Raw genomic sequence first — 57,671 nt, 5'->3', positions numbered from 1 at the left:
CCACTATTACATAAAATTGCTGAAAGAGTATATATTGAAGGAGATAAAAAGAAAACACTTCGAATTAAAAATCTTAAAGATTTAATTGATTTCATAGATACATCAACAACCAAAAAAACATTTGAAGAAAAATTTATAACTATTCTTCAAGAATTTGGAATTGCTCAAAACTTTACAATAAAAAAAGAAGGTTTTACAAAAGAGTTTAGAGTGAAAATTGATGATATTGAGAATAACATAAAAGATGTAGGTTTTGGAGTTTCACTTCAACTACCAATTTTTGCACAAGCAATTATTTCAGAAGGAACAAGGACGGTTAGAAATGGAAATAAAATTCTTTCTGGTCAAACTCTTTTAATTGAACAACCAGAAGTACATTTACATCCTCATTTACAAGCCAAGTTTATTGAAACCCTATTAAGCATTGGAGAAAATAATGTATATTTTATTGAAACTCATAGCGAACATATTATCAGAATGCTACAGGTCTTAATAAAAAATAAAAAACTGAATCTTAAATCGGAAGATGTATCAATACACTATTTTAAAAAACATGAAAAAAAAATGAGCAAATCTTTTCATTATATTAATCCTGAAACAGGTAAACTAACTCCCAATTTTCCCAAAGGATTTTATGATGTATCTTATGATTTGGCATTTCAATTAATGGATTAGGATGAAAATACTAACACTTAAAGATTTTATTTTGGGGTTTATTTATCAGAACATTCAAAATAAAGATATTCAGAAACAAATACATCAAATTATTGATAACGAAAATTCAGTTTTTTTATATTCTAAAAAATTCTTCTTATTTATAAAAGAAGAATTAAGTGATGAATACTTAAACGAATTTGAAAGATTATTTACGAAGTATAGTGATTTAGGTATTTCTGTACCGAGTTCAAAGACTTCACAAAACTTTGATGAAGAATTAATCCATATTTATTCAGTCGCAAATTTTAAAGTAATTAATAGTATTGGATATGAAGAGCCTAACAAAACAATACTTAATAATATTCCAAATGTTGCTGTATTAAGTAAACAGCAAAAACCAAATTATAATTGGTTAGCAACTAAATTAGCCATTTTACATCCAAATAAAGTTACTTTTCGATGTTTTGAATTTTCTAAAAATTCAGAAATATCTCAATTATTTAAAGATTTTTTCTCCATACCCAAAACAATTTCTGGAGTCAATATATTTGATTCCCAATGTAACTTAAATCATGACAAATTTGATTATCTCTTAAATAACTCAATACGTCCTAATTATTATACAAAATTTTCTAGCAGAGAAAAAAATCAATTTGAACGAAGAGATGAAATCAAAAAGTATTTTGGTAATTCAACCAAAGTATTTTTATCTAATCGCGGAGAAAAAGCACATGGTAGGAGAATAATATTTGAAAACATTATTATATCTACAGATGAAGACTTTTGGAATATCGAAATTGATGCTTCTGACTGGAACATCGATATCGAATATAATGAAGAAATTGCAAATAAATGGTTGGACAGAAAAACACAATACAGTAAATTTAACTAAAATACGGCTACCGACAGCTACTACAAAGGATTTAGTTAATTGCAATAATAGAAAGTTAGTTTTACATTTGAATGATTTGGCCCAGCTAGCGCGAGCGTCTCGCTCGTGCACACAAAGAAATTAAAAACCTAATAATTTTGATTACGGGCACAAGCGAGACGCTTGCGCTAGCCTATAGAACATAGTATTCATTGATCATTTTTTCAAAATTTAGTCCTTACAAAGAACAAAACAGTCGCAACGAGAATTACTAAATGTGATTGCTTCGTTCCTCGCAATAAAATCATAAAATGGCAAAAATCCTTCTTCTCGGCTCAGGCGAACTCGGTAAAGAATTTGTAATCGCTGCGCAACGTATCGGGCAAACCGTAATTGCGGTGGACAGTTATGAAGATGCTCCTGCCATGCAAGTCGCTCACGATTTTGAAGTGATTAATATGTTAGACGGCGATGCTTTAGATAAAATTGTAGCCAAACACAATCCAGATTTTATCGTTCCCGAAATAGAAGCTATCCGTACCGAACGCTTTTACGATTACGAAAAACAGGGAATTACCGTGGTTCCATCGGCCAAAGCGGCCAACTTTACAATGAATCGCAAAGCCATTCGGGATTTAGCTTCTAAAGAATTAGGATTAAAAACTGCCGAATATCGTTATGCCACAACAGCCGAAAAGTTACGAAAAGGCGTTCTCGAAGTTGGGATTCCTTGTGTGGTAAAACCATTAATGTCATCCTCAGGAAAAGGACAATCCACGATAAAAACGGAAGCTGATATCGAAAAAGCCTGGGAGTATGCTGTTGCAGGTTCTCGTGGCGATGTGGTGGAAGTAATTGTGGAAGCTTTTGTCAAATTCAATTCGGAGATTACTTTATTGACCGTAACACAAAACAATAATCGTACTTTATTCTGTGCGCCAATTGGACATAGACAAGAACGTGGCGATTATCAGGAAAGCTGGCAACCTGCCCGAATTTCTGATAAGGATTTGTACGAAGCACAAGATATGGCCGAAAAAGTGACCGAAGCCTTAGGTGGCGCAGGACTTTTTGGTGTGGAATTTTTCTTAGCCGATGATGGTGTTTATTTCTCTGAACTCTCGCCTCGTCCACATGATACCGGAATGGTAACATTGGCCGGAACACAAAATTTCAATGAATTCGAATTACATCTTAGAGCGATTTTAAGTTTACCTATTTTCGAAATAAACTTAGAAAAAACGGGAGCAAGTGCTGTAATTTTAGCTTCGGAAAATAGTGCGAATCCAACTTATAGCGGAATTGAAAAAATTGCTGCCTTACCGAAAACCGATTTCAGAATCTTTGGCAAACCATCTTCAAGACCTTACCGAAGAATGGGAGTAGCTTTGACCAACAATACTCTGGAAACTCCAATTGAAGAAGTGGTAGAAAATGCTATAAAAGCGGCGAGTTTAGTAACTGTAAATTAATTTTTCTTTTTTGCTTGATCAAAAAAAGAAACAAAAAAATATTCATGCGCTTATATTGTTTTTTTGGTATTCATGAATCTTCGATTTCAAGTCTTACACTTCCTAGTCGGTCAAATTAGTTTTCGAATACTAAAAGAAAAGAACTCGTCCCGAAGCATCGGGACTCAAACAGCTTTTCTTTTTGCGTATTCTTCAAACATTTGACGCTCGACTGCGGAAGCTAAGGACAATGAATTCGTTAAATAAAGTAATTTGAGGAAATTTGTGCAATTTGCGGTTAAAAAAACTATCTTAAAAAGAAATAATTCCTAATCTTTTTTCAATAATCGAAAAGCGGTAGGCGTTACCGTAGTGTGTTTTTTAAACAAACGTGTAAAATAAGAGTAATCTTCATAACCCAACTCGATGGCGATTTCATTTACTGTCCAGTTTTTGTCAAGCAGCATTCGTTTTGCTTCCAGCATCACCCGATCTACAATCACTTCGGTGGTTGTTTTTTTTAGGATTTCATTGCAAATTCGGTTCAAATGTTTCAAGCTAACATTCAATGCCGAAGCATAAAAAGCCGCCGATTTTTCTTCTTTAAATTTTTTCTCTAAAAGCTGCTCCAGACTTTTAATTTTTACATTATACGAATGGGCTTCGTGAATGTAAATTTCGTTGTACTTACGAGCGAGTTCAATGTGAATTATATCCAATAGATTCATAATTTTATCGCGTTTCAGTACTTTATTGGTTTGCATCTCCGCAATCAAATTTTCGAAATAAGGCAAAATGGATTTTATTTCTTCTTTTTCCAATACAATTTCAGGACTATTTTGCACCGAAAAATAAAACGGATAATCTTCGATGGTCTTATTTCCAAAATACAAATTGTACATTTCGGCAGTATAAAAAACAATGAAGCCTTCTATATCTTCTGATAAAATCCAATGATGCATTTGCCCTGGCTGCAACACAAAAACACTTCCCGGTCGAATATCAAATCGGTCAAAATCGACCTCATGGATTCCTGAACCATTGGTAAAAAAAACCAACAAATAAAAATTATGACGGTGTGGCTTTTCTATAAAACTATGATTAATCAAGTGATTTTTAAACGTATTAATATACAAATCGCTGGTTACTGAATTGCAATTAAACTGTTGTATACTATAAATGGGATATTTTTTCACCTTAAGAATGTCTTTTTTGTCCTATAATAAGCGAATATAGAAAATAGCTAGCAGATTGATAATAAATACCTTTGAAAAAAATAGAAATCATGTCAAATACACTTATCCATATTCTGAAAAATGATTGTCCACATTGTCATCAAGGAAAAATTTTTAAAGAAAATAGTATTTTTTTTAAATTCAGTTTCCCAAAAATGAACGAATATTGTTCGCATTGTCATTATAAATTCAAAAAAGAACCGGGTTATTTTTTTGGTGCTATGTATGTCAATTATGGGTTAACAGTGGCTCAGGGAATTACAACTTATGTTATATGCAGTTTCTTTTTTCAAGAAACTTTCGACTTAAGAATAATTCCGATTATTATGGCTGTAATAGTCGCATTGTCTCCATTAAACATTCGACTATCAAGGTTATTATGGATTTATATGTTTAAAAATTATTCGAATTAACATCACAAAAAGTAAAGACCGCTCCCAAGTCTATTTGACAAGGAAACGGTCTCTACACCTAACTAAACTAACCAATAACTCAAATACTAATCTTTATTTATAAGCCTCATTTTGAGTAATCACATCCGGATTTTGATTGATTACTAAAAATGGAATAGGCAATAACAATTCCTCTTCCGTAATAGTGATGTTTTTACTACTACTTTTAATTACTGAAATTGCTCTTCCAGTTCGTATTAAATCAAACCAACGGTGGAATTCAGATGCAAATTCAACCTGATTTTCATGTTCCAAAGCCAATTCAACTGTATTGTATTTCGTTGGATAACCAACGGTTCCATAAAGTGGTAAACCCACACGGGTGCGAACTTCGTTCAAATATTTTGGATCAGAAGTTGCTTCGGTCAACATTAAAAGCACATCTGCATAACGAAGAATCATAAAATTGTTATCCGATGCTTCTCTTAAACCAACAACGGGAGCTTTTGTATCTCTCCATTTAATTGGGAATTTTACCTCAACACGTGAACCGTTAGCCGTTTGATAGCCATCCTGAATTGATATTGCTCTTCTTGGGTCACCCGCTTCATAGGCATTCCATAAATCATTTGTAATTTGGTTAAACCCTCCACCCCAAGACGTCACAACACGATTATCAACTGGTGAAAACATAGCCCAATACAAGCTATAAGGACTTGACAGACCACCTTTATATTGAATTTCAAAAATAGAGGACACATTATTTTTCTTAGTTAAATCCCATAAATCAGCGTAAGGAACCAGACTAAATTTGCCATACACTTTCAACAAAGTTTCAGCCGCCTTTGTTTTATTTCCCATTGTTAAATACACCTTCCCTAATAAAGTATTTGCCGCTTCCTGACTGGCAGCACCTACAAAACGCTGGCTTGATTTTACGGGTAGTTTAGCTGCTGCAAAATCCAGATCTTCTATAATTTGAGCATAAACCTGAGCCTTTGGTGTACGTCCTTGCGCATAAGCATCAGCAATACTGATTGGAGTTTTAACCAATGGCACATCGCCCCAGGCCCGAACCATATCAAAATAGTACAACGCACGTAAAAACTTAGCTTCGCCAATTAAGGCATCACGATTAGCAAATTCCAGTCTTTCGGCACTGGCAATAACATTATTTACAATGTAGATTGCCTTGTAATAATTGTTCCAGAAATTGAATACTAACTCATTATCAATAGTCATGGTGTGTAATTCAAAACTTTCATAATCCTGAATTCTTCCCGCAGCATTATCACTGTATGCATTATCAGACATTAACTCACCATAGAAAGATGGCAAACTTTCAGGACCATACAAGGTGTAAAGCGAATTGTAAGCAGACCACATGGCTGTTTCAATATCTTTTTGGGATTTATAAAATGCTGCTTCATTAGCATTCGAAATAGGCGCTTTATCTAAAAAATCGGAACTACATCCTAATAGAAATAAGTTGCAAAAAAGTACGGTATATATTATTTTTTTCATTTTCTTAAGTTTTAAATGATTGGTCTGGATTTTTTTAAAAACTAACATTTATCCCAGCTGTAGCAGTAAAAGGATTTGGATAAGCTCCGTAATCAAAGCCAACCAATACTCCAGATTGATACGTACTACCCTCTGGATCAAAACCTAAATAATCAGAGAATACATGTACATTTTCCATATTTACATATAACTTAATGTTACTGATTTTCATTTTTTCAACTAGCTTTTTTGGTAAATTATACCCTAAACGAATATTTTGAATACGAACAAATGACGCATCTTCTACCCAGTAACTAGATCCAAAATCGTGAACAGTTGTTGGCAACATACGCGGTTTAGGAATCATTCCGTTTCCAGGTTCCGCCTCCGATTTCCAATAATTATTTACAACAGCATACATATTACGGTTTCCTCCTCCTACTCCTGATTTTAAATATCGGGCATTATGATTCAGGATTTCTCCACCTTGTGAACCACGTACCAAAACAGAAAGTTCAAATCCTTTGTAAGAAAAATTATTAGTCAATCCCCATTGGAAATCAGCCTGATTGTTTCCAAGATAAGTACGATCGTTAGAATCAATTTTACCATCATTATTAACGTCTCTTACTCTTGGATCACCAGCTTCACTGCCTGGCCATACCGGATACGCTTTACTATCCAATTCTGCTTGCGTCATTATTACACCATCAACAACATAACCGTAATACATCCCAATTGGTTTTCCTACCGCAGTGCGAGAAGTCATACTACTCACATTTATATCTATTGGAGCATCGTTAACACCTAATTTTAAAACTTTATTTCGGTTAGCGAAAATATTCAAATCGGTAGTCCACTTGAATTCACTATCAATGTTGCGTGTGCTAAAATTTAATTCAACTCCTCTGTTTTCTAGTTCTCCAATATTGGTTAAAGTAGAAGAAAAACCAGAAAGAATTGGAATAGGCACATTCAGCAATAAATCTTTTGTTTTCGAATAATAAATATCCCCAGTGAATTTTATACGTCCATCAAAAACACTAAAATCAACCCCAAAGTTAGTCTGACCTGTTTTTTCCCATTTCAAATTTTTATCCGCAAAATTTGAAGTATAAATTCCCTGGTTTACAGTACCTGAGCTCACATACGGGCTGTAACCTAATACTCCAATAGATCCATAGTTTGGAATCGAATTGTTACCCGTTGCTCCATAGCTTAACCTCACTTTTAAATTAGTCAACCAGGAAACATCTTTAAAAGATTCTTCTTCAGAAATGCGCCATGCAAGCGATCCTGATGGAAAATAACCCCATCTGTTATTTGCTCCAAAACGGGAAGATCCATCCGCTCTAACGGCAGCCGAAGCTAAATATTTGCCTTTATAAGAATAATTGGCACGAGCCAAATAAGAAACTAAAGACCATTCTTCTGAAAAAGTATTTCCTGCATTTACAACACCTGCATTCAGAGTATGCACTAAATCATTTGGGAAATTCCCTGCCGTCATACTACTCAAATCGGTACGTTGTTCCTGAGCCGAATAACCGGCTAATAAATTTAAAGTATGATTTTCGTTAAATGTTTTACTGTAATTCAGTGTAGTTTCTGAAATCCAATTGTTCGATTGCAAAGTTTTAAAATCAGCCTGTGCTGGCACCCATCCAGAGTAGCCCCAGTTTTGACCTGCATTCCAATAGAAATTATGAACTGTATTCTCAATATTAGAACTCGCAGAAGTTTTTAAAGTTAAATCTTTAATAAGATCCCATTCCAGATAAGAAGTAACAGTTGATATATTGGTTACTTTTTTAGCAGTTGCTTCTCTAGTTAATGAATAAGGATGCCAAAGCTGGAAACCATATTTTGCAAATGTATTCCAAATTGAAGCTGGATCTTTAAACCCTAAACTTCCTGTTTCAACATACAGCGGAAAAAACGGGGTGCTTTGTAAGGCCAAACTCACCACGTCACTTTTTCCTCCTGTACCGTAAGGCGCTTCATTGGCACGACTAAGACCAACGTTCATTCCCATTCGGATTTTATCATTAAACTTATGCTTGATATTTGATCTTAGATTAATTCGTTCATAAGTATTTCTATCCACAACTCCTTCAGAATCTAAATAACCCAAGGATACCATAAATTGTGTTTTTTCGCTACCGCCAGAAGCCGACAGTTGAAAATTTTTGTTATGTGCAGTTCTAAAGGCAACATCCTGCCAATCTGTTCCATTCCCGATACGGGCAATCCAAGCCGGATCAGAGAATTCCACAGGGACAGTTACATTAATTCCTCTGGTAGCTGATGGATTTGCAGCAACAATTGTAGCCCATGAATTGTTTCTTGCAGCCGAGTTGTAAGCAATAAATTCAGAAGAATTCATCACATCAGTCTTACGATTTACATGAGAAAAACCAGTTTCAAAAGTGGCATCAATTTTAGTTTTACCTGCTTTTCCTTGCTTGGTTGTAATGATAACAACACCATTTGCTCCTCTGGAACCATAAATGGCAGCTGAAGAAGCATCCTTCAAAATATCAATCGACTCAATATCATTAGGGTTAATAAAATTTAGAGGATTTCGATTAAAACTTAAATTACTTCCTGTTGTAATTCCAGTATCAGTTGAATTTGTTGAGCTGTCTTCTAACGGAATACCATCTATAACATAAAGCGGTGTAGTTCCTGCATTGATGGAAGAAGCACCACGTACTTTTACTGTAGGAGCAAGACCTGGAGCACCTTGAGATTGTGTAATTTGTACTCCCGTTGCCTGTCCTGCAAGCGATTGAAGTACATTAGAATTCGACCGTCCTTCTAATTTATCTGCACCCACAGAAACCACTGATCCAGTCAAATCTCTCTTCTTAACGGAACCGTAACCAACAACCACTACTTCCTCTAACTTAGCGGAGTCTTCTTCTAATTTAATTGAAAGATTCGTTTGTCCATTTAATACAATTTCTGTTGTTTTAAAACCAATGTAAGAAACTACTAAAGTTGCTTTTTCACCTTTTACATTTATTGAAAAATTACCATCAAAATCGGTTTGGATTCCATTTGTAGTTCCTTTTTCAACAATATTTACTCCTGGCAGAGGTTGTCCAGAATCATCCGTAATTTTTCCTTTTATTATTTGCTGCTGTACTTTATTATGAACAACTACAGCTTTTTCTTTAATTAAAATGGTATTATTATCTGTTAGTTCAAAATTGAGGTTATTACTGGAAAGGCATTGTCCTAACAATTTAGTTACTGAAATTGTTCCTTTTTTTAATTCGACATTTGGAATGTCTTTAAAAACTTTTCTAGGGTAAATAAAATTCAAATCAGTTTGTTGTTTTATAAGTTTAAATACCTCATAAATTGTTACTGATTGATCCTTTTTAATAATTACATTCACTTGTGCATATGTACTGCCTATGTTGAGACAAAAAACATTGGTACACCATAAAAAAATAAATGCTCTCATAACAGTTTTAATTAGCCCTTCTCTAACAGGAACAGAGACATTAAGTGCTTTAATTTTCATAATTTTCAGGTTGGTTGGTTATACAATAGGGAATCGATAATAGTGTGGAATAAAGTAAGTACTGTGCTTACTTCGTGGTTTTATTCCAGAATTACTTGTTTTTCTTTTATTTCATAGTTTTTTATAATTTTAAAATTTTTAATACTTCCTAAAATTTCATCTAAGCTTTGGTTTTTTCTTAAAACACCATCAAAAACTTCATTTTCAATTGTTTTATTTTTGAATACAAAATCAACATCATACCAGCGAGATAATACTTTCATCATGTCCTTAAGTGTAGTTTGTTCGAAACTAAAAACACCTTCTTTCCATGCTATTTCACTATAGACATCAACCTTTTTTACAAAGGAACTACTTGTTGCGGTGTTAAAATGTAATTGTTGATTAGGCATTAATCTTTGTGTTTTCTTCTCCATATTTACATTGACCTTGCCCTCGACTAAAGTGGTATAGATGTTAGCTTCATCTTTATAAGCTTTGATATTAAATTCAGTACCAATAACATCTACTTCCTGTTTATTACTAACCACTTTAAAATGTGTTCCTTTATGCTTTGTACTTGGTGACACATCAAAATAGGCTTCTCCATAAATTAATTCAACTTTTCTGGTTTGTCCCTCAATAAAAGCTACTGGAAATTTTATTTTAGTTTCAGAATTCAACCACACTTGAGTAGCATCAGACAATTTGATAAAAAATTTACCTCCTCTGGGAATGGTCAAATAATTATAGTTTACTGCATTTGTATTTCTTTCTTGAGCTTCATAAACAATTCCTTCACCATTACTTTTGGCATTTTGTGTTTTCAATGAAGATCCGTTTACTAAAGCTACTTGCGATCCGTTTGCCAAAGTAAGTATGGCTTTATCACTACCAGGTTCATTTGCCTTTACATCTTGCTTAACTATAACAGGAACAGTTTGAACTGTGGTTTTAAAAAGAACATCTTTAAAAAAATAAGCTGTAGATAAAACACCCACAAAAACTGCAGCAGCTGCATATTTGATAAAATAAGATTTCTTTTTAAAAAATATACTTTCCTCTTTTTGAGGAGTTGCTAGTATTTTGTTCTGAATTCGAATTGCATCAAGCTCATTCATCATTGGTTTTTCGTCTAAAATTGCCAGCACATCTTCTACACTTGGAAACTCGCTTGAATTAGTTAATCCTTGGATATACTGCACAACTTCATCAACCTCTTCTTTAGAACATTGATTCAGAATAAATTTTTTTACTATTTTTTGGATATGATTATCGTGTTGCATACTATATGTTCTTATATATAATACAGATGAGAAAAGGAAAAGTACTATCGAGTATTATTATTTTTTTCGAAAAATAAAAAAATAATAACCAAACAGAAATAAAAAACAGAAAAATAGAAGAAAATAAAAACAAATAGAAGAAAATAAAAATAACAATAATTAAAAAATTGTTATTCAAGCCAGCGAGATGAAATAAGGATTATTAGAAATTTAACATCATCATAGTTTTGTAAAAAAACTCTAATATCGGCTAAAGCTTTGCTCATTTGACCTTTTACAGTGCTTACAGAAATATTCAATTTTTGGCTTATTTCCTCGTAACTCATTTCTTCATTACGGGACATTTCGAAAATAATTCTACGTTTAGGAGGCAATTGTTCAATAGCCTTCTTTTTTATAACATCATAATCAGCTTCTGTAATGCTATCTTCAACTGGACTATAGGACTTTTGACTTACATAAAATACTTCTTCCTTAAGCTTATGCCCATTTGCTACTTTACTAATAAGATTAAATGTTAGGTTACGTGTAATGGTAAATACGTAAGACTTGAATGATAAATCAGGATTCAATCTGTCTCTATGTAGCCAGATATTTAGGAATACATCTTGGACAATTTCTTCGGCAAGGGTTTGATTTTTAAGCATACTCAAACTATAAGCATATACATCATTATGATATGTATTAAAAAGCTCACTAAAGGCTTTTTCATTACCCATCATCAGTTCTGTAACTAACAGTCCATTATTAATTGCTTTTGTTTCAGCCATTGCGAATAACTCCTATATACATGTAAATTAACAACTTAGTAAAATTCTTTTTTATATATCAAAATTCTCTTTTAGAATCCTGCTATACTAATAACAATATTAATTAAATTAAACGTTAAAAAACATTTATTACACAGAACTATCATAAAAATTCTTCTTTAAAAAGAAAAAAACAAACACATCAAAATTACTATATTGCAGAGTCAACTTTTAAAAAAGAACAATGTCTCTGATTCTAAACAATATAGAAAAACACGTTCAACTTACTGCCGAAGAAAAACAGCTTTTCCTGAGTAAAACTGAAATTCATCAGTACAAAGCCAAAACCATCTTGCTGAATTCAGGAGAAATCTGCAAACAATCTTACTTTGTAAACTCAGGTATTTTAAGAAGTTTCAATATCAATGATAATATTGTAGAATACGTTTTGAGCTTTGCCTGTGAAGGATGGTGGATGGGTGATATGTACAGTTTGATTTCTCAAAAACCAGGTAATCTTTTTATCGAAGTTTTAGAAGATGCCGAAGTGGTAGTACTTTCTAAAGAAAATCAAGACCTTCTCTATACTGAAATCCCTAAGCTGGAACGTTTTTTTAGAATTCTTACTGAAAATTCATTGGTAGCTAACCAGGAAAGATTAATAGATAATTTAAGTTTGTCTGCCGAGGAACGCTTTGAGAAGTTCAACAAAAGATATGCTAATCTAGCTCATAAAATTCCTCAAAAACAAATTGCTTCGTATATAGGTGTAACTCCAGAATTCTTTAGTAAGATGAAATCGCGCTTGTTGCGAAAATAAATAATTCTTTCACCAATTAGCAAAAGAAACTCCTATTCCTATAGTGGTTTGACTTACATTATAATCAATTAAAGTTTCACCATAACCGTGAAAAACCTGAGCATGTCCTCTTAAATGACCGTGGATAGGAAAGACATAATTCAGCTGGATATTTCCTTTTTCAAAAGTACTGAAAGAATGATTGATGATAGTATAAAATTCGTGTTTACCAAAGTGTGTCCCTACTTCTAACTCTGCGTCTCCAACATATTTAGTTATTCTTGGATTTTCATCTTCGGTGTCTGGCAAACGGTACCAAGGTCTAAAATTTACAGTCCAATTATCATATTCATAACCAATATTTAAGATTATTCTATTCCAGCTTCTTGAGGTAGGAATGTCTTTTCCGTTAGACTGATGATTGAATATAACTCCAAAGGTTCTAATTTTTCCCTGAAACAAATTAATATTCATAGGAAAATTTAAAATTATTTCTGGTTCATAATTAAGCTCTCTAAACGCTCTGGACAATTTCTTGTTATAGACCTGCCAATGTGCTTTTTGGGTATATCCCGCCCATAAATCGCCTTTACCAAAAAGCAAGCCTTGAATTAATTTTGTTTTAAAACTGATTTGGAATTTGGTTTCAATGTTGTTAAAAATATCTTTATCATTCGTTGCAAATTCGCCACTTTCGTCAAAAGGCTCTTCATTACTTTTACTGGACCAGCGGGCAGCAGCAAAATAAATAGGACGATAGGAAACCAATCTAAAAGTTCCTTTTTTATCAATACTATCCAATTCCCATTGTTGCGACATGTTTTTCCTGATAATTACTTTATTAAAATCAACTTGTGAAAAAGCACTAGAAGAAATTAAAAAAAGTAATAGCATCACGTTATATAATTTAATCATCCTGGAAATTTTGAGATTATTTTTAAAATCCCGAAATTACTCTTTATTAGTTCAATAGATGTTGTACATATATGAAAGATGTTTATATAATTATCATCCAATAAATTACTCATTCTATTATCTTTTGAATAGAAAAACACAAGTCAAAAGAATCAATTAAATAACTGTTCTTTTTTCTTAATCTAGGTTAAGTGGAAAACGCTTGTGATGGTTGTAAATTTGTAATGTAATAATCAATAAAACAAAAAATATCATGGCAACTACAGTTTTACACAAAGCAGATACAAGAGGACACGCACATCACGGATGGTTAAATGCCTACCACAGTTTTAGTTTCGCAAGCTGGTACAACCCAGATAGAGTACAATTTGGAACACTTCGCGTATTGAATGATGATACAGTTGCTCCGGGAATGGGTTTTGGAACACATCCTCACGACAATATGGAAATTATTACTATTCCACTTGAAGGTGATTTAGCGCACAAAGACAGCATGGGAAATGCAGCTACTATCAAAACTGGTGATGTTCAGGTAATGAGTGCCGGAACAGGAATTCAACACAGTGAATTTAACCCAAATGCAGATCAAAGAACTAAATTATTCCAAATTTGGTTGTTTCCAAAAACTAGAAATGTAGCTCCTCGTTACCAACAAATTACGTTAGACACAGCAGAACAAAAAAATAATTTCGCTCAAATATTATCACCAAATGCTGATGATGCTGGAGTTTGGATTCATCAGGATGCTTGGTTTCATTTGGCTGACTTTGATAAAGATTTTTCTAAAACTTATGAAATTAAAAAAGAAGGAAACGGAATTTATATTTTTGTAATTTCAGGAACTATTACTGTTGATGGTCAGGAATTAGAAACTCGCGATGGTTTAGGAATTACTGATTTCAAAACATTAGACATCAAAGCTACAAACGATGCTAAATTTTTATTAATGGAAATTCCAATGACTCACTAAAAAAGAACAATCATGAAGGAAATTATAGGACTAGAATTCAACGAAAAAAAAGGTTATTTTTACGTAAAAGTAGATGATGCAATTGAGGCAAAAATGACCTTTGTTTTCGCTGGACCACACAGGATCATTATTGATCATACCGAAGTAAATCCAGGACATAACGGAAAAAACTTTGGTAAAAAAATGGTTGAGAAAGCAGTTTTATTTGCGAGGGAAAAAGAAATAAAAATTCTTCCTTTGTGCCCATTTACAAAAAAAGTTTTTGATAAGACTCCTGAGTTTAGCGATGTTTTGTAATCATTCTTAAACGATATATTATAAAAACAATTATGAAAAACATACTAGAAAAAGACATTACTGGAACTATTGGAACTCAAAAATACTTGTGCACTATTTCATGGCGAAATGGTCAATTTATTATGGATGAACCGGAAAGCATAGGAGGAAAAGATTTAGGGCCTGATCCCTATTCGGCACTTTTAGCTTCGTTAGCAAGTTGCACACTGGCTACTATGCGAATGTACATTGACCGAAAAGGCTGGGATATTCCAGAAATCAATATTGCTGTAAATGCTGAACAAGAATTAGACGGCGAATTTGAAACCATTTTTTCGAGACAAATTACTTTTTCTAATGATGTTACCATAGAACAAAAAGAAAAACTGATACAAATAGCTAACAAATGTCCGGTTTCTAAAATCTTAAAAGGAAAAATAACAATCAAAACCCAAATGTAATTATGGATCCAAAAGATACAACTAAGGAATACACAAATGGAGAAGTTACCATTGTATGGCAATCAGCAAAATGCATTCATTCGGCTAATTGTGTTCGTCATAATTCGCAGGTATTTCAACCCAAAGAAAAGCCTTGGATAAAACCAGAAAATTCAACAACTGAAAAAATTATCGATACTGTAAAGAAGTGTCCTTCGGGAGCTTTGACTTACTTTTTAAACTAAAAATAATGACTAAAAAGATTATCGCTTTTGGAGCTTCATCAAGCACAAATTCCATCAATAAACAATTAGCAGTTTATGCTGCGTCACTATTTGAAAATGCAGATGTAGAAGTACTGGATTTAAATGATTACGAAATGCCTATTTTTTCTTTAGACAAAGAGTTGAAAAATGGCATTCCAGAATTAGCTCAAAATTTTTATAACAAACTAGGAACTGCTGATTTAATTGTTCTTTCACTTGCCGAACACAATGGAGCTTATTCAACAGCTTTCAAGAATATTTTTGACTGGACTTCTCGAATCAATGCTAAATTTTTTCAGGAAAAACAAACCCTAATTCTATCTACTTCTCCAGGACCCAGAGGAGGACTTACAGTTTTAGAGATTGCAAAAAATCGTTTTCCTTTTCAGGGAGCAGTGATTAAAGGAAGTTTTTCATTGCCAAGTTTCAATGATAATTTCAAAAGTGATGAAGGAATTACAAATGAAAAACTAAAAAGTGATTTGCTTGAAATTACACAATCAATTGAACTTTAAAAATAATTCAAACCCTATTTGAAAGCGTTGCATTTTGTGACGCTTTTTTTATTTTAAACAATACGAAAACAAACAATTGAACATTTATAAAAAGTATTCATTCATTTTTATAATAATCTACAAAACAAGACCTCAAACTATAATATTCACAAAATGAAAATATAAAACCAAATTTTGCATAATTTTAAGAAGACAATATATATTTTTGATGAAGTATAAAAAATAATTTTATGAAACTACTCATTGTTGAAGATGAACCCAACCTTCTATCCATTATACGAAAAGGACTTTCGGAAAAAAACAATGAGGTAAGTGTTGCTCTTGACGGAACAACAGCATTAGAAATGATTTTGAATTACAATTTTGATGTTGTCATTTTAGATATTATGCTTCCGGATATTAATGGAATCGAAATTTGTAGACGATTAAGAGCTGCTAAAAACTTTGTCCCTATTTTACTTTTAACTGCCTTAGGAACAACCGAAAATATTGTTACAGGATTGAATTCTGGTGCCGATGACTATTTAGTAAAACCATTTAAATTTTCTGAATTAGAAGCAAGAATAGCTGCTCTTGCCCGAAGGTCAAACCAAGAACACAAACCAAACGACTTGATTCAAATTGAGGATTTAGAAATTGACAGCAGAGCCAAATCAGTAAAAAGAAACGGAGAGCTCATTCAATTGACTGCTAAAGAATTTAAATTATTACATTATTTGGCTCGCAATGCCGAAACTATTTTGTCCAGAGAAAAAATTCTAGACAATGTTTGGGACATCAATTTTGATATGAATACAAATGTAGTTGATGTGTACATCAATTATTTGAGAAACAAAATAGACAAACCTTATGAAACTAAACTAATCCACACTATTAAAGGTTTGGGCTACATTATAAAATCATAATTTATGCAAATTAGAAAAAAAATAACCATCACTTATATTGCACTTTCGTGTTTTAGCACTTCGCTATTGTGCATCGTTATTTTTTCTCTTTTCAAACAAAACAACGAATATTATTTTATAAAAAGACTTCAAGACAGAGCTAAGATTGCCTCATCAGCCTATTCTCAAAACACACCAGAGAAAAAAAATTATTTTAAAGAATTTAAAAAAGACGGACTAGAAGAACTCATCGAAGAAAAAGAATATGTATTAAAAGTAAAAGGGAAAAACACCTTTGAATACAATACTGATTTGAATCTTCCTCCCGAATTTTATAATGATATAATGACAAAGGGATCCAGCTGGTTTGAAGAGGATTACCGTTATTATTATGGCCAAATTTTTGATAATGAAGGACAAAAACACATTGTAATTGTAACGGCTAAAGATCGTCGTGGCAATACCAGTGCCATTTACATTTTACAAATTTTACTCTTTGGAGGAATTGGTTTTTTTATTCTAGCCTATTTCTTTGGTCATTTTTTTGCTCGAAGAGTAATCAATCCCATAGCACAAATTACAAAAGAAGTACACCGAATTAGCGCCTCTAATCTCCACAACCGATTAGCCGATACTAATGGAAAAGATGAAATTTCAGATCTTACTAAAACCTTCAACGATATGCTGGACCGATTAGAAACTTCTTTTGAAATCCAAGCCAACTTTATCAACAATGCTTCGCATGAACTAAAAACGCCAATTACTACTATTATTGCCGAAACTGAAATCATGCTCTTAAAAGACCGAGAAAAAGAAGAATACATTCATTCGATGGAAAACATCAATAAACAGGCTTCAAAACTAGGAAATCTTACCGAAAGTCTTTTAAAATTAACCCAAACCGGTTATGATGGAACAAAACAGGTATTAGATATTGCTCGAATTGATGAAATCCTTTTAGAAGTAAAAGCATCAATAGATACGCTACTTCCTGATAATCGCGTGAATATTAAATTAAAGTCAATTCCTGAAGATGAATCGTTATTGAACATTCCTTGCAACCGACCACTGTTAGAATTAGCCTTGAATAATATTATTTCTAATGGTGTAAAATATTCTGACAACGACGAAGTATTTGTGACCATTACCGCTGATAAGTCCAAAATTAAAATTGCCATTACTGATATTGGAATTGGAATTCCTCCAGAAGACATTCCTTATTTGTACGAACCCTTCTTTAGAGGAAAAATTGCTTCTAAATATAATGGTTATGGACTAGGACTACCTTTAGCCATGAAAATCATCCGAATGCACAACGGTGAACTTCAAATTCAATCAGAAACTGGAAAGGGAACTGTAGTGAATATTACTTTCGAAAAAAACCAACATTAGAGATTCTAATCTAAATTCTTAGGGAATTTTAACTTTAATCAAAGAACAACCTAATGTCCAAGCCCTTATTTTGTGTGTATACTTAAAATAATACACATGAAAAATCTATTAATACCTTCCAATTTAGAATCAGATACAATAAACGCTATTAAAATAGCAATCCAACAATCTAACGGTCAAAACTGCACTATCTTCTTGACATTAGTTAGCGAAATACCAGATACTGATTCTTCAGCAACATTTTTAAGAAGTATGAAAAGCGAAATGACTGTCTCGCAAAAAAATGTACTGGACTATTGTAGAGAATTAATTACTATTTCTCAAAATTGCTGTCTAAAAATTCATCATCAATACGGAATTTCGGCACCATTAATGAAGAACTTAATAGAACATCTAGATGTTGAATTAACCATCCTTACTCCTTCTTTTAGAAATGCTCAAAAAAGAATTCACAATCAATTTGTACAAATATTGAGCAACAGTAAATGTCCAATTTTACACCTAAGCACAAATTTTGAAGAGCAAGACTTAACTAAAGCAATGTATTTAGAACAAACCATGTCTAGACTTCAAGTGGAAGATTTACAAGATTTAATTCCTACTCATTTTAAATTTAAAATTGTAAGCCAAGCTAAAATTTTTAACGACCAAAACCCCGAAGACATTCAGTCTTTATTAGCCGAAGCCATCTCAAAAAACAATATTAATCTTTTAATTGAAACTAGAAAACCTAAAAAGATTAAACTTAAAAAACAAAGTGCAAATACAACTGAAAGTTTCGGATTACCAATTTTATCATTGTACGAAGAAATTTCATAAAAGTCTAAAACAATTGTTGAAAACATAAAAAGAAAAATATGCTGTTAAAAAAGAAAATCCCAATGAAATATGTTTTGGGAAAAATTAAATTAGAACTTTTTCTAGTAATATTATATGCTATAATTTTTGAAGTATTTAATACTTACTATGATAATGAAGCGATTAACATTCCTATTGCTATTCCTACTATTGTGGGAACAATTATTTCGCTATTACTTGCTTTCAAATCTAATCAGGCATACGATCGCTGGTGGGAAGCCCGAATAGTTTGGGGAGCTATTGTTAACGATTCAAGAACCTTAATGAGACAAGTGATTACTTTTTACAAAGATCCTGACTTTTCGGTAGAAGCTAATGATTTCAAAGAAAATTTTGCTAAAAGACAAGTAGCCTGGTGTTATAGTCTAAGTCAATCGCTTAGAGAAAAAGATCCTTACAAACCGATTAAAAAAATTCTAAACGAAAATGATTTTCAATATGTAAAAAAAGCACAAACACGTGCCCAATGCAATATTAATGCTTCATTCAAAAGATTTGAAAAAAGCCTATGAAAATGACAAAATAAACACCTATCAGCAAGTTGAAATAGACAACACATTAACAAGGTTATGTGATTACATGGGAAAATGCGAAAGAATTAAAAACACCATTTTCCCCACAACTTACAGTATGTATATGAGATTTACACTCTGTCTTTTCATTATTTTATTGCCGTTTTCATTAACTGATTTATTAGGTTGGTTACAAATTCCATTAGTAACCACAATTGGAGCTGCATTTTTCCTTATCGAAAAAATGGCTATCCACTTGCAAGATCCATTTGAAAACAAACCAACAGATACACCAATGACTACAATTTGTGGAACAATTGAAAAGAATCTGATGCAAATGATTAACGAATTTCGTGATGAATTTGAAATTCAGCATAAAAAGACTGAAGCTGAAGTTATCGGAGTTTGTACAGAAAAAAATCCCTATTTTGTTTTATAGCGATAAATTATAATTATAAAAAAACCAAATTTAGAAACCAGATAGTAGAAGGATATTATCTGGTTTTTTTAATTTCTTAATCTAGGTTAAGAGATAAACTTACATGGATACCGTAAATTTGTTATTATCAAATGAAATAATAATTTAAAAAATAAAAACTATGGCAACTACAAAATGGACAATCGACTCGACACATTCAGAAATTGGATTTAAAGTAAAACACATGATGTTTACAAACGTTTCAGGAAAATTTAATCCTTATGAAGCAACAATTATTACAGATGAAGATAATTTCGAAAATGCTAGTATAGAATTTTCAGCTGATATCAATTCAATTGACACAAATAATGCAGATAGAGACGATCATTTAAAAAGTGGCGATTTTTTTGACGTAGAAAATCATCCGAAACTAACTTTCAAAGGAACTTCTTTCACTAAAGATGGTGATGATTATGAGCTAGTGGGCGATTTGAGCTTGAGAGGTGTAACAAAATCAGTGAAACTCGCAACTGAATTCAGTGGTTTAATGAAAGATCCTTGGGGAAATACTAAAGCAGGATTGAATATTTCTGGTAAAATAAACCGTAAAGATTGGGGATTGAACTGGAACTCAGCTTTAGAAGCGGGCGGTGTTTTAGTTGGCGAAGAAGTTCGTTTAAACATTGAACTACAACTAATCAAAGCATAAAGAATCTCAACAACTGATTTTTTTTCATACAAACGGCTAAATTTCACACTGAAGTTTAGCCGTTTTTATCTTTCCTGATAAATCCTAAAAAAATACTATTTTTGCATCCCGATTGAGTAAATTTTCAATCGTTCAAACAATGTCACCCTGAGCGCAGTCGAAGGGTTAATCTTTAAATTAAAAAACATGAAGGCATACGTATTTCCAGGTCAAGGAGCACAGTTTACAGGAATGGGCAAAGATTTATATGAAAACGCTCCTCTAGCTAAAGAATTATTCGAAAAAGCAAACGAAATATTAGGTTTCCGCATTACAGATATCATGTTTGAAGGAACTGCCGAAGAATTAAAAGAAACTAAAGTAACGCAGCCAGCAGTATTTTTACACTCTGTGATTTTAGCAAAAACCTTAGAAGATTTCAAACCAGAAATGGTTGCTGGACATTCTTTAGGAGAATTTTCAGCTTTAGTTGCTAATGGTGTTTTGTCTTTTGAAGACGGATTAAAATTAGTTTCTCAAAGAGCTTTAGCAATGCAAAAAGCCTGCGAAATCACTCCTTCAACTATGGCAGCCGTTTTAGGATTAGCGGATAATATTGTAGAAGAAGTTTGCGCTTCTATTGACGGAGTTGTTGTAGCAGCAAATTACAACTGTCCTGGACAATTAGTAATTTCAGGTGAATTTAAAGCAGTAGAATTAGCTTGCGAAAAAATGAAAGAAGCAGGTGCAAAACGTGCTTTGTTATTGCCTGTTGGTGGTGCTTTTCACTCACCAATGATGGAACCAGCTCGAGAAGAATTAGCAGCTGCAATTGAAGCAACTACTTTCTCAGCACCAATTTGTCCAGTATACCAAAACGTAACGGCTAGCGCAGTTTCGTCTGCAGACGAGATCAAAAAAAATCTAATTATCCAATTAACTGCTCCAGTAAAATGGACACAATCTGTTCAACAAATGATTGCCGATGGAGCAACTTTGTTTACAGAAGTAGGTCCTGGAAAAGTATTAGCTGGATTAATTGGAAAAATCAATAAAGAAGCAGCTACTGCAAATGCTTAAATTTCAGATTTCAGTAATTATATACAGAATCCTCATAAACTTAGGTTGGTGAGGATTTTTTGTTTTAAAAAGAAATTAGGCTATTATAAAATAACAAGCGGTATTAGTTATCTTTGTTTTTAAGAATATCTTCTTATGAATTTAAATTTACGAACAGTAAACGTCACTCGATATATTACTCCGCTTCGGGAAGGTGGTTCTTTACCTGCTTTGGCAGAAGCCGACGATGATTTTAAATATGTATTAAAATTTAGAGGAGCAGGTCACGGAGTAAAAGCTTTAATTGCTGAATTTTTAGGTGGTCAAATAGCCAAACAATTGAGATTGCCCATTCCTGAATTAGTTTTTGCAGAATTAGATGAAGCCTTTGGAAGAACGGAAGCAGATGAAGAAATTCAGGACTTATTAAAATTTAGCCAAGGTTTAAACTTAGGATTACACTATTTATCTGGAGCCATTACGTATGATGCTGCCGCAAATGATTGCGAGGCTTTACTGGCTTCAAAAATCGTTTGGTTAGATGCTTTTATTACCAATGTGGATCGCACTTTCAAAAATACGAACCTTTTAATTTGGAAAAAAGAACTTTGGTTAATCGATCACGGAGCCTCTTTTTATTTTCACCATTCCTGGGTTAATTGGGAAAAATCAGCCATCACTCCATTTGCATTAATTAAAGATCATGTTTTATTACCAAAGGCATCAAAATTAGAAGAAGCGCATCAGGAATGTATTGCAACATTAAATGATTCGATTCTAAAAGAAATGGCAAATCAAATCCCAGAAGATTGGTTGCAATGGGAAGATCAAACCATAACTGCTGACGAAATTAAAGCAATCTATTTTCAGTTTTTAAGCTTACGCTTGAAAAATGCTGATGTATTTTTAAAACAAGCTCAAGATGCACGAACAATACTTATATGATTATGCTGTCATTCGTGTAGTACCAAGAGTAGAACGCGAAGAATTCATAAATGTAGGCTTGATGCTTTATTGCAAGCGCCAGAAATATTTACGTATTCAATATCAAATTCCTACAGCTAAAATTAGTTTATTTTGTAGCGAATTTGACTTAGACCAACTCAAAGTCAATTTAGATTCATTTGTAGCCATTTGCGAAGGCAAAAAAGATGCTGGACCGATTGCTCAATTTGAAAAAGACGAACGTTTTAGGTGGTTAACAGCTATCAAAAGTTCGAGCATTCAAACCTCAAGACCGCATTCCGGATTTAGTATTGATTTAGATAAAACTTTCGAAAAGTTATATACTGAATTAGTATTGTAATAACAATTCTTTCCCTTATTTACAAGGATTATTTTTATATTTGAGAGACAAAATTCATAAATCAATCATTAATAACTACACCAAATGAAAAAAACAATTTTAGCAGTAGCCTTTATGGCTGTTGCAATGGTTTCCTGCCAAGATAAGACAAAAGACAAAATTGAAGATGCTAGAAAAGCAGTTGGAGATGAAGTAGAACAAAAAATGGATACTGTATCTCAAAAAGTAGAAACAGCCATCGATTCTACACAATCTAAAACGGGAAAATTGCTTGAAAAAGGTGCAGAAAACATGGATAAAGCGGCTAACAAATTAAAAGAAGCTGCTAAGAATTAAAAGCTAAATCTCAAATTATCAGCTTGGTAATTTGAGATTTTTTATAAATATTTCGCTTCTTCGCAATGGTTATTGATAATTCCGGTAACTAAATAATTATGATTCTTTTTTTCGAAGAAAATATACCACGTCGTTCTTTTATTGGATTTATAAAAAACATAATTGGAACCCTGATAATGAAGCGATTTCGGAGTCAGCTTATGAATATTTAATTTAATACTGTCTGGAATAGCATCATAAATATTTGACACATAATCTTCTGCCGATTCTATAAATCCAAAATATTCTTCTTTATACAATATTCGAACTAAATCATCCAGATAATCAATAACTTTTGGAGTAATAATTACTTTTACTTTCCCCACCATTCTCTAATACGTCTTATTGACTCTGCTTTTGCCTGTTCAGGTGTATACCCTTTTTTAAATTCAGCATCAAAATCAAATGTTGCATGATCTATGCCTTGTTGTTTTGGTTTAGAAACATCATAATTAACGGCCGGTTCTTCGGCTTTATCTATTTTTGATTTTTTCCCTTTAGCATTCATAATCACCGCATTTAATTTCTAACGAATTTACAACTAATACTTTAAAACAAAAAATCCCAAACTATCAATTTCGATAATTTGGGATTTTCACATAGTATAGCTTTTCTTATTGTGGCAATTTAAAAGCTTGTCGGGCTATAAGTACCCACTTACCTTTTTGTTTTTGCCAAACCAATACATTCCCGATTTTTATATCTTTTTCTACACCACTATCTTTAGTATGTGCTGCCAGATTGTGCCTTACGATGGCAACGTCTCCAGTAACTTGAATGATTTGATTTTGGAATTCTATAGTTACAAAATCAGATTCTTTGTTAAGCAATTTTTCGATAAAAACTTCTTGATTTTGAAGTACACCGCTAGAATGTCCATAACTTAAATCCTTTGAAGTTAATTCTTTTAGTTGACTTGTTTCGGGATCAATTAATGCTTTTCTAAATACTTCCACTCGGTTAGCTACTGCTGTTTCTTCTTTAGAATCAACGTTAGTTTGAGCCCAATTGCTCAATGAAACCAACATCAATCCTAAAATCAAATACTTTTTCATAATTATTTGCTTAAAAATTCTAAAATACTATCCGTAATAAACTGGATTTGTTCATCATCTAATTCTGTGTGAATTGGCAACGAAATTACTTCCTGAACTAACTCATTCGTTACTGGAAAATCTTCTTCTTTGTAACGCACATCAACATAAGCTTTTTGAGAATGCAACGGAATTGGGTAATAAATAGCACAAGGAATTCCTTTGGCTAACAAATGTTGCATCAAACCGTTTCTATCCGCATTAATAATTCGTAACGTATATTGATGAAAAACATGATTGTTTTCTTTGTTATCAAATGAAGGCGTAACAATATTAACATGACCTGCCAAAGCGGTATTGTACTTAGCAGCCGCTATACGACGTGCTGTATTGTATTCGTTTAGCAACGGTAATTTAGCATTTAAAACGGCTGCCTGAATACTGTCTAATCTTGAATTCACTCCTACTACATCATGGTGATAACGCTCATACATTCCGTGGTTTACAATTCCGCGAATGGTATGCGCTAAAGCATCATCATTGGTAAAAATAGCTCCACCATCTCCATAACAGCCTAAATTTTTAGACGGGAAAAAAGAAGTTGCCCCTACGTGACCAATCGTTCCAACTTTAGACTTTGTACCCGAAGCCGAAATAAAATCGGCACCAATAGCTTGGGCATTATCTTCAATAACATATAAATTATGTTCAGTAGCCAAAGCCATAATTTCATCCATATTAGCCGCACGACCAAATAAATGAACAGGAACAATTGCCTTAGTTTTTGGAGTAATAGCCGCTTTGATTCTTTCTAAAGAAATATTCATTGTATCCACATCAACATCTACTAAAACTGGTGTTAATTGCAATAACGCAATTACCTCAACTGTAGCTGCAAAAGTAAAATCGGCAGTAATTACCTCATCTCCTGGCTGTAATCCTAATCCCATCATGGCAATTTGCAAAGCATCCGTTCCATTAGCACAAGGAATTACGTGTTTTACACCCAAATAATCTTCCAATGACTTTTGAAATTGGTGTACTTGAGGTCCATTGATATAAGTATTGGTATCCAAAACTTCCTGAATAGAAGTGTTTACCACAGTCGCAATTTTATCATATTGACTCTTTAAGTCAACCATTTGAATTTTCTTCATCTCAACTTTATTAATAGTTAGAAAGCCTTGGTTTATACTTTTGATGTAAAAATTCAACTTTCACAAAAGGGAAACAAAAATAGACATTATTGATTTCAAACCAACGATTTTAAGCCAAAGAAAATGTATTTTAGCCGCAAAAAATATCCGAATGCTTTTTCTATATAATTTCTTCATTACAATTGCCGATTTTTTCTTGAAAATTATCGCACTTTTCAATCCAAAAATGAAACTGTTTGTTTCTGGAAGAAAAACCGTTTTCAACACCCTTGTACAAAAAATAAACACAAACGATAAAACCATTTGGTTTCATTCCGCTTCTCTAGGCGAATACGAACAAGGTCTTCCTGTGATTGAAAAAATAAAAGAAAAATATCCCTCACATAAAATTGTATTGACTTTCTTTTCCCCTTCAGGTTATGAAGTCCGAAAAAACAATATAGTAGCAGATGCAACGGTGTACTTACCGATGGATACCAAAAAGAATGCCAAAAAATTCATCAAACTTGTTCATCCTGAAATGGCTTTTTTTATTAAATACGAATATTGGCCAAACTACCTTAATGCACTTAAAAAATTAAACACCCCTACTTATTTAATTTCTGGAATTTTTAGAGAAAATCAAGTATTCTTTAAATGGTATGGTCAATTTTACAGAAATGCATTAAATACTTTTACCCATTTCTTTGTTCAAAATGAAGCCTCTAAAAAACTGTTGCTTCAATTAGAAAAAACGAATGTTAGTGTTTCTGGCGATACGCGCTTTGATCGGGTAGCCGCTATTTTAGAAAAAGACAATCGTTTGGATTTTATTTCCGAATTTAAAAACAACTCCTTAACTGTTGTCATTGGTAGTTCATGGCCAAAAGACGAAGAATTTCTAGTAGATTTCATCAATTCGAATACTAAAAATGTAAAATTCATCATCGCTCCACATAACATTAAAAACGAGCAAATTCAACAATTAAAAAACAGCATACACAAGAAAACAGTGCTATTTAGTGAGAAAGAATCTAAAAACTTAGCTGATTTTGACATTTTTATTATTGACACCATTGGAATCTTAACAAAGATATACAGTTATGCAGATATCGCTTATGTAGGCGGTGGTTTTGGCAACGCAGGCCTTCATAATACATTAGAACCAGCTACTTTTGGTGTTCCAATAATTATAGGCCCCAACTTTTCTAATTTTGCAGAAGCAATTGCTTTAGTTAATTTAGAAGGTTGTATTAGCATAACAAATGGCAAAGAACTAACAGCTATTTTTGAAAAACTAATTACTGATGAAAATTTTCGTAAGAAAAAAGGCGTAATTTGTAATACCTTCGTAAATAAAAATAAAGGAGCTACAAGTTTAATTTTATCAAAAATCTAAATATTAATTAAGTAAAAAGATCTTAAAAAATAACTATTGCTGATTTTAAATTTACTTTTTTATACTAAATTCATAAAATAAAAGCATACTAATTGAATCGCAAAAAACGTAGTTTAAAAAAATTGTATTCTTAAAAAACTATCTTTCCAATTTGATAATTCACAAACAAGGCCATCAAATTGATTAAAAAAACCACAATACACTCACAGTCAATTCATTAAAAAATTGATAAAAATAATATGCTTTTTAAACTTTTTTAAAACAAGTTAATTTAAGTCCATACTATTTTTATTATAAAACTTTAGCTTTTGGTCAGAAAATATAATCGAATAATATTTTAAAAAAAAAATGAAAAAATATTTTACATATCAAAAATTTTATATCTTTGCCTCGAATTAATAATTAACCTTTTATAATAAAGTAAGATGAAAAAAGTATTTTTAAGTTTAGCTGTTGTTGCTGTTTTAACTGTTGTTTCTTGTAAAAAAGCTGAAGCTCCTGCTGAAGAAGTAGCTGTTGATACTACTGCTGTAGTTGTTGATACTACTGCTGTAGTTGTTGATTCAACTACTACAACTACTGACACAACTGCTGTTGAAGAAGCTCCAGCTGCTGAGTAATTTTTAAATTACAGTAAAAAATAAGCCGTTCACATTGTGACGGCTTTTTTTTGACCTATACTCAACAAACAAATTCTAATTTAAAAACAACCAAACAGTTTAATCCATAAACTCAAAATCGTTGTTAGCAAAGTCTAAAATTTCTGCTTTAGATCCATATTTCACTATTTCATCAATTCCTTTCTGAACCATCAGTTCTGTACTGTATTTTCGACTTACAGCCACAACCCTACCATCAACTACAACTCTAAAGAAAAACTTCCCCTTAGACGTTTTAAATTTTACATAAGAGCAATTTTCTAGCACAGATCGCAAATACTCCGCATCTGCTTCACAATCCATTCTTAATTCATAAGCATTACTGGTAAAAATAGTTTTCCCTTTTCTAGAAGTAAACTCAAATTTATAATCTCCGCTAAATCTTTTACTAATAACAAAAGTTCCCATATTTTTCCTTATTAAACAAAAAAAAGGTTGTTCAAAAGAACAACCTTTTAAACTAAACCTATTTTTTTTTATTTAGTTACAGTCGTTGTTGTTGGTGAGTAAAGACCAAAAGTCAAACCACCTACTAACATATTCACAAAAGAATGTCTTGTATGAACATTGTAGTCTTTAGCATCTCCAGCCATAGCCTTAGAATCTGAAACTCCTACTGGTGCTAAACCACCAATAACATAGTGATTCCATTTTGTAACTTTTTGTTGCCCTTGAGCCCCATTACCCACAACACTAGTATAAGAGTAACAAGATGTTAACAAAACAGCAGCTGCAAAAACTACAGACAAACGAGTAAACATTTTTTTCATTTTTTATTATTTTTAATTGGTTAATAATTAACACGAAAATACATAAAAAATAAATCAAAAAAAATTTTACTTAAAATATTTACAAAAAAAAGCTCCAAACATTAGTTTGAAGCTTTCTTTGTACTCAGAGCGGGACTTGAACCCGCACGAACATTGCTGTTCACTGGATTTTAAGTCCAGCGTGTCTACCAATTTCACCATCCGAGCATGATGTGATTTCGAGCGAAAAACGGGGCTCGAACCCGCGACCTCGACCTTGGCAAGGTCGCGCTCTACCAACTGAGCTATTTTCGCATTTTCAATCGTTAAAAAGAACCGCGATACTTGTTCCGTATTGCGGATGCAAATTTAAGACCTTTTTTCGATTACACAAGTATTTTTTGAAAAAAAATTTGACATTTACACTAAGCTTTTGATTTGCTTTACTTTAAAAATAAAAAATTATTTTCTGGTCAGCATTCTCTTAATTTCATTCAGTTTCATCAAAGCTTCTACAGGTGTAACTGAATTGATATCAATGTTTAAAATCTCTTCCTTTATCTCTTCCAGCAACGGATCGTCTAAGTTAAAGAAACTCATTTGCATCTCTTCTTTTTCGGATTTTATTCCGTTTAACGCATCACTAGAATGATCTTTCTCTAATTTCTTTAAAATCTTTTGGGCTTTTAAAATCACAATCTGAGGCATTCCTGCCATTTTTGCCACATGAATTCCAAAACTATGTGCACTTCCGCCTTTGACTAATTTTCGAATAAAAAGCACCGTATCTTTCAATTCTTTGACAGAAACATTATAATTCTGAATTCGACTCAAAGATTCACTCATTTCGTTCAATTCATGATAATGGGTTGCAAACAAAGTTTTCGGTTTAGAAGGATGTTCATGCAAAAATTCGGCAATAGCCCAAGCAATCGAAATTCCATCATAAGTACTCGTTCCTCTTCCAATTTCATCCAACAAGACTAAACTTCTATCAGAAATATTATTCAGGATCGAAGCAGTTTCATTCATTTCGACCATAAAAGTCGATTCACCCATCGAAATATTATCACTCGCTCCTACTCTGGTAAATATTTTATCCACCACGCCCATTTTTACACTATCGGCTGGCACGAAACTTCCCATTTGAGCCAACAGCACAATTAAAGCCGTTTGACGCAAAATAGCTGACTTACCCGACATGTTGGGCCCAGTAATCATAATTAATTGTTGCGTTTCTCTATCTAAGAAAACATCATTAGCAATATAAGGAACACCTACAGGCAATTGTTTTTCGATAACAGGATGCCTTCCGTTTTTAATATCCAATTCAAAAGTTTCATCCAGTTCTGGACAAATATATTTGTTCTCAATAGCCAATTGTGTAAAAGAACACAAACAATCCAGTTGCGCTACCAAATTAGCGTTCAACTGAACTGGTTTGATATAAGTTGCAATCCAAGCCACTAATTGCTCGAACAATTCTGTTTCTATTTTGTGAATTTTTTCTTCCGCACCAAGAATTTTAGCTTCGTAAACTTTTAGTTCTTCAGTAATATAACGCTCGGCATTCACCAAAGTTTGTTTTCTAATCCATTCAGTAGGAACTTTGTCTTTATGCGTATTCCTAACTTCGATATAATAGCCAAAAACATTATTAAACGAAATTTTCAAAGAACTAATTCCCGTTCTTTCCGATTCTCTGGCTTCAATTCCTTCCAAGAAATCTTTCCCAGATGTAGAAATAGCACGCAATTCGTCTAACTCTTCATTTACTCCTTTAGCAATAGCATTTCCTTTAGCAATAGCCACAGGAGCATCCTGATTTAAAGTTGTTTTTATTTTTTCGCGCAATAATTCGCAACTATGCAAACTATCTCCAATTACTTTTACAGCTTCTTGCGGACTTTCCAGCGCCAAGATTTTTATTGGAATAATAGCATCTAATGATTCTTTTAAATAAACTACTTCACGAGGTGACACTTTTCCAGCGGCAATTTTCGAAATTAAACGCTCTAAATCGGAAATTTGTTTAACCTGATATTGTATTTTTTGCAACACCTCTTGATTTTCTTTCAAATAAGAAACCACATCATGACGGCCTTGTACTTTTTTAATATCTTTTAGTGGCAATGCCAACCAACGTTTTAACAAACGACCACCCATTGGCGAAAGCGTTTTATCAATAACATCCAGAAGCGTAACTGCATTAGGATTATAACTGTGATACAATTCGAGATTTCGTATTGTAAATCGATCCATCCACACATAAGCATCTTCGGCAATTCGTTGGATGGCTGTAATGTGTTGCACTCTGTTATGCTGCGTTTCGGACAAATAATATAAAATAGCTCCCGAAGCAATAATTCCTTCTTTCAAATCTTCAATTCCAAAACCTTTTAAAGAAACAGTCTGAAAATGTTTGGTCAACGTTTCAAAAGCATAATCTTCTTTGTAAACCCAATCTTCGAGATAAAAACAATGGTAATCATCTCCAAAATTTTCCTTGAAATCATTTTTATTATTCTTTTGAATTAAAACCTCAGATGGGCTAAAATTCTGCAATAATTTATCAATATATTCGGCATTTCCCTGAGCCGTAAGAAACTCTCCCGTAGAAACATCCAAAAAGGAAATCCCTATTGATTTATTTGTAAAATAAACAGAAGCTAAAAAGTTATTGGTTTTAGATTGCAAAACCTCATCGTTCATAGAAACTCCTGGAGTTACTAATTCGGTCACCCCGCGTTTTACAATGGTTTTAGTCATTTTAGGATCTTCCAGCTGATCGCAAATGGCCACGCGAAGTCCTGCTTTGACTAATTTTGGCAAATAAGTATTAATCGAATGATGTGGAAAACCAGCTAAAGCAGTTTCAGTTTCAGAACCTGCTCCACGTTTAGTTAAAGTAATTCCTAATATTTTTGATGCCCGAATGGCGTCTTCTCCAAATGTTTCATAAAAATCGCCAACCCTAAACAATAAGCAAGCATCAGGATACTTTCTCTTTATCTCATTGTACTGCTTCATTAATGGGGTTTCCTTAACTACTTTATCTTTAGATGCCAATTTATTTCGTTTTTAATTTATTAGAAAATGCGAAAGCGAATTTAAAAATTTTATAACGAATAACTATCACTTCAAAAATTAAAAGCATTTTTAAGGAAAAATTAAGGCATTGGCATGATTTTTTCTTTAGTTTTGTTCTATAAAACTAAATTTCAACAAAATGAAAAAAATAATTTTACTTGCAGGACTAATTGTTTTTGGAATTACTACTTCTAAAGCACAAGAAACTACAAAAAAAATCAAAGCAACAGCAGCTACAAGCGCAGCAAAAGTTAACGGAGCTGGGATGGTTTTTGTAAATGAAACTATTGACTACGGAACAATTGCTCACAATGCTGATGGAAAACGTGAATTTGTTTTTACAAACAATGGAAACAAACCTTTAATTATTACTAACGCTGTAGGTTCTTGTGGATGTACAGTACCTTCAACTCCAAAAGAGCCAATTGCTCCAGGAGCTAAAGGAGTAATTGGTGTAAAATATGCAACTGACAGAGTGGGTGCTTTTACTAAAACAGTAACTGTAACTTCTAATGCTGCTGGACAACCAACAAAAACTTTAACTATCAAAGGAACAGTCCTTGGAGATGACAAAAAGAGTTAATTTTAAAATTACATAATACCTTAAGAGCTTCCTTTTGCTACAATCGGAAGCTTTTTTTATTCGAATAAATGCCATTATTAAAAATGAGAAAATTAGAAAACAGCGAGTTAGAAAGAAAATCAATTGCAGACTTTAAAAAATCAGAAAAAACACCTCTTATTTTAGTATTAGACGATGTACGCAGTTTGCACAATATTGGTTCAGTATTTAGAACGGCTGATGCTTTTTTGATTGAAAAAATATATTTATGTGGAATTACCGCAACACCACCAAACAAGGAAATTCACAAAACAGCCTTAGGCGCAACCGAAACCGTAACTTGGGAACATAATGAAAGTGTACTCGATACGATAGCTGCTTTAAAACAAGAAGGAGTAATTACTCTTGCTATTGAACAAGTAGAAAGCGCTGTTTTTCTACAAAATTTTGAAGTCGAAAAAAATCAAAAATATGCATTGGTTTTTGGAAATGAAGTTCATGGTGTAGCTCAGGAAGCTGTAGCCTTATGTGATGGTTGTATCGAAATTCCTCAATTAGGAACAAAACATTCTTTAAATATTTCGGTTAGTGCAGGAATTGTAGTTTGGGATTTATTTCAAAAAATGAATTGGTCAAAATAACTCCATATTCAAAAAAATAATACTTTTATAATATGATAAACAAGATTTTACATATTTTAACACTAGTATTATTTTTCACAAATCAATCCTATACTTTAGCTGCCGCATTGATTGATCCTCCAACAATAACTGCCGATGGAGGCGAAATATATTGCCCAAACACCTATCATAAGATTGCCACAAATGTTAGCATAACGCATGATCCTTCAGAAACGAGTACAGATGCAATTTACATTCAAATAGCTTCTGGATACGTTAACGGACAAGACATACTAAAACTAAATGATGCTTTTACAACAGCACATTCTGAAATAACAAGTTTTTTTAACGTAGCCCAAGGAAAACTAAAAATATACAGTACAACAGCCAGTCTATTACCTTATACTGATTTTATAGAAGCTATAAAAGCAGTCGAATTTTACAATTCATCTCCTACAGCAACTGGATCCAGAAGTTTTTCTATTAATATTGGAAGAGGAGAACTCAGTTATTTACCTAGAAATGGACATTATTACGAATACGTTCCAGCTTTTGGAATCAATTGGACAAGAGCCAAAAACGAAGCTTCTACTAGAAGATATTATGGTTTACAAGGTTACTTAGCTACTTTAACAGCCGCAGATGAAGCTCAATTAGCTGGAGAACAAGCACCAGGAGCAGGGTGGATTGGAGGAAGCGATGCCGAAACAGAAGGCGTATGGAAATGGGTTACTGGCCCCGAAGCCGGAACAACTTTCTGGATTGGAGCAACCAATGGGTACGCAACTGCTCCTTACTATTATGCAAATTGGAACTCTCCTAATGAGCCCAACAACACTACAAATAGCAACAAACCCAATGGCGAAGATTACGCCCACATCACTTCTCCAGCTGTTGGACGATTAGGGACCTGGAATGATCTTCCTGAGCAAGGAGATCCGGCCAATGTTATTAATTATCACCCTAGGGGATATATTGTAGAATATGGCGGAATGCCAGGCGATCCTGATTTACAACTTTCGGCAAGTATAACCATTCATATTCCAGAAATTACAAGTACTACTACAGCTTCTCGATGTGAAACAGGTACTGTAACTTTACAAGCTACAGCTACAACTGGAATAATTAGTTGGTATGATTCTCCTACTGGTGGAAGTCCATTAGCAGCTGGAAATAATTTCACAACACCTTCTTTATCAAGCACCGCATTTTATTATGTTCAAGTTTCTGACTGCGAATCTACAAGAGTAAGAGTTACAGCAACCGTCAACATCATCCCCACCTTAAACGTTGTCGACAACATAGTTCCTCTATGCGAATCAGGCAGCATCACCTTGAACGCAACAACTGATGTTGGTACTATAAACTGGTATGCTTCATCAACTGACAGCAGTATTTTAGGTTCTGGAAATCAATTTACCACACCTACAATTACACAAAACACTACCTATTACGCCGAAGCCGTTAATAATGGTTGCACATCAGGCATTCGAACTCCAATAAACATTGTCGTATATTCTTCGCCAGATGTTAATGACGAAGAAATTTCCTTTTGCCAAGAAAGCAATACAGAACTTGATGCAGGCTTAACAGGAATGCGTTATCTATGGTCAACAGGAGCAACATCACAAAAAATCACGGTTAATAGCGGAGGAATCTATACCGTAGACGTTACAAACGAAAATAATTGTAGCAGCCGAAAAATCATCAATCTTACCGAACACACTATTCCTGAAATTAATTACATCGATGCCAACGAAACCACTGTAGTTGTTTATTTAAAAAAAGAAGAACCCTATTTTGAATATTCAATTGATGGAACTAACTATCAAAATTCTAATGTGTTTTTTAATGTTCCAAGTGGTTTACAGACAGCTTACGTTAGAGAAATCAATTCCTGCGGAATAGATACTAAAGATTTCATAGTATTAACTGTTCCAAAGTTTTTCACTCCTAACAATGACTCTTACAATGATCGCTGGGAAATAAATGGATTGAAATTTTATCCAAAAGCTTCGGTAACTATTTTTGATCGCTATGGAAAATTAATTAGTATTTTAAATAGCAATAATCCTAGTTGGGATGGAACTTATCATAAAATTATGCTTCCTGCTGATGATTATTGGTATATATTAAAAATTGATGATTCAGGTACTGAAAAACGAGGTCATTTTTCTTTAAAAAGATAAACTAACTATTGATCCTCTTTTGAATTTCGTCTAAAACAAAAAGATAATCCGATTGATTATTCACAAAATCCCTATTAGTCACATCAATAATTAAAACATTCAAATTAGTCTGAGAATCCAAATAAGACAAATACCCATTATTGATTTTTTCCAAATAGTCAACTGAAATTTCTTGTTCGTAATCCCGGCCTCTTTTCTTAATATTTTTTAATAATTGCTCTGGATTTTGCATTAAATAAACGTACAAATCGGGTTTTGGAATTTCTTTATAGATTATATCAAAAAGGTTATTATACAATTGATATTCTTCTTCTTCCAATGTAACTTTTGCAAAAATCAGCGATTTAAAAACATGATAATCGGCTACTAAAATATCATTTTGCAAATCATGTGAAGCTAAATTTTCTGAAAGTTGCTGGTAACGATCTACTAAAAACGATAATTCTAACGGAAAAGCATAACGCTCCTGATTTTTGTAAAATTTAGCTAAAAAAGGATTCTCAGCAAACCGTTCAAAAAGCATTTTCGTATTAAAATCTTCGGCAATTTTTGTAGCTAATGTCGTTTTTCCTGCCCCAATATTCCCTTCAAAAGCAATATAGAATCCTTTTTTAAAAGAAGATTGTTCTAATGGATTTTCTAAATCTGCAACAGCAACACACTCTCCTGTATCCGAACAATTTTCGACCAATTCTGAAATTGTCATCTTAAAAATGGGATGTATCCAATTTATTTTTAAATCCTGAAAAGGAAGCAAGACAAACTTTCGATTTTGCATTAACGGGTGTGGAACTGTAAGCGTTTGGGTTTCGATAATAGCTTCATCAAAAGCAATCATATCGATGTCTATAATTCGAGATTGATATCCGCTTTCATTTTTTCGAATACGACCTAATTTTTGTTCGATTGTCAGCGCTTTCAAAAGCACTTCTTCAGCCGAAAGATGGCTGTGCAAAACCAAGGCACAATTGTAAAAAGCATCACTATCAAATCCCCAAGCTGCGGTTTCATAAACTTTAGAAACCTGAATTACCGTACCTATTTCCTGATGTAACAATGCAATACAGTGTTTTATTACTTCAAGGCGGTTGCCTTGATTACTGCCAATGGATAAAATAACCTGATGTTGTGCTTTCATATTAAGCACAAATTAACTAAGAATTTTATAAATAGCAATATATTTGCAAAAAGTACCCGTATTCGAGTTCGACAAAAAACAAGAATGTGGTTGCTTTTATCCTCAAAATCAAAGCATCGTATTATGAAATTTTTAAGCAATGTAATCGCTACTGTTGTAGGTCTGTTTGTGTTTTTAATGTTATTTTTTTTCGGAATCATTTTTATCGCAGTGCTTTTTGGTGGCGATAGCAATGGAGCAGCTCTTAAAGATAATTCTGTAATCGAATTAAACCTTAAAGATGTCAAATTTGATTATGCGGGAAAATACAAAGACCCCTGGATGAGCTTTTTTTCGGAAGAAAAAAACATTGGTTTGACTGATATAATCAATGCCATTGATGTAGCTTCGATAGACGACAACATCAAAGGAATTTCTATTTTAAACAACAATTCCCAGTTAGGAATGGCGCAAAGCAAAGATTTGCGTAATGCCTTAGAAAATTTTAAAAAATCAGGAAAATTTGTCATGGCTTACGCCAATAGTTATTCGCAAAAAGAATATTACCTAAATTCCGTTGCCAATAGCATTTATTTGAATCCTGTGGGCGATTTGGATTTCAAAGGATTATCTTCTGAAATTATGTTTTTCAAAGATTTACAGGAAAAAACAGGCGTAAAAATGGAAGTGCTTCGACATGGAAAATACAAAAGCGCCGTAGAACCTTTCTTAGACAATAAAATGAGCGAGGCTAACAGAGAACAAACCTCAGAATTATTGCAATCCATTTGGAATTCTGTTTGTGTGGAAATTTCGAAAAGTAGAAATATTTCGACTAGTAAATTAAACGAAATTGCCAATGGTTTATTAGCCAGAACTCCCGAAATGGCGAAACATCATAAACTAATCGACCAAATTGCTTATGAAGATGTATATCACAACGACATTAAAAAAGCACTAAAAGTAAAGGCTGATAAAGAGTACAACAAAATCTCCATCAATGATTATACTAAAAAGATGATCACAACTTCTATTGTTGCTGAAAGCGATGATAAAATAGCTATTATTTATGCTCAAGGCGAAATCCAAAGCGGTGAAGGCGATGTAAATACTATTGGCGAAGGTTCAATGCGTCGTTCTCTAAAAGAAGCTCGCAAAGACAAAAAAGTAAAAGCCATTGTTTTACGAATTGATAGCCCTGGAGGAAGTGCTTTAACTTCCGATTTGATTTGGAGAGAAGTGGAATTAACTAAAAAAGTGAAACCTGTAGTGGTTTCTATGGGAAATTATGCTGCTTCTGGCGGTTATTACATTGCTTGTAATGCCAATACTATTTTTGCTCAAAATAACACGATTACAGGTTCCATAGGCGTTTTTGGGATTCTGCCTAATTTCAATGAACTTACAAAAAAGGTTGGAATTAACGTGGAACAGGTCAATACGAATAATAATGCAGCTGGTTATAGTCCTTTTGTCCCATTAGACGAAAACTTTAAAGCCGTTACACTTGAAAGTATTGAGCACATCTATAAAACCTTTGTAACTCACGTTGCCGAAGGTCGAAAAATGAATTTTACAGCCGTAGATTCTATTGCTCAAGGAAGAGTTTGGTCGGGTTCAGAAGCTTTAAAAATAGGTCTTGTGGATAAAATTGGCGGATTGAATGCGGCGATTGTAGAAGCTGCTCGTTTGTCTAAAACTCAAAATTACACTACTAGAAACTATCCTGAATATGAAAAAGATTTGGATGATATGCTTTCCCGTTTTCCTTTTGGTAGTACCAAACAAAATATCATAGAAGAAGAAATTGGCATTGAAAATTACCAATTATTACAACAAGTAAAAAAGTTCCAATCCCGAAAAGGAGTACAAGCCATTATGCCTTTTGAAATTTCGATTTATTAAAAAACAACTAAAAAAATATTTTCCAAGTCCGTTTGAGTTGCTCTCAAACGGACTTTTTTTATAGCATGTAAACCCATGATCAGCCTGATAAAATATAAGATATTATGAAAATATTATAAAGTTCTTATAGGTCAATACGTTATTTTTGTGATACATTACCTTTTAGAAACGAAAATTTCATCACCATGTTTAAAAAAACAATTATCATCACCGGAGCTATCTTCCTTTTATTAATAGGATCGTTATTTGCCATTCCTTATTTCTTTAAGGATCAAATCAAAGCTAAAATCATTAGTGCTATCAATCAAAAAGTAGATGCTAAAGTAAGTTTTGCCGATGCCGATTTAAGTTTGTTTAAAAACTTTCCAAATGCTAATGTTACTATCGAAAAATTAGCCATCATTAACAAAGCTCCTTTTGAAGGAGATACTTTGGTTTCATTAGGCGAATTGAATTTGAAAATGTCAATAAAAGAACTTTTTAAAGGAGATAACGAACCTATGAATATTGACGGAATTAGTTCTAAAAATGGATTAATCAATATTATCTTCAACAAAGACGGCATTGGTAATTATGACATTGCTATAAAGGATGATAAACCCTCCACTGATGACTCAAAAAGCAAACCACTTGCTTTAAACATTAAGAATTACAAAATAGAAAATTTTCAATTTCGATATTTTGATGAAAGTTCGAAAATAAAAATGCTCATCGACAGCCTGAATCATGAAGGAACAGGCGATTTTGCTGCTTCTAAATTAGATTTGGATACCAAATCTACAGCTAAAATAAGTCTGGATATGGACAAAGTGAATTACATGAACCATGTTGCTTTCACACTGGATGCTGTTTTAGGAATTGATTTAGAAAATAGTAAATACACTTTCAAAGAAAACAAGGCTTTAATCAATCAACTACCATTAGCATTTGATGGATTTATTCAAATAGTCGATGCAGGTCAGGAATACGATTTAAAATTTAAAACACCAACCTCTTCGTTTAAAAACTTCTTAGGTGTTATCCCGGCGGCTTATGCGGCTAATTTAGATAATGTAAAAACTACAGGTGATTTTTCTATTGTTGGTTTTGCTAAAGGATTGTATTCAGATACTACCGTACCAAAATTCAATGTCGAAATTGCTTCTAACAATGCTTCTTTTCAATATCCTGATTTACCAAAATCAGTACAAAATATTGTTATTGATGCTAAAATCATCAATCAAACTGGGACTTTAAACGATACTTATGTCAATTTAGACAAACTTTCTTTCCGTATCGATCAGGATGTTTTTAATGCCAAAGCCAATATTAAAAACATTACCGAAAACGCACTGGTTGATGCTATGCTAAAAGGAACCATCAACTTAGCCAACCTATCAAAAGCTTATCCTATAAAATTAGACAAACCTTTAAGCGGAATTTTAAAAGCCGATGTGACTACCAAATTTGATATGCAATCAGTAGAAAAAAGCCAATACCAAAATATTGATAATGCAGGTACGATGAGTTTGTCTGGGTTTAAATATACAGATGAAAACGGCAAATCGATGAATATTAGCAACGCTGCCATTGCATTCAATCCATCAAGAGTAAACTTAAAACAATTTAATGCTTCGACAGGAAAAAGTGATTTGAGCGTTACAGGAGTCTTAGAAAATTTCTATGGTTTTCTATTTAGAAATCAAAACTTACAAGGAAACTTCAACCTGACATCCAACCAATTATCTGTTGATGACTTTGTAACTTCAGAAAATGAAACCCCTAAAACAGAAGCTAACAAAACAGTTTCTAAAAACACGAACGCTAAAAAAACGGAAGCAATGAAAATTCCAGCGTTTTTAGATTGTACGCTTACCGCAAAAGCCAATACGGTTTTGTATGACAATTTAACTTTGAAAAATGTTTCGGGAAAACTTACCATTAAGGACGAAAAACTCACAATGGAGAATGTTAAAACTTCTATTTTTGGTGGTTCTATCGGATTAAATGGTGATGTATCTACTAAAGGAAAAACACCGACTTTTAACATGGATTTAGGTTTAACCGAATTAGATATTGCACAATCGTTCACTCAATTAGACATGCTAAAAAAATTAGCACCTATTGCAGGAGTTGTTAATGGTAAAATCAATTCTACGATCAAATTAAAAGGAAATTTAGATGCAAACGAACTTACTCCAGACTTATCGACCATCACGGGAGATTTATTAGGACAGTTTCTATCTACTACTATCAACTCTAAGAATTCAGCTTTATTGACAGCTTTAAGTTCAAATATTAAATTTTTAGACCCAAGCAAAATCAATTTAAACAATTTAAAAGCCGCAATTTCTTTTCAGGACGGAAAAGTAAACGTAAAACCTTTTAATATCAAATATCAGGATATTCAAGCCAACATTGGTGGAACACATGGTTTTGACCAAAGTATGAATTACAACATCAAACTAAATGTACCCGCAAAATATCTTGGAACGGACGCTAATAATTTAATTTCAAAATTATCAGCTTCTGATGCTCAAAAACTAGAAAGCATTCCTATTAATGCCATGTTAACAGGTACTTTTTCGAAACCTAAAATCTCAACTGATCTAAAAACTGCTGCTACTAATTTAACGAATCAGTTGATTCAGCAACAAAAAACAAAATTAGTCAATAAAGGAACTTCTGCTTTGACCGATCTTATCAATAAAAATAAAAAAGCCGGAGATACCACTAAAACAACCGTTCCTGCAACCAAAGTGGAAGCTCAGGAAAAAGCAAAAGAAGAGGTAAAATCAAAAGCTAGTGATTTATTAAACGGCTTATTCAACAAAAAGAAAAAAGTAGTAGATACTACTAAAGTGAAATAAATTTTATCTCTATAAAAAAAGGATGGTTTCTACTTAACTTAGAAACCATCCTTTTTTTATACCAAAATCTGTACTATATACCCTTCTGACCCTCGGATATTAAAAACGGTTCCATCTTCAAACAACAAATACTGTCCTTTTATTCCAGTTAATTTCCCTTGAAAATGAGGTGTTTTGTCTAAACTTAAACTCTTTACTTTTGAAGGAAATTGTAAAACAGGATATTCCATTTGGTACAAATCATTTTTATCTAAATAAAAATATTCCTGAGCCTCAGCAGGAATTAAATGCTGCAATTTAAATCGTTCAGCAACCAAATCCACTGCTTCTATATCATTGGTTAGCATTTTACGCCAATTGGTTTTATCTGCATAATGATTTTTTAAAGCCACCTCAGTAATTCCAGCTAAATACCGATTAGGCACTTCTACAATCGAAATGGCTTCATTAGCGCCCTGATCAATCCATCGGGTTGGAACCTGAGTTTTACGTGTCACCCCTACTTTTATTTCGCTAGACAAAGCCAAATAAACAATATGAGGCTGCAATTGCACTTTTTCTTCATAAACCAAATCTCTATCTGCAATTCCTAAATGTGCGGTACTCAACTCGGGTTTCATAATCCAATCGCCCACAGCCGCACTGGAGTAAAAACAATCATAACAAAAACCTTGTCGGAATATTTTTTTCTTTTTTCCACAATTCAAACATTGAAATCCTACAAAACTAATCTCGATATTTTTGTCCAAAAGCTGGTTTACATTCAAAAAACTATTTTCAAAAACCAAATAATATTGAATTGGTTTTCCGTATTCGGTTTCCATTTTTGTAAGTACTCCTTCGTATTGCATTAAGTTTGAATTTTAAAAGTTTGATGTTTCGTAAATTTTCCTATTTTTGGTAAAGTTATTACTCCTAAGGTAAATTTCATAACCCTATTTTTTTAAAAATGCCAATACAATTAATCAATTCATTTGCCTCATGGGTTTTAAAACAACGAATCCATCAGATTGAACTTTTCGTGAAGTATCCAAATGAGGTTCAGGAAGAACTACTTATGAATTTAATTGCTTCCGCAAAAAATACGGTTTTAGGCAAAGAATACGATTATGCTTCGATTCATTCTTATGCTACTTTTGCAGAAAGAATCCCGATTTCTACCTATGAAGAATTGCAACCTTTAATTGAAAGAACACGCCAGGGAGAACAAAATGTTTTTTGGGAATCATCCATAAAATGGTTTGCTAAATCTAGCGGAACTACTAATGCCAAAAGCAAATTCATTCCTGTAAGCAATGAAGCCTTAGAAGATTGCCACTACAAAGGCAGTAAAGATTTATTGTGTTTGTATTTGAATAATAACGAAAACTCAGGGCTTTTTACTGGTAAAAGTTTGCGTCTGGGCGGAAGCTCTCAAATTTATGAAGACAACAATAGTTTTTTTGGTGATTTATCAGCTATTTTAATCGAAAACATGCCTATCTGGGCTGAATTCAGTAGCACACCATGCAACAAAACTTCGTTAATGAGCGAATGGGAATCTAAAATGGCAGCCATCATTAATGAGACCAAAAGAGAAAATGTAACCAGTTTTGCTGGAGTTCCATCGTGGATGTTGGTATTAATGAATAGAATACTTGAAGAAACGGGCAACGGAAATTTATTTGAAATCTGGCCTAACCTCGAAGTATATTTTCATGGTGGTGTGAGTTTCAATCCGTACCGCGAACAATACAAAAACATACTTCCTAAAAAAGAATTCAAATATTACGAAATATACAATGCCTCTGAAGGATTTTTTGCCATTCAGGATCAAAATCACTCCAGTGATTTATTACTGATGCTGGATTATGGAATTTTCTACGAATTTATTCCAATGGATACTTTTGGCACACTAAATCAAAAAACAATCCGCCTGGCTGATGTAGAATTGAATAAAAACTACGCTGTAGTTATTACTACTAACTCGGGATTATTCCGTTATTTAGTGGGAGATACGGTGCGTTTTACTTCTTTAAATCCTTACAGAATTAGAGTGAGTGGAAGAACCAAACATCATATTAATGTTTTTGGTGAAGAATTGATGGTCGAAAATACCGATCAAGCCTTATCCAAAGCCTGCCAAATTACTCATTCCGAAATAGTGGATTACACCGTTGCTCCAATTTTCATGAAAGAAAAAGAAAAAGGAGCACACGAATGGATCATTGAATTCAAGAAAAAACCGGATGATATGGCTGTTTTCCAACAAGCTCTGGACGAAACTTTACAATCTCTAAATTCCGATTACGAAGCCAAACGCTACAACAACATGACACTAAATCCTTTAGTGATTAATGTAGCCAGAGAAAATTTATTTTATGATTGGTTAAAAGACAACAATAAATTAGGTGGTCAACACAAAATTCCAAGATTATCAAACGAAAGAGATTATCTGGAACAGTTGAAAAATATGAATATCAAAATCGCTATTTAATCAACTTAAAATCAGACTATTTAATTCTGAAAATTAATATCTCAATATAGGAATATTTAAATTTTTGTTTTATTTTTATTACAAAATTTAAAATCTATGAACAATAATTTCCATTCCTGATGAAATCATAACGAGCAAAATTTATTTAATTAGGATTCAAAAAGTGATGATTGATAAAGATTTAGCTGAACTTTATACTGTAGAAACCAAACAACTCAAAAGACAAGTCCGCAGAAATATAGAACGATTTCCCGAAGATTTTATGTTTGAACTTAGTGAACAAGAATTTGAAAACTTGAGGAGCCATTTTGGCACCTCAAATTGGGGAGGAACTCGATATTTACCTATGGCGTTTACTGAACAAGGAGTTGCAATGCTTTCAAGTGTATTAAACAGTCCAACAGCCATTAAGATGAAATACAAATTATTCGTGTGTTTACCAGAATAAGAGGAATTCTTAGTGATACAATGAGTATAAAACTTGAAATTGAAGAAATCAAAAAGAAACTGACCAATCATAGCAAAAACATTGAACTCGTTTTTAATTATTTAGATGAATTAGTTGACAAAAAGGAAAATACAGCACCAAGAAAGAAAATAGGCTATAAGAACAATTAATTTTATAAAAAAACCTTAACTCACTGAACTAAGGTTTCTTTACTATTTACAAAAAAATTATTCTTCTAAAATCTTTTTCAAATTTACTAAGTTTTGAGTTTGCGCATCGGTGATAATTTTTTTACCAATCAGCGACATTAAATTCATCGGATAAGTAGAATGTCCGTAAAACTCAGCCGTAACTTTAGTCTGAGTTTCTGAAACTGCCTCAACTATTGTTGCTGCTTTATCATCGCCTTTCATTGGTCTTTCAAAATGCAAATCAACGTCAATTCGTTCATCAGAAACAGCTGTAATTTGCTGCGAGCCTTCGCCTACATTATCATCTTTACTATTCCAGGAAGCTTTAAATCCCACTGTGCCATCAGTACCTTGATAATCCATAACAACATTAGGATCTTCCATCATCCAGACACTATACCTTTCTTGATTTTTAATATTTTTTACATACTCAAAAACGGCTGGTTTTGGTTTATTTACTACTGTCGAAACGGAAACGGTATAATCATTTGGTATAAACAAAGCGACTACTAAAAGCAGAGCAATGAAAACCAGAATTCCAATTATTATTTTTTTGATAATTTTCATATTTATTGTTTTTGGTTTTCATCAAAATTTACCATCCAATTTATCCCGAATTTATCAGCAAACATACCAAAATAAGCGCCCCAAAAAGTGTCACTCATCGGCATATAGGCATTTCCTTCTGCTGACAATTCATTAAAAACTCTATCTGCTTCACTCCTGCTTTCTACATTGATAGAAATAGAAACATTGTTTCCAAAAGCGACATCTCCACTTGCCGAATTACTGTCACTTCCCATCAAAAAAACCGAACCAATGGGTAAACAAACGTGCATGACTCTATTTCCTTCCTCTTCGGATAATTCAGGATTATTGTCGCCCGGAGGCATCTCTTTGAACTTTCCCATATATGGAATTTCACCTCCAAAAACGGATTGATAAAACAAAAAAGCTTCTTCGCAATTACCATTAAAAATTAAATACGGATTGATTGTAGCCATAATTTTTATTTTTTAATTAACTAATATACATTACTTTACAATTTCTTTAAAAATACAATTTTAAATTAAAATCCATAAAAAAACCTTAATTCAATTAAGAACTAAGGTCATTTTAATAAATATCCTTTGAGTCTTAAATTTCGTCCATCATATCAATATGTCTATCATGGTATCCTAATAAATACAAAACACCATCAAGACCCAAACTCGAAATAGAAGTAGCTGCGCTTTCTTTTACCGTAGGTTTAGCATGAAAAGCAATTCCTAATCCTGCCAGATTAATCATCGGCAAATCATTCGCTCCATCGCCTACAGCAATAGTTTGATTAATGTGAATTCCTTCTTTTTCAGCAATAGCTTGTAAAAATTCGGCTTTCTTTTGACCATCAACAATGTCGCCAATATAGTTTCCTGTTAATTTTCCGTCTTTAATTTCCAATTCATTAGCGTGAACATAATCAATCCCTAATTCTTTTTGTAAATAATGACCAAAATAGGTAAACCCTCCAGACAAAATAGCGGTTTTATAACCATAATATTTTAAGGCTTTCATCAATCGGTGTGCACCTTTTGTTATTGGCAAATTGATCGCCACATTATGCAACACATCTTCACTCAAACCTTCTAACAAAGCCATACGTTTCTTGAAGCTTTCGCTAAAATCAATCTCACCGTTCATTGCCGATTCTGTAATTGCTCTTACTTGTTCACCAACTCCTGCCAACTCGGCTAATTCGTCGATTACTTCCGTTTGAATCAACGTAGAATCCATATCGAAACACACTAAACGTCTGTTTCTTCTATAAATATTATCTTCCTGGAAAGAAATATCCACATCTAAAGTTCTAGAGATAAGCATAAAACTAGCCGTCATGACTGTCTTATCTACAATTTCTCCAGAAACTGACAATTGTATACAAGAACGAGGATAAACTTCTGTTTCTACAATAGATGTTCTTCCTGTTAACCTTTTAATAGAATCAATATTTAGGTTTTGGTCTGACATTATTTGAGCAACTGCAGCTAGTTGAGATGCCGCTAATGTTTCGCCTAAAATATTAATAATGTAACGTTGTTTTGATTGGGCTTTTACCCAATTTTCGTAATCAGCAACTGTAATTGGAGTAAATTTTACTTTAATTCCCAATTCATACGCTTTAAACAACAAATCTTTTAAAACTGGTGCAGAAGAAGAACCTGCTTCAATTTCGAACAAAATCCCTAACGAAAGTGTATCGTGAATATCAGCCTGACCGATGTCTAAAACAATGGCATTATAGGTCGCCAACACTGATGTTAAACCAGCCGTCACCCCTGGTTTATCCTGACCAGAAACTTTTAATAAAATAATCTCTTTATCCTCAATTGCCATTTTTAATCTATATTGATTTTAGAAGCGACAAAAATCGACAATCTATTGCTGATATAAAAGAATATTGAATGGTTTTTTGAAAAGAAAAAACATAAAAAAAATCTATGGCTTTGAAAACAATACAACGGATATAGTTCTAAATCAGAACAATCTATTTTTACTATGTTTTTAATTTTCTGCTAGTTCTTTTACTTTCTCTAAACCTTTGGGAAAAGCTTCTTTAAAATAATCAATATGTTTTTCGATAACATCAACCATAGAAGTCAAAATAACGAATTCGCCGTCTGGATTTAATTTATAAGTTTCCATATATCCGCTCCACTTTTTAGTTTCTTCATCAATTGGCAATTCTTTGAAATCCTTTATTTCTCCAATATGCTTAAATGCCATATATTCATTAGGGATTTTGGTTTCGATAATACTGTTCATTCCTTCACCATTTGGTGACATAAAATGTATTTTATCGCCTTCGTTCCAATCGCTCACTGCATATGAACCTTCGCAAAAAGCACTTGTCCACTTTCTGTAGGTTTCATCATTCCATAAAACGGACCATACTTTTTCGGCAGTAGCCTTAATTCTAATTGTAAATTCTAATCTTTCCATATCTTATTAATTTAAGTGATTTACTAAAATTTATAAATACAATATTCCAGCAATGATCATCTAAATAAGCATAACCTTTTACCTCATTTTACTGGTAAATTAATCTAAACTTAATTTGTCATTGCTTTAATTTAAATTGAACTTTCTACATACTTTTTAAAATTATCTAAAATAGCCTGCCAACCTCCACGCTGCATTTCTTCTGAATTTTCAGCTTCCGGATCAAAATTTTCTATTATTTCTACACCGCTTGAAGTTTCTTTGAAAGCAATTTCTACCTTTCTTCCGTCTGCCATAACATATTCAATGGCTTCATTTGGTTTCACTAAAGTATATTCTCCTTCAAAATCAAAACTCATGCTACCATCTTTAGCTGCCATAGTCGATTTGAATTTTCCTCCAGTTTTTAAATCATTTTCCGCATAAGGTGTATGCCAGTCTGGAGACGCAAAACTCCATTTTGTAATATGTTCTGGCAAAGTCCAAAATTCCCAAACCTTACTTATTGACGCATTAACTGTTGTTTTTATTGTTATCATCATTGATTATTTTAAATTAAATTCACATCAATTTGGAATTTGGCTTTCATCTGCAAAAAATATTTCCCAATGATGTCCATCAATATCCAGAAACGTGCGTTGGTACATCCAACCGTAATCCTTTGTTTCCATATACTCTGTTTCTCCAGCTTTCACTGCTTTTGTGATGATTTCATCTACTTGTTCCCGGGTTTCAACAGATATTGCAATAAGAACTTCACTTGTAGTATCTGTATTACAAATTTGTTTGTTTGTAAATGTGCTATAAAATTCTTCTACTAAAAGCATTGCATTTATATTTTTACCTATAATTAAACAAGTTGCTTTTTCATCCGTATATTTTGGATTGAATGAAAAACCCAATTGTGTAAAAAATGCAACTGACCGATTTAAATCCCTAACGGGAAGATTCAGGAAAATTTGTGTTTTCATATTTTATAAAATTATAAATTATTTAAAGCAAATTTAAAATTTCAAAACCAACATTAAACTACAATAAAAGCCAACTTTAGGGTCATTTAAGACAAAATGAATATCTTCGTAATACTGTAAAATAAAAATTATGAGCAAGAAAGTAGGTTTGATTGTCCCTTACGATTATAAATTATTAAGTATTGCAGCGATTTTAGAAGTTTTTGAAACGGCTAATAAACTACATCAGGAAACCGAAAAACCTTTCGACATTATGATTTTCCAATCAGAAGAACAAATTATTGAAAAACAACTTTTTGGATATGAAGTACAGCCCATAGAATCTTCAGATATCAATTTAAATCTGATTTTGATTCCCGCATTTACTACCGATAATATGAGTACAATGATTGCCAGGAATAAAAAATTTATTCCTTGGTTACAAAAACAACATCAGTCAGGAGCGGAATTGGCTAGTTTTTGTACAGGTGCATTTTTGTTTGCGGCTTCTGGATTGCTCAATGAAAAACTGGCAACGACACATGTGGATGCCTGCAGTGCTTTTACAAAAGCTTTTCCATTGGTAAAATTAAAACCAGAAGAAACCTTAACTGCTGATGGAAGTCTGTACACCAGTGGCGGATCTACGTCAACATTTCATTTGTTGATTTTATTGGTACAAAAATATTGCGGAAACGAAATTGCTGTACAAATTGCAAAGATATTTTCTATCGATTTAAATCGGTATAAACAAAGTTATTTTAGTACATTCAGACCCAATCATTTACACAATGATGCATTAGTAGCCACACTCCAGCAAAAAATTGAAAACCAATACAGTACAATTGAAAAACTGGAAGAAATAACAAAAGACATTCCCACAAGTGCCCGAAACATGACACGAAGATTTAAACAGGTCACTGGAATTCCGCCAATTGAATACCTACAAAATATTCGAATTGAAAGTTCCAAGAAATATCTGGAACAAACCCAGCTTTCGATTTCTGAAATTATCGAAAAAACAGGCTACAATGATCCAAAAGCTTTTAGAAAAGTGTTTTATAAAATGGTAGGAATGAAACCTATTGAATACCGGGAGAAGCTTAGGGTTAAGTAATTTTTTAAACATAAATTTCATTTTTGTAAAATCAAATCCATAAAAAAACCTGCTCAAATGAATGAACAGGTTTTAATAAATTTTATAAATCAAAGAAATTACGAAGCAATTTCCAAACGCTTCAATAAATTTTTATTCAAGGTTTCCTTTGCATAATCTACATCAATTTCTAATACTTTATCATCAGAACTTGGTAATTCGTACATCGCATCAGTTAAGATAGCCTCACAAAGCGAACGCAATCCACGAGCTCCTAATTTGTATTCTAATGCTTTATCTACAATAAAATCCAAAGCTTCATTGGTAATAGAAAATTCTACATCATCCATTAAGAACAACTTTTGATATTGTTTGATTAACGCATTTTTAGGCTGTGTTAAAATAGCTCTTAATGTTTCTCTATCTAAAGGATCCATGTGTGTCAATACTGGCAAACGACCAATGATTTCTGGAATCAGTCCAAAATCCTTGATATCTTTTGGAATAATGTATTGCAATAAGTTATCCTTATCAATATTATCTACATTTTTTGAAGTCGAATAACCCACAGCCTGACGGTTCAAACGTTTTGAAATAATACGTTCTACTCCATCAAAAGCACCACCTGCAATAAACAAAATGTTTTGGGTGTTTACTTCTACAAATTTTTGGTCTGGATGTTTACGTCCTCCTTTTGGTGGTACATTCACCACAGTTCCTTCTAATAATTTCAATAAGGCTTGTTGCACACCTTCTCCTGAAACATCACGAGTTATCGATGGATTATCGCTTTTACGAGCAATTTTATCTATTTCGTCAATAAATACAATTCCGCGTTCGGCTTTAGCTACATCATAATCGGCAGCTTGTAAAAGACGTGTCAAAATAGTTTCAACATCTTCTCCTACATAACCAGCTTCTGTTAAAACCGTAGCATCTACAATAGCCAAAGGAACGTCTAACATTTTAGCAATAGTTTTTGCTACCAATGTTTTTCCAGTTCCTGTTTGTCCCACCATAATGATGTTACTTTTTTCAATCTCTACCTCATCGTCTAGCTGCTGTTGCATCAAACGTTTGTAGTGATTGTAAACCGCTACCGACATTACTTTTTTAGTCTGGTCTTGCCCGATTACATACTGATCTAAGAAAGCTCTAATTTCTTTTGGTTTTTGCAAAATCAAATCACCAACTAATTTTGAACTTCCGCTTGATTTCAATTCTTCAAGAACAATTCCATGAGCTTGTTCGATACATCTGTCGCAAATGTGCGCATTAATTCCAGCAATCAATAAATTGGTTTCTGGCTTTTTCCTTCCACAAAACGAACATTCTAATACTTCTTTTGCCATTCTTTTAAGTTAGAAGTTAGAAATTAGAAGTTAGAAGTCCCTATTCGTACCTCTAACTTCTAATCTCTAACTTTTGTTTATCCTCTTACCAATACTTCATCAATCATTCCGTATTCCTTAGCTTCATCAGCTTTCATCCAGTAATCACGCTCACTGTCTTTGTGTACTCTATCAAAAGTTTGTCCTGAATGTTGAGAAATAATATGATACAATTCATCTTTTAGTTTCAACATTTCGCGTAAGTTGATTTCCATATCCGTTGCAACTCCTTGTGCTCCTCCTGATGGTTGGTGAATCATTACTCTTGAATGTGGTAAAGCCGAACGTTTACCTGCTGCTCCTGCGCACAACAATACTGCTCCCATAGAAGCTGCCATTCCTGTACAAATAGTTGCTACATCTGGTTTGATGTATTGCATCGTGTCATAAATTCCTAATCCTGCGTAAACACTTCCTCCTGGAGAGTTCAAATAAATTTGAATATCCTTAGAAGCATCAGCACTTTCTAAGAAAAGCAATTGCGCCTGAACGATGTTTGCAATTTGGTCATCAATTCCTGTTCCCAGGAAAATGATTCTGTCCATCATTAATCTTGAGAAAACGTCTAATTGCGAAACATTCAACTGGCGTTCTTCAATAATATATGGAGTCATATTAGTAGGATTCATTGCCGCTACGATTTTATCGTAATACATTGCATTTACTCCTTGGTGCTTTGTAGCAAATTTTTTAAATTCTTTACCGTAGTTCATGTTTTCTTTAGGTTATAAGTTATAAGTTATGAGTTTTACGCAATAATGAACATTAAACTCATAAATAAAAGAGCGTCAAAAAATATCTTTTGACGCTCAAATATACTTATTTTTTATTATTTAGTCTTTGTAAAAAAATCATAAAGTTATCAAGATATTCTTTTCAAAATTATTCACTTCTAACTTCTAACTCCTTACTTCTAACTTTAAATTTATTCTCCGTAAGAAGCAGCAATAAATTCATCGTAAGTCACTTCTTTAGTTGTTGGGTTTGCTTTTTCTTTGAACAATTCCAATAATTTTTCAGCAACTACCTGATCAGAAAGTCTTTTTACTTCGTCCTGATTAGACAAAACTCTAGCTACAATTCCTTGAACTTCTTCGTCAGAAGGATTTGTTTGCCCAAATTGTGCCATTTGTTGACGGATATTTTTAGCAGTAAAAGTTTTTAAGTCTTCAAAAGTGATTTTGATATCATTTTGAACCAAAGCTTTTCCTTCGATTAATTGGAAACGCAATCCTTTTTCAGAACGTGCATATTCTACTTCAGCTTCTTCTGGAGATAATTTTTTCTCCCCTACAGTTTGCAACCATTTTTTAAGGAATTCAGAAGGCAATTCGAATTTTGTGTTTTCGATTAAAAACTCAGTAACATCACCTAATAATTTTTGGTCTGCTTGTTGAGCAAATTGAGTTTCAGCGTCTTCTTTAATTTTTCCTTTCAATTCTTCTAATGAAGCCACATTTCCTTCTCCGAACAATTTATCGAACAATTCCTGGTTCAATTCAGCTGGCTCAGAAACAGTAATTGCTTCAATAGTAAAATCTACATCAATTGCTAAACCGTGAACGTTATCATGACCTACTTTTAAGTAATCCATCAATTGGTGATCGTCTTCAAATAAACCGCTAGTGTTTACAGTAACAACATCCCCAACTTTTTTACCAATGAATTTATCAGCAGTAGCTTTATCTTTGAAAATATCTAAAGTGATCGTAGTTGTGTTACCAATTCCTTCCGCTTCGTTAGTAAAGATTCCTTTAATATCAGAATTAGCTTCAACCTCTTCCTGAGGAATTGCATTACCAAATTGTTTTTGGATACGAGCAACCTGACCGTCGATTAATTTATCATCAGCAGTAACTACATATTTTACGATATCGTTTTTAGCATCTAAGTCTAATTCAAAGTTTGGCACTAAACCAATTTCGAATTCAAAAGTCAATTCTTCAGCTGACCAATCCAATTCTTCGTTTACTTTAGGAAGTGGAGTTCCAAGAAGATTTAATCTTTCAGATTGAATATAACGCTCTAAAGCCAAGTCAACAACTTTCTTAACTTCTTCTTTTTTAATCTCTCTACCGTATTGTTTTTCAACTAAGTCTTTAGGCACAGCCCCTTTTCTAAATCCTTTTACTTGCGCTAAAGGCATTTTTTCGTTGATTCTTTTGGCTACTTGTCCTTTGTAATCCATGTGTACCACAGTCATTACAATGGTTTCAGTTACAGCATCAATTGCTACTCTTTTAATATCCATCTTCTTCTTTAATTTACATAATAAAATTGGGTGGCAAAATTATAAAATTTTCACAAGCCAACCAAGCTTTTTTATTTATTGAATTTCAAGTAGTTCAAGATGTTTAAACAAGGCTTTATTATTGTAATTACAATTGAATGTTGACATTGAAATTGATTTTACCAATTTGTAAGAAAAAATAAGTATATTTGAATTTAAAAATAATCCCATATTTATCCTTTTCTAGAAACTTTTACCTCACAAATAACAACCAATGAAAAAAATAGCATTTACAATACTAGCGGCATTAATTTCTCTAACATTTTTTGGACAAGAAATTACAGGACAATGGAATGGCGTTTTAAAAGTTCCAGGAGCACAATTAAGGCTTGTATTTAATATTGAGAAAACAGCAAATGAAATCAGCGCGACTATGGACAGTCCGGATCAAGGAGCCAAAGGAATTCCTGTAAGCAGTAGTAGTTTTGAAAATTCGGTTTTAAAAATCGGAATCAGTCAGGCACAAATTGAATACGAAGGAACCTTAGGAAAAGACAATATCATTGTGGGTAATTTTAAACAAGCTGGGCAAAGTTTCCCTTTGAACTTATCAAAAGAAAAAGTGGAGAAAGAAATACCTAATCGACCACAAGAACCTAAAAAACCGTATTCCTATTATTCCGAAGATATCATTTTCGAAAATAAAAAAGCAGGAATCACTTTAGCCGGAACACTAACATTGCCTAAACAAGAAGGCGTTTTCCCAGCAGTAATTTTAATTAGTGGCAGCGGACCTCAAAACAGAGACGAGGAATTATTGGGTCACAAACCATTTCTTGTACTTTCTGACTACTTAACAAAAAACGGAATTGCCGTTTTACGCTATGACGACAGAGGATTCGCTGCCTCAAAAGGCGATTTTAAAACCGCTACTACAGCAGATTTCGCCACAGATATTGAAGCGGGAATAGCATACTTAAAAACCAGAAAGGAAATTAATAAAAGTAAAATTGGCTTAATCGGACACAGCGAAGGTGGCATAATTGCACCAATGGTTGCTACTCAATCCAAAGACGTGGCATTTATTGTTTTACTTGCAGGAACAGGAATTCAAGGCGACCAATTGCTTTTATTGCAACAACAATTAATTGGGAAAGCATCTGGAATGAGCGATGAGGATTTACAAAAAATTAAATCAAACAATACAAAAATATTTGACATCACCAATAAATCTACAAGCACCGAGCAATTGCAAACCGATTTAACCAACTACTTCAAACAAAATCCCAATACTGAAAAACCAGCAGGAATGACTGATGAAGAATTTGTAAAATTGCAAGTGCAGCAAATAGCAACACCCTGGATGCATTATTTTATCAAATACGATCCTGCACCAACATTAGAAAAAGTAAAATGTCCCGTATTAGCACTTAATGGTGAAAAAGATTTACAAGTACCTCCAAAAGAGAATTTAGGAGCAATAAAAGAAGCTTTATCAAAAGGTGGAAATAAAAATGCAACTGTAATAGAACTTCCTAACTTAAACCATTTGTTCCAGGAATGCACAACAGGTTCACCACAGGAATATGCTACAATTGAACAAACGTTCTCTCCTACCGCCTTAACCGAAATAACAAAGTGGATACAAACTCAGGCGAATTAAAATTCCTCAACATGAACAAAATCTTTCTACTACTCTTGCTTATTTTTAGTCTCAATTGTTTTTCGCAAACCCAAGCTGAAATGAATCAGGAAGCCTACGCTTCTTATGACAAAGCAGACAAAAAACTAAATACTGTTTACCAAAAAATTCTAGTGAAATACAAAACAGACAAATTGTTTGTTACCAATTTAAAAAAATCACAACGCATCTGGATTAGTTTCCGCGATGCCGAAATGAACATGAAATACCCCAATTATCCGAAACAAAATTACGGAAGCATTTACCCAACTTGCCGTGCCGTTTATTTAACTGAATTAACAGAAAACCGAATTAAAACACTAACAACCTGGCTCAACGGAATTAATGAAGGAGATACTTGTGCAGGTTCTGTAAAAACCAATTAAATTCTTTTTTGAACCGTTACTAAATCCCCAACTGCAAGATTTCCTTGTTGTTGGGCGATTACATTTTGCCCAAAAATTACTTTTTTATCTACTTTCTTGTATTTTGACAACGTAAACAAAGGTTCTTTCCCCGTAAGAACACCGGTTTCAGGATCTACCATAGTCATGATACATCGGCTACAGGGTTTTACTCCATAAAAAGAAAGCGTTCCCATGGTAAATTCTTTCCAGGTTTCTTCTTCGTAGGCTTTTCCACCACTAAACACAAAATTAGGTCTAAAGCGGCGTATGGATAAAGCTTTATTCATACGAGAATTCAAATCATCCAATGAGGATTGTCCAATAATTAAAAAAGGAAATCCGTCCGAAAACGAAGTCACATCGTTTGGTGTAACGGAATAGTCCGCTTCCACTTTTCGTAAACTTTCATCAGGCATATAAACTAAACGAACGTTGAAACCTAAAATCTCACTGAACCATTGCGAGGCTTCCGGTCTTACTTCAAAAGCCGCAACAACATCTTCCCAAACTGTTACTTTAATACTAGTTTCCGTTTCCAGAAAAGAAGGATAAAGCGGAACAGCAATAGACACTTGCACCTCTTTATGAGAAATTCTTAGAAAATCACCTGCAATTTCTGGTTGAAAAAGCGCGAGTTTTGGATGTTCTCTTTGGGTAATAAAACAGTCATTTTCATCCACCAGCAACCATCTTCGATCGTGTTCTAAACCTCTGTCGGTTACTCTGGATTGCTGTAATGCAATTCCGCCCAATGATTTTACGGGATAAATCCAAATTTCTGAAAGCTGCAACATATAATTTACTTTTTCATCAAAAATACAAAATACAAACGAAGACTATTTTAATAATTAAAATTCAACCCAAAACCTACTCCCATATCACTATCATAATGTGTTGTAATTCCCATGTTTTTGCCCACAATATATTTAAATCCTGCCATATATTCCTTATCAGTATTGACCATAAAAGCCATTCGCAGGCGTTTTGAAACAGGAATATCTTCACGCATCAATTGAAAACGAATATTTCCATCATGATACACTTCTGCTTGTGCAACAACCAAAAGTGGCAACGTATAGTTCACACCTAAACTAAACTGCAGTCGTTTGTCTTTGGTACTTCTTTGTCCAAATAAATTTTCCTCCATTTCACCATGATCTAATTTTCGGTAACGCGCATCAAAACCGATGAAAGGCATCAACCATTGATTTCTCCCGATATATCTTCCAATATGCGTTTCGGATTCATAACCATGATGATCCTTATACCCCAATCGCCACTCGGTACCAAAACTCCATCTTGCATTTTGCAACATCGCCATACCATCATTTCCATTGGTAGCAAAATCATTTTCTGCCATAAAATGCGACATATTACTTTCAGCTTGCAATTTCTTATACGCTGCTTCTTTATTAGGCAAAAGAGGATTTTCTGCTGAATTTTCATAACTAAAAACCCGATTCATTCCCGCCATCATGTGATACAGAATATGACAATGAAAAAACCAATCACCATCTGCATTTGCTTCAAACTCTATCACATCAGTTTCCATTGGCATAATATCCAAAACGTTTTTCAAAGGAGCATAATCTCCCTGACCGTTCAGCACTCTAAAATCATGACCGTGTAAATGCATTGGGTGACGCATCATCGAATTATTGTATAACGTAATCCTAACATTTTCTCCTTTTTTAATCAAAATTTTATCGGTTTCCGAAAGTACCACATTATCCATACTCCACACATAACGGTTCATATTTCCTGTCAATTCAAAACGCAATTCACGAACAGGAGCATCCTCAGTAAGTTTAGTTTTTACAGTCGATTTTAACATTGAATAATTTAAGGTTACAATATCAGATTTTTTAGAATCCATTGCGTGAGCTGAATGATCCATTTCATCATCCTTATTCATTTTCGAATGATCCTCTTTTGAACTTCCCGAAATTTCTGGATACATTACGGAATTCATATCCATTTTTTGCAGACTCATTTTCATACCCATATCATTCATGGTTCCATCCATATTCATCATGTCGTTCATCATTTTCATGCCTTCAAAATATTTCAATTTAGGCAAAGGATGTGCAGCTTTCTTAACCCCTTCTCCTATGTAAATAGAAGTCGATTGCGTTCTGTCTTCTGGAGTGGCTAAAAAGGCATAGGAAATATTTTTCTCCGGAATGGTCACAATTACATCATAGGTTTCAGACACAGCAATAATCAATCGATCTACTTCAACGGGTTCCACATCGTTCCCGTCATTAGCCACTACAGTCATTTTTCCACCAGCATAAGTTAACCAAAAATAAGATGATGCTCCTGCATTTGAAATTCGCAAACGCACTTTATCGCCTGCTTTAAATTGAGACAACTGACTTTCATTCTGACCATTGATTAAGAATTTATCATAATATACATCACTCACATCCATAGCCAACATTCGCTTCCATTCGTTGGTTAATTTGGTTTTAAAATGTCCTTCTTTTATTGCTTCTGCATAACTTTGAGTAGTTCCTTTTTTTATAGCAAACCAATCCGAAGCATTATGCAACATTCTGTGCACATTGTCTGGATTATAATTGGTCCATTCACTCAAAGTAATGGGAACTTGTGGAATATCATCAATACCTTTTCTAAAGGTTTCGTCTTCTGGTTTTTTCTTCAAAATCAATGCACCATACATTCCTATTTGTTCCTGCATTCCAGAATGGCTATGATACCAATGCGTTCCATTTTGAATTATTGGAAAAGTATATTTATGCGTCGTTCCAGGTTCAATAGGCATCTGAGTCAAATAAGGAACACCATCTTCTTTATTAGGCAAAAATATGCCGTGCCAATGCAAAGAAGTGCTTGTTTTTAATTTGTTATGCACATAAATCTCAGCGGTATCTCCTTCGGTAAAAGTTAGTGTTGGCATTGGAATTTGACCGTTTACAGCAATGGCATGTTTTGATTTATTAGCAAAAGTTACTATTGTATCATGAACAAACAAATCGTAACGTACCTTTTTCGAAATAGTTTTTGGTAAAACTTTCTTTTCTACAACGGTGCTTTCTTTTGGCAAATCAGCTGGTTTGGTTGGTTCACTCTTAGACACCTCAACTTCTTTTTTAATCTTTACAGGATTTTTAGAAACTGACTTTACCGGGATATCTTTTTTAACGGCTTCTTTT

The 57,671-nt window shown here is 33.2% G+C and carries 59 protein-coding genes and 2 tRNA genes (2 of these 61 running past the window's edge); 33 read left to right on the top strand and 28 right to left on the bottom strand.

The features are described 5' to 3' along the window. From AAGV33_RS05025 to purT, 3 genes are all read left to right on the top strand, one after another. On the top strand, positions 1-675 hold the 3' portion of the coding sequence (locus AAGV33_RS05025) for a DUF3696 domain-containing protein (RefSeq protein WP_373390854.1). 795 nt of this gene lie to the left of the window's left edge; the window shows 675 of its 1,470 coding nt (coding positions 796-1,470); the start codon falls outside the window, past its left edge; its stop codon occupies positions 673-675. A gap of 1 nt (position 676) precedes the next feature. Beyond that, on the top strand, positions 677-1,549 hold the full coding sequence (locus tag AAGV33_RS05020) for a hypothetical protein (RefSeq protein WP_373390853.1): 873 nt from the start codon (positions 677-679) through the stop codon (positions 1,547-1,549). A gap of 290 nt (positions 1,550-1,839) precedes the next feature. Further along, positions 1,840-3,000, top strand: a complete 1,161-nt coding sequence (gene purT, locus AAGV33_RS05015; RefSeq protein ID WP_373390852.1) for a formate-dependent phosphoribosylglycinamide formyltransferase — start codon at positions 1,840-1,842, stop codon at positions 2,998-3,000. Between the two features lie 308 nt (positions 3,001-3,308). On the opposite strand, the gene AAGV33_RS05010 is transcribed toward purT, so the two are convergent. Next, the gene (locus AAGV33_RS05010; protein ID WP_373390851.1) at positions 3,309-4,175 is read right to left on the bottom strand and encodes a helix-turn-helix domain-containing protein; all 867 of its coding nucleotides are present in this window, start codon (positions 4,173-4,175) and stop codon (positions 3,309-3,311) included. Between the two features lie 89 nt (positions 4,176-4,264). On the opposite strand from AAGV33_RS05010, the gene AAGV33_RS05005 reads away from it, so the two are divergent. Next, positions 4,265-4,627, top strand: a complete 363-nt coding sequence (locus AAGV33_RS05005; protein WP_373390850.1) for a DUF983 domain-containing protein — start codon at positions 4,265-4,267, stop codon at positions 4,625-4,627. A gap of 93 nt (positions 4,628-4,720) precedes the next feature. On the opposite strand, the gene AAGV33_RS05000 is transcribed toward AAGV33_RS05005, so the two are convergent. The 4 genes from AAGV33_RS05000 to AAGV33_RS04985 form a co-directional block, all read right to left on the bottom strand. Further along, positions 4,721-6,130 (bottom strand): RagB/SusD family nutrient uptake outer membrane protein, encoded by a 1,410-nt coding sequence (locus AAGV33_RS05000; RefSeq protein ID WP_373390849.1) that lies wholly within the window; start codon positions 6,128-6,130, stop codon positions 4,721-4,723. Between the two features lie 34 nt (positions 6,131-6,164). Beyond that, positions 6,165-9,644 (bottom strand): SusC/RagA family TonB-linked outer membrane protein, encoded by a 3,480-nt coding sequence (locus tag AAGV33_RS04995; RefSeq protein WP_373390848.1) that lies wholly within the window; start codon positions 9,642-9,644, stop codon positions 6,165-6,167. Positions 9,645-9,724: 80 nt separating this feature from the next. Then, the gene (locus AAGV33_RS04990) at positions 9,725-10,909 is read right to left on the bottom strand and encodes a FecR family protein (RefSeq protein WP_373390847.1); all 1,185 of its coding nucleotides are present in this window, start codon (positions 10,907-10,909) and stop codon (positions 9,725-9,727) included. Positions 10,910-11,079: 170 nt separating this feature from the next. Then, positions 11,080-11,679: an RNA polymerase sigma factor gene (locus AAGV33_RS04985; RefSeq protein WP_373390846.1), complete on the bottom strand. Its 600-nt coding sequence runs from the start codon at positions 11,677-11,679 to the stop codon at positions 11,080-11,082. A 223-nt stretch (positions 11,680-11,902) separates the two neighbouring features. On the opposite strand from AAGV33_RS04985, the gene AAGV33_RS04980 reads away from it, so the two are divergent. Continuing rightward, on the top strand, positions 11,903-12,478 hold the full coding sequence (locus AAGV33_RS04980; protein WP_373390845.1) for a Crp/Fnr family transcriptional regulator: 576 nt from the start codon (positions 11,903-11,905) through the stop codon (positions 12,476-12,478). A gap of 9 nt (positions 12,479-12,487) precedes the next feature. Here the strand turns inward: AAGV33_RS04980 and AAGV33_RS04975 are convergent, their stop codons facing one another. Beyond that, positions 12,488-13,372 (bottom strand): phospholipase A, encoded by an 885-nt coding sequence (locus AAGV33_RS04975; protein WP_373390844.1) that lies wholly within the window; start codon positions 13,370-13,372, stop codon positions 12,488-12,490. A gap of 253 nt (positions 13,373-13,625) precedes the next feature. On the opposite strand from AAGV33_RS04975, the gene AAGV33_RS04970 reads away from it, so the two are divergent. From AAGV33_RS04970 to AAGV33_RS04900, 15 genes are all read left to right on the top strand, one after another. Continuing rightward, complete coding sequence (locus tag AAGV33_RS04970; RefSeq protein WP_373390843.1) at positions 13,626-14,342, top strand: pirin family protein; 717 nt, start codon at positions 13,626-13,628, stop codon at positions 14,340-14,342. A 12-nt stretch (positions 14,343-14,354) separates the two neighbouring features. After that, complete coding sequence (locus AAGV33_RS04965) at positions 14,355-14,639, top strand: GNAT family N-acetyltransferase (protein WP_373390842.1); 285 nt, start codon at positions 14,355-14,357, stop codon at positions 14,637-14,639. A gap of 32 nt (positions 14,640-14,671) precedes the next feature. Then, positions 14,672-15,079, top strand: a complete 408-nt coding sequence (locus AAGV33_RS04960; RefSeq protein ID WP_373390841.1) for an OsmC family protein — start codon at positions 14,672-14,674, stop codon at positions 15,077-15,079. 2 nt (positions 15,080-15,081) lie between these two features. Then, entirely contained in the window at positions 15,082-15,303 is a 222-nt protein-coding gene (locus AAGV33_RS04955) for a (4Fe-4S)-binding protein (RefSeq protein ID WP_373390840.1), read from the top strand. Between the two features lie 5 nt (positions 15,304-15,308). Beyond that, complete coding sequence (locus AAGV33_RS04950) at positions 15,309-15,839, top strand: NADPH-dependent FMN reductase (RefSeq protein WP_373390839.1); 531 nt, start codon at positions 15,309-15,311, stop codon at positions 15,837-15,839. A 230-nt stretch (positions 15,840-16,069) separates the two neighbouring features. After that, positions 16,070-16,744 (top strand): response regulator transcription factor, encoded by a 675-nt coding sequence (locus AAGV33_RS04945; RefSeq protein WP_373390838.1) that lies wholly within the window; start codon positions 16,070-16,072, stop codon positions 16,742-16,744. Positions 16,745-16,747: 3 nt separating this feature from the next. Further along, positions 16,748-18,115 carry a HAMP domain-containing sensor histidine kinase gene (locus AAGV33_RS04940; protein WP_373390837.1) on the top strand — a complete coding sequence of 456 codons (1,368 nt, stop codon included), beginning with the start codon at positions 16,748-16,750 and terminating at the stop codon, positions 18,113-18,115. A 96-nt stretch (positions 18,116-18,211) separates the two neighbouring features. Next, positions 18,212-18,934, top strand: a complete 723-nt coding sequence (locus tag AAGV33_RS04935) for a hypothetical protein (RefSeq protein ID WP_373390836.1) — start codon at positions 18,212-18,214, stop codon at positions 18,932-18,934. Between the two features lie 62 nt (positions 18,935-18,996). Continuing rightward, positions 18,997-19,485 carry a bestrophin family protein gene (locus tag AAGV33_RS04930; protein WP_373390835.1) on the top strand — a complete coding sequence of 163 codons (489 nt, stop codon included), beginning with the start codon at positions 18,997-18,999 and terminating at the stop codon, positions 19,483-19,485. Further along, positions 19,451-19,924 carry a bestrophin family protein gene (locus tag AAGV33_RS04925; RefSeq protein ID WP_373390834.1) on the top strand — a complete coding sequence of 158 codons (474 nt, stop codon included), beginning with the start codon at positions 19,451-19,453 and terminating at the stop codon, positions 19,922-19,924. Before AAGV33_RS04930 ends, AAGV33_RS04925 begins: the two co-directional genes overlap by 35 nt. A 160-nt stretch (positions 19,925-20,084) precedes the next feature. Then, the gene (locus AAGV33_RS04920) at positions 20,085-20,612 is read left to right on the top strand and encodes a YceI family protein (RefSeq protein ID WP_373390833.1); all 528 of its coding nucleotides are present in this window, start codon (positions 20,085-20,087) and stop codon (positions 20,610-20,612) included. A gap of 186 nt (positions 20,613-20,798) precedes the next feature. Further along, complete coding sequence (gene fabD, locus AAGV33_RS04915) at positions 20,799-21,671, top strand: ACP S-malonyltransferase (RefSeq protein WP_373390832.1); 873 nt, start codon at positions 20,799-20,801, stop codon at positions 21,669-21,671. Positions 21,672-21,806: 135 nt separating this feature from the next. Then, entirely contained in the window at positions 21,807-22,595 is a 789-nt protein-coding gene (locus tag AAGV33_RS04910) for a HipA family kinase (protein WP_373390831.1), read from the top strand. Further along, on the top strand, positions 22,573-22,956 hold the full coding sequence (locus AAGV33_RS04905; protein WP_373390830.1) for a DUF3037 domain-containing protein: 384 nt from the start codon (positions 22,573-22,575) through the stop codon (positions 22,954-22,956). Before AAGV33_RS04910 ends, AAGV33_RS04905 begins: the two co-directional genes overlap by 23 nt. An 84-nt stretch (positions 22,957-23,040) precedes the next feature. Beyond that, positions 23,041-23,292 carry a hypothetical protein gene (locus AAGV33_RS04900; protein ID WP_373390829.1) on the top strand — a complete coding sequence of 84 codons (252 nt, stop codon included), beginning with the start codon at positions 23,041-23,043 and terminating at the stop codon, positions 23,290-23,292. 41 nt (positions 23,293-23,333) lie between these two features. Here AAGV33_RS04900 and AAGV33_RS04895 read toward each other — a convergent pair whose 3' ends face one another. From AAGV33_RS04895 to AAGV33_RS04880, 4 genes are all read right to left on the bottom strand, one after another. Next, the gene (locus AAGV33_RS04895; protein WP_373390828.1) at positions 23,334-23,660 is read right to left on the bottom strand and encodes a hypothetical protein; all 327 of its coding nucleotides are present in this window, start codon (positions 23,658-23,660) and stop codon (positions 23,334-23,336) included. Further along, on the bottom strand, positions 23,645-23,839 hold the full coding sequence (locus AAGV33_RS04890) for a hypothetical protein (RefSeq protein ID WP_373390827.1): 195 nt from the start codon (positions 23,837-23,839) through the stop codon (positions 23,645-23,647). Before AAGV33_RS04890 ends, AAGV33_RS04895 begins: the two co-directional genes overlap by 16 nt. A gap of 106 nt (positions 23,840-23,945) precedes the next feature. Further along, entirely contained in the window at positions 23,946-24,386 is a 441-nt protein-coding gene (locus AAGV33_RS04885; RefSeq protein ID WP_373390826.1) for a nuclear transport factor 2 family protein, read from the bottom strand. 2 nt (positions 24,387-24,388) lie between these two features. Then, positions 24,389-25,522: a DegT/DnrJ/EryC1/StrS family aminotransferase gene (locus AAGV33_RS04880; protein WP_373390825.1), complete on the bottom strand. Its 1,134-nt coding sequence runs from the start codon at positions 25,520-25,522 to the stop codon at positions 24,389-24,391. Between the two features lie 151 nt (positions 25,523-25,673). Between AAGV33_RS04880 and AAGV33_RS04875 the strand changes: the two genes are divergently transcribed. Next, positions 25,674-26,900 carry a 3-deoxy-D-manno-octulosonic acid transferase gene (locus tag AAGV33_RS04875; protein ID WP_373390824.1) on the top strand — a complete coding sequence of 409 codons (1,227 nt, stop codon included), beginning with the start codon at positions 25,674-25,676 and terminating at the stop codon, positions 26,898-26,900. A gap of 425 nt (positions 26,901-27,325) precedes the next feature. Continuing rightward, positions 27,326-27,520, top strand: coding sequence for a hypothetical protein (locus AAGV33_RS04870; protein WP_373390823.1), 195 nt, complete (start codon positions 27,326-27,328; stop codon positions 27,518-27,520). A gap of 99 nt (positions 27,521-27,619) precedes the next feature. Here AAGV33_RS04870 and AAGV33_RS04865 read toward each other — a convergent pair whose 3' ends face one another. The 5 genes from AAGV33_RS04865 to mutS all read right to left on the bottom strand — a co-directional run bounded on the left by AAGV33_RS04865 (position 27,620) and on the right by mutS (position 31,377). After that, a complete protein-coding gene (locus AAGV33_RS04865) occupies positions 27,620-27,967 on the bottom strand; it encodes a DUF1508 domain-containing protein (RefSeq protein ID WP_373390822.1) in 348 nt (115 codons plus the stop codon). A gap of 68 nt (positions 27,968-28,035) precedes the next feature. Further along, a complete protein-coding gene (locus AAGV33_RS04860; RefSeq protein ID WP_373390821.1) occupies positions 28,036-28,329 on the bottom strand; it encodes a Bor family protein in 294 nt (97 codons plus the stop codon). A 121-nt stretch (positions 28,330-28,450) separates the two neighbouring features. Then, positions 28,451-28,536: transfer RNA gene (locus tag AAGV33_RS04855), tRNA-Leu, on the bottom strand. A gap of 14 nt (positions 28,537-28,550) precedes the next feature. Next, positions 28,551-28,623 (bottom strand) — tRNA-Gly (locus AAGV33_RS04850). A 147-nt stretch (positions 28,624-28,770) separates the two neighbouring features. Beyond that, a complete protein-coding gene (gene mutS / locus AAGV33_RS04845) occupies positions 28,771-31,377 on the bottom strand; it encodes a DNA mismatch repair protein MutS (protein WP_373390820.1) in 2,607 nt (868 codons plus the stop codon). Positions 31,378-31,537: 160 nt separating this feature from the next. Here mutS and AAGV33_RS04840 point away from each other — a divergent pair, with 160 nt between their 5' ends. From AAGV33_RS04840 to AAGV33_RS04830, 3 genes are all read left to right on the top strand, one after another. Beyond that, the gene (locus tag AAGV33_RS04840; RefSeq protein WP_373390819.1) at positions 31,538-31,981 is read left to right on the top strand and encodes a DUF1573 domain-containing protein; all 444 of its coding nucleotides are present in this window, start codon (positions 31,538-31,540) and stop codon (positions 31,979-31,981) included. Positions 31,982-32,064: 83 nt separating this feature from the next. Then, positions 32,065-32,601: an RNA methyltransferase gene (locus tag AAGV33_RS04835; protein ID WP_373390818.1), complete on the top strand. Its 537-nt coding sequence runs from the start codon at positions 32,065-32,067 to the stop codon at positions 32,599-32,601. A 32-nt stretch (positions 32,602-32,633) separates the two neighbouring features. Next, the gene (locus AAGV33_RS04830) at positions 32,634-34,769 is read left to right on the top strand and encodes an Ig-like domain-containing protein (protein ID WP_373390817.1); all 2,136 of its coding nucleotides are present in this window, start codon (positions 32,634-32,636) and stop codon (positions 34,767-34,769) included. A 1-nt stretch (position 34,770) separates the two neighbouring features. Here AAGV33_RS04830 and folK read toward each other — a convergent pair whose 3' ends face one another. Beyond that, positions 34,771-35,907 (bottom strand): 2-amino-4-hydroxy-6-hydroxymethyldihydropteridine diphosphokinase, encoded by a 1,137-nt coding sequence (gene folK / locus AAGV33_RS04825; RefSeq protein WP_373390816.1) that lies wholly within the window; start codon positions 35,905-35,907, stop codon positions 34,771-34,773. Between the two features lie 123 nt (positions 35,908-36,030). On the opposite strand from folK, the gene sppA reads away from it, so the two are divergent. Both sppA and AAGV33_RS04815 read left to right on the top strand, forming a co-directional pair. Beyond that, positions 36,031-37,791 carry a signal peptide peptidase SppA gene (sppA, locus tag AAGV33_RS04820; RefSeq protein ID WP_373390815.1) on the top strand — a complete coding sequence of 587 codons (1,761 nt, stop codon included), beginning with the start codon at positions 36,031-36,033 and terminating at the stop codon, positions 37,789-37,791. A gap of 185 nt (positions 37,792-37,976) precedes the next feature. After that, the gene (locus AAGV33_RS04815) at positions 37,977-40,640 is read left to right on the top strand and encodes an AsmA-like C-terminal region-containing protein (protein WP_373390814.1); all 2,664 of its coding nucleotides are present in this window, start codon (positions 37,977-37,979) and stop codon (positions 40,638-40,640) included. A gap of 56 nt (positions 40,641-40,696) precedes the next feature. Here the strand turns inward: AAGV33_RS04815 and AAGV33_RS04810 are convergent, their stop codons facing one another. Then, the gene (locus tag AAGV33_RS04810; RefSeq protein ID WP_373390813.1) at positions 40,697-41,491 is read right to left on the bottom strand and encodes a DUF2797 domain-containing protein; all 795 of its coding nucleotides are present in this window, start codon (positions 41,489-41,491) and stop codon (positions 40,697-40,699) included. A 98-nt stretch (positions 41,492-41,589) separates the two neighbouring features. On the opposite strand from AAGV33_RS04810, the gene AAGV33_RS04805 reads away from it, so the two are divergent. The 3 genes from AAGV33_RS04805 (at position 41,590) to AAGV33_RS04795 (ending at position 43,734) form a co-directional block, all read left to right on the top strand. Next, positions 41,590-43,116 (top strand): GH3 auxin-responsive promoter family protein, encoded by a 1,527-nt coding sequence (locus AAGV33_RS04805; RefSeq protein WP_373390812.1) that lies wholly within the window; start codon positions 41,590-41,592, stop codon positions 43,114-43,116. Between the two features lie 166 nt (positions 43,117-43,282). After that, positions 43,283-43,564, top strand: coding sequence for an ORF6N domain-containing protein (locus AAGV33_RS04800; protein ID WP_373390866.1), 282 nt, complete (start codon positions 43,283-43,285; stop codon positions 43,562-43,564). A 20-nt stretch (positions 43,565-43,584) separates the two neighbouring features. Beyond that, positions 43,585-43,734: a hypothetical protein gene (locus tag AAGV33_RS04795; protein ID WP_373390811.1), complete on the top strand. Its 150-nt coding sequence runs from the start codon at positions 43,585-43,587 to the stop codon at positions 43,732-43,734. A gap of 57 nt (positions 43,735-43,791) precedes the next feature. Here the strand turns inward: AAGV33_RS04795 and AAGV33_RS04790 are convergent, their stop codons facing one another. The 6 genes from AAGV33_RS04790 to AAGV33_RS04765 form a co-directional block, all read right to left on the bottom strand. After that, positions 43,792-44,322 carry an SRPBCC family protein gene (locus AAGV33_RS04790; RefSeq protein WP_373390810.1) on the bottom strand — a complete coding sequence of 177 codons (531 nt, stop codon included), beginning with the start codon at positions 44,320-44,322 and terminating at the stop codon, positions 43,792-43,794. 2 nt (positions 44,323-44,324) lie between these two features. Beyond that, the gene (locus tag AAGV33_RS04785; protein WP_373390809.1) at positions 44,325-44,759 is read right to left on the bottom strand and encodes a VOC family protein; all 435 of its coding nucleotides are present in this window, start codon (positions 44,757-44,759) and stop codon (positions 44,325-44,327) included. Positions 44,760-44,892: 133 nt separating this feature from the next. Next, on the bottom strand, positions 44,893-46,131 hold the full coding sequence (serB, locus tag AAGV33_RS04780) for a phosphoserine phosphatase SerB (protein WP_373390808.1): 1,239 nt from the start codon (positions 46,129-46,131) through the stop codon (positions 44,893-44,895). 168 nt (positions 46,132-46,299) lie between these two features. Continuing rightward, positions 46,300-46,737, bottom strand: coding sequence for an SRPBCC family protein (locus AAGV33_RS04775; RefSeq protein WP_373390807.1), 438 nt, complete (start codon positions 46,735-46,737; stop codon positions 46,300-46,302). A 131-nt stretch (positions 46,738-46,868) separates the two neighbouring features. Further along, positions 46,869-47,276 carry an SRPBCC family protein gene (locus AAGV33_RS04770; protein ID WP_373390865.1) on the bottom strand — a complete coding sequence of 136 codons (408 nt, stop codon included), beginning with the start codon at positions 47,274-47,276 and terminating at the stop codon, positions 46,869-46,871. Between the two features lie 27 nt (positions 47,277-47,303). After that, positions 47,304-47,708 carry a VOC family protein gene (locus tag AAGV33_RS04765; protein ID WP_373390806.1) on the bottom strand — a complete coding sequence of 135 codons (405 nt, stop codon included), beginning with the start codon at positions 47,706-47,708 and terminating at the stop codon, positions 47,304-47,306. A 130-nt stretch (positions 47,709-47,838) separates the two neighbouring features. Between AAGV33_RS04765 and AAGV33_RS04760 the strand changes: the two genes are divergently transcribed. Continuing rightward, a complete protein-coding gene (locus AAGV33_RS04760) occupies positions 47,839-48,804 on the top strand; it encodes a GlxA family transcriptional regulator (protein ID WP_373390805.1) in 966 nt (321 codons plus the stop codon). 98 nt (positions 48,805-48,902) lie between these two features. On the opposite strand, the gene clpX is transcribed toward AAGV33_RS04760, so the two are convergent. The 3 genes from clpX to AAGV33_RS04745 all read right to left on the bottom strand — a co-directional run bounded on the left by clpX (position 48,903) and on the right by AAGV33_RS04745 (position 52,425). Continuing rightward, positions 48,903-50,135: an ATP-dependent Clp protease ATP-binding subunit ClpX gene (clpX, locus tag AAGV33_RS04755; protein ID WP_373390804.1), complete on the bottom strand. Its 1,233-nt coding sequence runs from the start codon at positions 50,133-50,135 to the stop codon at positions 48,903-48,905. Between the two features lie 77 nt (positions 50,136-50,212). Next, the gene (gene clpP / locus AAGV33_RS04750; RefSeq protein WP_373390803.1) at positions 50,213-50,887 is read right to left on the bottom strand and encodes an ATP-dependent Clp endopeptidase proteolytic subunit ClpP; all 675 of its coding nucleotides are present in this window, start codon (positions 50,885-50,887) and stop codon (positions 50,213-50,215) included. Between the two features lie 212 nt (positions 50,888-51,099). Further along, the gene (locus AAGV33_RS04745; RefSeq protein ID WP_373390802.1) at positions 51,100-52,425 is read right to left on the bottom strand and encodes a trigger factor; all 1,326 of its coding nucleotides are present in this window, start codon (positions 52,423-52,425) and stop codon (positions 51,100-51,102) included. 253 nt (positions 52,426-52,678) lie between these two features. On the opposite strand from AAGV33_RS04745, the gene AAGV33_RS04740 reads away from it, so the two are divergent. Together AAGV33_RS04740 and AAGV33_RS04735 are read left to right on the top strand one after the other, a co-directional pair. Next, on the top strand, positions 52,679-54,067 hold the full coding sequence (locus tag AAGV33_RS04740) for an alpha/beta hydrolase family protein (RefSeq protein WP_373390801.1): 1,389 nt from the start codon (positions 52,679-52,681) through the stop codon (positions 54,065-54,067). An 11-nt stretch (positions 54,068-54,078) separates the two neighbouring features. Beyond that, complete coding sequence (locus tag AAGV33_RS04735) at positions 54,079-54,471, top strand: lysozyme inhibitor LprI family protein (RefSeq protein WP_373390800.1); 393 nt, start codon at positions 54,079-54,081, stop codon at positions 54,469-54,471. Here AAGV33_RS04735 and AAGV33_RS04730 read toward each other — a convergent pair. Together AAGV33_RS04730 and AAGV33_RS04725 are read right to left on the bottom strand one after the other, a co-directional pair. After that, positions 54,468-55,286: an MOSC domain-containing protein gene (locus AAGV33_RS04730; protein WP_373390799.1), complete on the bottom strand. Its 819-nt coding sequence runs from the start codon at positions 55,284-55,286 to the stop codon at positions 54,468-54,470. The genes AAGV33_RS04735 and AAGV33_RS04730 overlap by 4 nt on opposite strands. A gap of 47 nt (positions 55,287-55,333) precedes the next feature. Next, a protein-coding gene (locus tag AAGV33_RS04725) for a multicopper oxidase domain-containing protein (protein ID WP_373390798.1) crosses the window boundary here: on the bottom strand, positions 55,334-57,671 show its 3' portion. Its footprint extends 185 nt past the window's final position; 2,338 of the gene's 2,523 nt are visible here — the last part of the coding sequence; its start codon lies beyond the right edge, outside the window; the stop codon is at positions 55,334-55,336.

Origin of the sequence: Flavobacterium magnesitis (assembly GCF_041729735.1) — a bacterium.
GTDB classification, from domain to species: Bacteria; Bacteroidota; Bacteroidia; order Flavobacteriales; family Flavobacteriaceae; genus Flavobacterium; species Flavobacterium magnesitis.
Note: the sequence above shows the minus strand (reverse complement) of the source record. Positions and strands in the feature narration are given on the sequence as shown.

Bases quoted from the DNA above. Each gene is read 5' to 3' on its own strand.
- AAGV33_RS04865 (WP_373390822.1), bottom strand. From the start codon at position 27,967: ATGGGAACTTTTGTTATTAGTAAAAGATTTAGCGGAGATTATAAATTT.
- sppA (WP_373390815.1), top strand. From the start codon at position 36,031: ATGAAATTTTTAAGCAATGTAATCGCTACTGTTGTAGGTCTGTTTGTG.
- fabD (WP_373390832.1), top strand. From the start codon at position 20,799: ATGAAGGCATACGTATTTCCAGGTCAAGGAGCACAGTTTACAGGAATG.
- AAGV33_RS04960 (WP_373390841.1), top strand. From the start codon at position 14,672: ATGAAAAACATACTAGAAAAAGACATTACTGGAACTATTGGAACTCAA.
- AAGV33_RS04740 (WP_373390801.1), top strand. From the start codon at position 52,679: ATGAAAAAAATAGCATTTACAATACTAGCGGCATTAATTTCTCTAACA.
- AAGV33_RS04785 (WP_373390809.1), bottom strand. From the start codon at position 44,759: ATGGCTACAATCAATCCGTATTTAATTTTTAATGGTAATTGCGAAGAA.
- AAGV33_RS04735 (WP_373390800.1), top strand. From the start codon at position 54,079: ATGAACAAAATCTTTCTACTACTCTTGCTTATTTTTAGTCTCAATTGT.
- AAGV33_RS04985 (WP_373390846.1), bottom strand. From the start codon at position 11,679: ATGGCTGAAACAAAAGCAATTAATAATGGACTGTTAGTTACAGAACTG.
- AAGV33_RS04885 (WP_373390826.1), bottom strand. From the start codon at position 24,386: ATGAAAAAGTATTTGATTTTAGGATTGATGTTGGTTTCATTGAGCAAT.
- purT (WP_373390852.1), top strand. From the start codon at position 1,840: ATGGCAAAAATCCTTCTTCTCGGCTCAGGCGAACTCGGTAAAGAATTT.
- AAGV33_RS04980 (WP_373390845.1), top strand. From the start codon at position 11,903: ATGTCTCTGATTCTAAACAATATAGAAAAACACGTTCAACTTACTGCC.
- AAGV33_RS04760 (WP_373390805.1), top strand. From the start codon at position 47,839: ATGAGCAAGAAAGTAGGTTTGATTGTCCCTTACGATTATAAATTATTA.
- AAGV33_RS04800 (WP_373390866.1), top strand. From the start codon at position 43,283: ATGATTGATAAAGATTTAGCTGAACTTTATACTGTAGAAACCAAACAA.
- AAGV33_RS04730 (WP_373390799.1), bottom strand. From the start codon at position 55,286: ATGTTGCAGCTTTCAGAAATTTGGATTTATCCCGTAAAATCATTGGGC.
- AAGV33_RS04900 (WP_373390829.1), top strand. From the start codon at position 23,041: ATGAAAAAAACAATTTTAGCAGTAGCCTTTATGGCTGTTGCAATGGTT.
- AAGV33_RS04940 (WP_373390837.1), top strand. From the start codon at position 16,748: ATGCAAATTAGAAAAAAAATAACCATCACTTATATTGCACTTTCGTGT.
- AAGV33_RS04830 (WP_373390817.1), top strand. From the start codon at position 32,634: ATGATAAACAAGATTTTACATATTTTAACACTAGTATTATTTTTCACA.
- AAGV33_RS04970 (WP_373390843.1), top strand. From the start codon at position 13,626: ATGGCAACTACAGTTTTACACAAAGCAGATACAAGAGGACACGCACAT.
- AAGV33_RS04890 (WP_373390827.1), bottom strand. From the start codon at position 23,839: ATGAATGCTAAAGGGAAAAAATCAAAAATAGATAAAGCCGAAGAACCG.
- AAGV33_RS04920 (WP_373390833.1), top strand. From the start codon at position 20,085: ATGGCAACTACAAAATGGACAATCGACTCGACACATTCAGAAATTGGA.
- AAGV33_RS04790 (WP_373390810.1), bottom strand. From the start codon at position 44,322: ATGAAAATTATCAAAAAAATAATAATTGGAATTCTGGTTTTCATTGCT.
- AAGV33_RS04875 (WP_373390824.1), top strand. From the start codon at position 25,674: ATGCTTTTTCTATATAATTTCTTCATTACAATTGCCGATTTTTTCTTG.
- AAGV33_RS04815 (WP_373390814.1), top strand. From the start codon at position 37,977: ATGTTTAAAAAAACAATTATCATCACCGGAGCTATCTTCCTTTTATTA.
- AAGV33_RS04930 (WP_373390835.1), top strand. From the start codon at position 18,997: ATGAAATATGTTTTGGGAAAAATTAAATTAGAACTTTTTCTAGTAATA.
- AAGV33_RS04895 (WP_373390828.1), bottom strand. From the start codon at position 23,660: ATGGTGGGGAAAGTAAAAGTAATTATTACTCCAAAAGTTATTGATTAT.
- AAGV33_RS04955 (WP_373390840.1), top strand. From the start codon at position 15,082: ATGGATCCAAAAGATACAACTAAGGAATACACAAATGGAGAAGTTACC.
- serB (WP_373390808.1), bottom strand. From the start codon at position 46,131: ATGGCAATTGAGGATAAAGAGATTATTTTATTAAAAGTTTCTGGTCAG.
- AAGV33_RS04835 (WP_373390818.1), top strand. From the start codon at position 32,065: ATGAGAAAATTAGAAAACAGCGAGTTAGAAAGAAAATCAATTGCAGAC.
- AAGV33_RS05020 (WP_373390853.1), top strand. From the start codon at position 677: ATGAAAATACTAACACTTAAAGATTTTATTTTGGGGTTTATTTATCAG.
- AAGV33_RS04745 (WP_373390802.1), bottom strand. From the start codon at position 52,425: ATGGATATTAAAAGAGTAGCAATTGATGCTGTAACTGAAACCATTGTA.
- AAGV33_RS04805 (WP_373390812.1), top strand. From the start codon at position 41,590: ATGCCAATACAATTAATCAATTCATTTGCCTCATGGGTTTTAAAACAA.
- clpX (WP_373390804.1), bottom strand. From the start codon at position 50,135: ATGGCAAAAGAAGTATTAGAATGTTCGTTTTGTGGAAGGAAAAAGCCA.
- AAGV33_RS04935 (WP_373390836.1), top strand. From the start codon at position 18,212: ATGAAAAATCTATTAATACCTTCCAATTTAGAATCAGATACAATAAAC.
- AAGV33_RS04880 (WP_373390825.1), bottom strand. From the start codon at position 25,522: ATGAAGAAAATTCAAATGGTTGACTTAAAGAGTCAATATGATAAAATT.
- AAGV33_RS04870 (WP_373390823.1), top strand. From the start codon at position 27,326: ATGAAAAAAGTATTTTTAAGTTTAGCTGTTGTTGCTGTTTTAACTGTT.
- clpP (WP_373390803.1), bottom strand. From the start codon at position 50,887: ATGAACTACGGTAAAGAATTTAAAAAATTTGCTACAAAGCACCAAGGA.
- AAGV33_RS04810 (WP_373390813.1), bottom strand. From the start codon at position 41,491: ATGCAATACGAAGGAGTACTTACAAAAATGGAAACCGAATACGGAAAA.
- AAGV33_RS04860 (WP_373390821.1), bottom strand. From the start codon at position 28,329: ATGAAAAAAATGTTTACTCGTTTGTCTGTAGTTTTTGCAGCTGCTGTT.
- AAGV33_RS04995 (WP_373390848.1), bottom strand. From the start codon at position 9,644: ATGAAAATTAAAGCACTTAATGTCTCTGTTCCTGTTAGAGAAGGGCTA.
- AAGV33_RS04905 (WP_373390830.1), top strand. From the start codon at position 22,573: ATGCACGAACAATACTTATATGATTATGCTGTCATTCGTGTAGTACCA.
- AAGV33_RS04765 (WP_373390806.1), bottom strand. From the start codon at position 47,708: ATGAAAACACAAATTTTCCTGAATCTTCCCGTTAGGGATTTAAATCGG.
- AAGV33_RS04770 (WP_373390865.1), bottom strand. From the start codon at position 47,276: ATGATAACAATAAAAACAACAGTTAATGCGTCAATAAGTAAGGTTTGG.
- folK (WP_373390816.1), bottom strand. From the start codon at position 35,907: ATGAAAGCACAACATCAGGTTATTTTATCCATTGGCAGTAATCAAGGC.
- AAGV33_RS04795 (WP_373390811.1), top strand. From the start codon at position 43,585: ATGAGTATAAAACTTGAAATTGAAGAAATCAAAAAGAAACTGACCAAT.
- AAGV33_RS04910 (WP_373390831.1), top strand. From the start codon at position 21,807: ATGAATTTAAATTTACGAACAGTAAACGTCACTCGATATATTACTCCG.
- AAGV33_RS04925 (WP_373390834.1), top strand. From the start codon at position 19,451: ATGCTTCATTCAAAAGATTTGAAAAAAGCCTATGAAAATGACAAAATA.
- AAGV33_RS05000 (WP_373390849.1), bottom strand. From the start codon at position 6,130: ATGAAAAAAATAATATATACCGTACTTTTTTGCAACTTATTTCTATTA.
- AAGV33_RS04945 (WP_373390838.1), top strand. From the start codon at position 16,070: ATGAAACTACTCATTGTTGAAGATGAACCCAACCTTCTATCCATTATA.
- AAGV33_RS05005 (WP_373390850.1), top strand. From the start codon at position 4,265: ATGTCAAATACACTTATCCATATTCTGAAAAATGATTGTCCACATTGT.
- AAGV33_RS04840 (WP_373390819.1), top strand. From the start codon at position 31,538: ATGAAAAAAATAATTTTACTTGCAGGACTAATTGTTTTTGGAATTACT.
- AAGV33_RS04950 (WP_373390839.1), top strand. From the start codon at position 15,309: ATGACTAAAAAGATTATCGCTTTTGGAGCTTCATCAAGCACAAATTCC.
- AAGV33_RS04965 (WP_373390842.1), top strand. From the start codon at position 14,355: ATGAAGGAAATTATAGGACTAGAATTCAACGAAAAAAAAGGTTATTTT.
- AAGV33_RS04775 (WP_373390807.1), bottom strand. From the start codon at position 46,737: ATGGAAAGATTAGAATTTACAATTAGAATTAAGGCTACTGCCGAAAAA.
- AAGV33_RS04975 (WP_373390844.1), bottom strand. From the start codon at position 13,372: ATGATTAAATTATATAACGTGATGCTATTACTTTTTTTAATTTCTTCT.
- AAGV33_RS04990 (WP_373390847.1), bottom strand. From the start codon at position 10,909: ATGCAACACGATAATCATATCCAAAAAATAGTAAAAAAATTTATTCTG.